This window comes from Flavivirga spongiicola, assembly GCF_030540825.1.
Lineage (GTDB): Bacteria > Bacteroidota > Bacteroidia > Flavobacteriales > Flavobacteriaceae > Flavivirga > Flavivirga spongiicola.
The window spans coordinates 3,290,344-3,348,014 of sequence record NZ_JAUOEO010000001.1 but is presented as its reverse complement, the minus strand read 5'-3'; the positions used below and the strand labels follow the sequence as shown (position 1 = coordinate 3,348,014).

At 31.9% G+C, this 57,671-nt stretch carries 51 protein-coding genes (2 of these 51 only partly in view); 29 read left to right on the top strand and 22 right to left on the bottom strand.

The window, feature by feature from the left end; translation table 11 throughout:
* A protein-coding gene (gene gpmI / locus Q4Q47_RS13430; RefSeq protein ID WP_303307164.1) for a 2,3-bisphosphoglycerate-independent phosphoglycerate mutase crosses the window boundary here: on the top strand, positions 1-295 show its end. Its footprint begins 1,223 nt before the window's first position; the window shows 295 of its 1,518 coding nt (coding positions 1,224-1,518); its start codon lies beyond the left edge, outside the window; its stop codon occupies positions 293-295.
* A 56-nt stretch (positions 296-351) separates the two neighbouring features.
* Positions 352-756, top strand: a complete 405-nt coding sequence (locus Q4Q47_RS13425) for a BT0820 family HAD-type phosphatase (protein ID WP_303307163.1) — start codon at positions 352-354, stop codon at positions 754-756.
* A 7-nt stretch (positions 757-763) separates the two neighbouring features.
* Here Q4Q47_RS13425 and Q4Q47_RS13420 read toward each other — a convergent pair whose 3' ends face one another.
* Complete coding sequence (locus Q4Q47_RS13420; protein ID WP_303307162.1) at positions 764-2,029, bottom strand: acetyl-CoA hydrolase/transferase family protein; 1,266 nt, start codon at positions 2,027-2,029, stop codon at positions 764-766.
* Between the two features lie 302 nt (positions 2,030-2,331).
* Between Q4Q47_RS13420 and map the strand changes: the two genes are divergently transcribed.
* The 3 genes from map (at position 2,332) to Q4Q47_RS13405 (ending at position 4,393) form a co-directional block, all read left to right on the top strand.
* Complete coding sequence (map, locus tag Q4Q47_RS13415; RefSeq protein WP_303307161.1) at positions 2,332-3,150, top strand: type I methionyl aminopeptidase; 819 nt, start codon at positions 2,332-2,334, stop codon at positions 3,148-3,150.
* A gap of 75 nt (positions 3,151-3,225) precedes the next feature.
* A complete protein-coding gene (locus Q4Q47_RS13410) occupies positions 3,226-3,600 on the top strand; it encodes a GxxExxY protein (RefSeq protein ID WP_303307160.1) in 375 nt (124 codons plus the stop codon).
* 25 nt (positions 3,601-3,625) lie between these two features.
* Complete coding sequence (locus Q4Q47_RS13405; RefSeq protein WP_303307159.1) at positions 3,626-4,393, top strand: class I SAM-dependent methyltransferase; 768 nt, start codon at positions 3,626-3,628, stop codon at positions 4,391-4,393.
* 133 nt (positions 4,394-4,526) lie between these two features.
* Here the strand turns inward: Q4Q47_RS13405 and Q4Q47_RS13400 are convergent, their stop codons facing one another.
* From Q4Q47_RS13400 to Q4Q47_RS13385, 4 genes are all read right to left on the bottom strand, one after another.
* On the bottom strand, positions 4,527-8,423 hold the full coding sequence (locus Q4Q47_RS13400) for an InlB B-repeat-containing protein (protein ID WP_303307158.1): 3,897 nt from the start codon (positions 8,421-8,423) through the stop codon (positions 4,527-4,529).
* Positions 8,424-8,494: 71 nt separating this feature from the next.
* On the bottom strand, positions 8,495-9,457 hold the full coding sequence (locus tag Q4Q47_RS13395; protein ID WP_303307157.1) for a hypothetical protein: 963 nt from the start codon (positions 9,455-9,457) through the stop codon (positions 8,495-8,497).
* Between the two features lie 37 nt (positions 9,458-9,494).
* Complete coding sequence (locus Q4Q47_RS13390) at positions 9,495-9,914, bottom strand: hypothetical protein (RefSeq protein WP_303307156.1); 420 nt, start codon at positions 9,912-9,914, stop codon at positions 9,495-9,497.
* A gap of 78 nt (positions 9,915-9,992) precedes the next feature.
* The gene (locus tag Q4Q47_RS13385) at positions 9,993-11,939 is read right to left on the bottom strand and encodes a cadherin domain-containing protein (protein ID WP_303307155.1); all 1,947 of its coding nucleotides are present in this window, start codon (positions 11,937-11,939) and stop codon (positions 9,993-9,995) included.
* Between the two features lie 197 nt (positions 11,940-12,136).
* Here Q4Q47_RS13385 and Q4Q47_RS13380 point away from each other — a divergent pair, with 197 nt between their 5' ends.
* Both Q4Q47_RS13380 and Q4Q47_RS13375 read left to right on the top strand, forming a co-directional pair.
* Positions 12,137-14,311 carry a hybrid sensor histidine kinase/response regulator transcription factor gene (locus Q4Q47_RS13380; RefSeq protein ID WP_303307154.1) on the top strand — a complete coding sequence of 725 codons (2,175 nt, stop codon included), beginning with the start codon at positions 12,137-12,139 and terminating at the stop codon, positions 14,309-14,311.
* A 357-nt stretch (positions 14,312-14,668) separates the two neighbouring features.
* Positions 14,669-16,774 carry a response regulator gene (locus Q4Q47_RS13375; protein ID WP_303307153.1) on the top strand — a complete coding sequence of 702 codons (2,106 nt, stop codon included), beginning with the start codon at positions 14,669-14,671 and terminating at the stop codon, positions 16,772-16,774.
* Position 16,775: 1 nt separating this feature from the next.
* Here Q4Q47_RS13375 and Q4Q47_RS13370 read toward each other — a convergent pair whose 3' ends face one another.
* A complete protein-coding gene (locus tag Q4Q47_RS13370) occupies positions 16,776-17,750 on the bottom strand; it encodes an FAD:protein FMN transferase (RefSeq protein WP_303307152.1) in 975 nt (324 codons plus the stop codon).
* Positions 17,751-18,128, bottom strand: coding sequence for a Na(+)-translocating NADH-quinone reductase subunit F (locus tag Q4Q47_RS13365; protein WP_303307151.1), 378 nt, complete (start codon positions 18,126-18,128; stop codon positions 17,751-17,753).
* 102 nt (positions 18,129-18,230) lie between these two features.
* Between Q4Q47_RS13365 and Q4Q47_RS13360 the strand changes: the two genes are divergently transcribed.
* Positions 18,231-19,670: an SLC13 family permease gene (locus Q4Q47_RS13360; RefSeq protein WP_303307150.1), complete on the top strand. Its 1,440-nt coding sequence runs from the start codon at positions 18,231-18,233 to the stop codon at positions 19,668-19,670.
* 371 nt (positions 19,671-20,041) lie between these two features.
* Positions 20,042-20,791: a hypothetical protein gene (locus Q4Q47_RS13355; RefSeq protein ID WP_303307149.1), complete on the top strand. Its 750-nt coding sequence runs from the start codon at positions 20,042-20,044 to the stop codon at positions 20,789-20,791.
* A 118-nt stretch (positions 20,792-20,909) separates the two neighbouring features.
* Here Q4Q47_RS13355 and Q4Q47_RS13350 read toward each other — a convergent pair whose 3' ends face one another.
* A complete protein-coding gene (locus Q4Q47_RS13350; protein WP_303307148.1) occupies positions 20,910-21,779 on the bottom strand; it encodes a DUF4846 domain-containing protein in 870 nt (289 codons plus the stop codon).
* Positions 21,780-22,069: 290 nt separating this feature from the next.
* On the opposite strand from Q4Q47_RS13350, the gene Q4Q47_RS13345 reads away from it, so the two are divergent.
* The gene (locus Q4Q47_RS13345; RefSeq protein ID WP_303307147.1) at positions 22,070-22,528 is read left to right on the top strand and encodes a Na(+)-translocating NADH-quinone reductase subunit F; all 459 of its coding nucleotides are present in this window, start codon (positions 22,070-22,072) and stop codon (positions 22,526-22,528) included.
* 146 nt (positions 22,529-22,674) lie between these two features.
* On the opposite strand, the gene nqrF is transcribed toward Q4Q47_RS13345, so the two are convergent.
* The 6 genes from nqrF to Q4Q47_RS13315 all read right to left on the bottom strand — a co-directional run bounded on the left by nqrF (position 22,675) and on the right by Q4Q47_RS13315 (position 28,754).
* On the bottom strand, positions 22,675-23,982 hold the full coding sequence (gene nqrF, locus Q4Q47_RS13340) for an NADH:ubiquinone reductase (Na(+)-transporting) subunit F (protein ID WP_303308474.1): 1,308 nt from the start codon (positions 23,980-23,982) through the stop codon (positions 22,675-22,677).
* A gap of 1 nt (position 23,983) precedes the next feature.
* A complete protein-coding gene (nqrE, locus tag Q4Q47_RS13335) occupies positions 23,984-24,703 on the bottom strand; it encodes an NADH:ubiquinone reductase (Na(+)-transporting) subunit E (protein ID WP_303307146.1) in 720 nt (239 codons plus the stop codon).
* 79 nt (positions 24,704-24,782) lie between these two features.
* Positions 24,783-25,427 carry an NADH:ubiquinone reductase (Na(+)-transporting) subunit D gene (locus tag Q4Q47_RS13330; RefSeq protein ID WP_303307145.1) on the bottom strand — a complete coding sequence of 215 codons (645 nt, stop codon included), beginning with the start codon at positions 25,425-25,427 and terminating at the stop codon, positions 24,783-24,785.
* Positions 25,428-25,429: 2 nt separating this feature from the next.
* Positions 25,430-26,170, bottom strand: coding sequence for a Na(+)-translocating NADH-quinone reductase subunit C (locus Q4Q47_RS13325; protein ID WP_303307144.1), 741 nt, complete (start codon positions 26,168-26,170; stop codon positions 25,430-25,432).
* Between the two features lie 2 nt (positions 26,171-26,172).
* Positions 26,173-27,399, bottom strand: coding sequence for an NADH:ubiquinone reductase (Na(+)-transporting) subunit B (locus Q4Q47_RS13320; protein ID WP_303307143.1), 1,227 nt, complete (start codon positions 27,397-27,399; stop codon positions 26,173-26,175).
* Positions 27,399-28,754, bottom strand: coding sequence for a Na(+)-translocating NADH-quinone reductase subunit A (locus Q4Q47_RS13315; protein ID WP_303307142.1), 1,356 nt, complete (start codon positions 28,752-28,754; stop codon positions 27,399-27,401). The genes Q4Q47_RS13320 and Q4Q47_RS13315 overlap by 1 nt, the downstream gene beginning before the upstream one ends.
* Positions 28,755-28,907: 153 nt before the next feature.
* Between Q4Q47_RS13315 and Q4Q47_RS13310 the strand changes: the two genes are divergently transcribed.
* The 3 genes from Q4Q47_RS13310 to Q4Q47_RS13300 all read left to right on the top strand — a co-directional run bounded on the left by Q4Q47_RS13310 (position 28,908) and on the right by Q4Q47_RS13300 (position 33,251).
* The gene (locus Q4Q47_RS13310) at positions 28,908-30,158 is read left to right on the top strand and encodes a type IX secretion system plug protein (protein ID WP_303307141.1); all 1,251 of its coding nucleotides are present in this window, start codon (positions 28,908-28,910) and stop codon (positions 30,156-30,158) included.
* Between the two features lie 111 nt (positions 30,159-30,269).
* The gene (gene apaG / locus Q4Q47_RS13305) at positions 30,270-30,656 is read left to right on the top strand and encodes a Co2+/Mg2+ efflux protein ApaG (protein WP_303307140.1); all 387 of its coding nucleotides are present in this window, start codon (positions 30,270-30,272) and stop codon (positions 30,654-30,656) included.
* A gap of 207 nt (positions 30,657-30,863) precedes the next feature.
* The gene (locus tag Q4Q47_RS13300) at positions 30,864-33,251 is read left to right on the top strand and encodes a glycoside hydrolase family 95 protein (RefSeq protein ID WP_303307139.1); all 2,388 of its coding nucleotides are present in this window, start codon (positions 30,864-30,866) and stop codon (positions 33,249-33,251) included.
* Between the two features lie 80 nt (positions 33,252-33,331).
* Here the strand turns inward: Q4Q47_RS13300 and Q4Q47_RS13295 are convergent, their stop codons facing one another.
* Positions 33,332-34,327, bottom strand: a complete 996-nt coding sequence (locus tag Q4Q47_RS13295; RefSeq protein ID WP_303307138.1) for a DUF6695 family protein — start codon at positions 34,325-34,327, stop codon at positions 33,332-33,334.
* Positions 34,320-35,045, bottom strand: coding sequence for an NRDE family protein (locus tag Q4Q47_RS13290; protein ID WP_303307137.1), 726 nt, complete (start codon positions 35,043-35,045; stop codon positions 34,320-34,322). Before Q4Q47_RS13290 ends, Q4Q47_RS13295 begins: the two co-directional genes overlap by 8 nt.
* Positions 35,046-35,195: 150 nt before the next feature.
* On the opposite strand from Q4Q47_RS13290, the gene pruA reads away from it, so the two are divergent.
* From pruA to Q4Q47_RS13255, 7 genes are all read left to right on the top strand, one after another.
* Positions 35,196-36,824 carry an L-glutamate gamma-semialdehyde dehydrogenase gene (gene pruA, locus Q4Q47_RS13285; RefSeq protein WP_303307136.1) on the top strand — a complete coding sequence of 543 codons (1,629 nt, stop codon included), beginning with the start codon at positions 35,196-35,198 and terminating at the stop codon, positions 36,822-36,824.
* 404 nt (positions 36,825-37,228) lie between these two features.
* Positions 37,229-38,614, top strand: a complete 1,386-nt coding sequence (locus Q4Q47_RS13280; protein WP_303307135.1) for a tetratricopeptide repeat protein — start codon at positions 37,229-37,231, stop codon at positions 38,612-38,614.
* A 244-nt stretch (positions 38,615-38,858) separates the two neighbouring features.
* Positions 38,859-39,677 carry a hypothetical protein gene (locus Q4Q47_RS13275; RefSeq protein WP_303307134.1) on the top strand — a complete coding sequence of 273 codons (819 nt, stop codon included), beginning with the start codon at positions 38,859-38,861 and terminating at the stop codon, positions 39,675-39,677.
* A gap of 48 nt (positions 39,678-39,725) precedes the next feature.
* A complete protein-coding gene (locus tag Q4Q47_RS13270) occupies positions 39,726-40,079 on the top strand; it encodes a hypothetical protein (protein ID WP_303307133.1) in 354 nt (117 codons plus the stop codon).
* Positions 40,080-40,401: 322 nt separating this feature from the next.
* Positions 40,402-40,749, top strand: coding sequence for a YciI family protein (locus Q4Q47_RS13265; RefSeq protein WP_303307132.1), 348 nt, complete (start codon positions 40,402-40,404; stop codon positions 40,747-40,749).
* Positions 40,749-41,999: an RNA polymerase sigma factor gene (locus Q4Q47_RS13260; RefSeq protein ID WP_303307131.1), complete on the top strand. Its 1,251-nt coding sequence runs from the start codon at positions 40,749-40,751 to the stop codon at positions 41,997-41,999. The genes Q4Q47_RS13265 and Q4Q47_RS13260 overlap by 1 nt, the downstream gene beginning before the upstream one ends.
* 134 nt (positions 42,000-42,133) lie before the next feature.
* Positions 42,134-43,090, top strand: coding sequence for a tetratricopeptide repeat protein (locus Q4Q47_RS13255; protein WP_303307130.1), 957 nt, complete (start codon positions 42,134-42,136; stop codon positions 43,088-43,090).
* 10 nt (positions 43,091-43,100) lie between these two features.
* Here Q4Q47_RS13255 and rsmG read toward each other — a convergent pair whose 3' ends face one another.
* Positions 43,101-43,730: a 16S rRNA (guanine(527)-N(7))-methyltransferase RsmG gene (gene rsmG, locus Q4Q47_RS13250; RefSeq protein ID WP_303307129.1), complete on the bottom strand. Its 630-nt coding sequence runs from the start codon at positions 43,728-43,730 to the stop codon at positions 43,101-43,103.
* A gap of 142 nt (positions 43,731-43,872) precedes the next feature.
* Between rsmG and Q4Q47_RS13245 the strand changes: the two genes are divergently transcribed.
* Both Q4Q47_RS13245 and Q4Q47_RS13240 read left to right on the top strand, forming a co-directional pair.
* Positions 43,873-44,967: a fatty acid desaturase family protein gene (locus Q4Q47_RS13245; protein WP_303307128.1), complete on the top strand. Its 1,095-nt coding sequence runs from the start codon at positions 43,873-43,875 to the stop codon at positions 44,965-44,967.
* 34 nt (positions 44,968-45,001) lie between these two features.
* On the top strand, positions 45,002-46,186 hold the full coding sequence (locus tag Q4Q47_RS13240; RefSeq protein ID WP_303307127.1) for a pyridoxal phosphate-dependent aminotransferase: 1,185 nt from the start codon (positions 45,002-45,004) through the stop codon (positions 46,184-46,186).
* 164 nt (positions 46,187-46,350) lie between these two features.
* Here Q4Q47_RS13240 and Q4Q47_RS13235 read toward each other — a convergent pair whose 3' ends face one another.
* Together Q4Q47_RS13235 and Q4Q47_RS13230 are read right to left on the bottom strand one after the other, a co-directional pair.
* The gene (locus tag Q4Q47_RS13235; protein ID WP_303307126.1) at positions 46,351-46,617 is read right to left on the bottom strand and encodes a hypothetical protein; all 267 of its coding nucleotides are present in this window, start codon (positions 46,615-46,617) and stop codon (positions 46,351-46,353) included.
* A 522-nt stretch (positions 46,618-47,139) separates the two neighbouring features.
* Positions 47,140-47,397 carry a hypothetical protein gene (locus tag Q4Q47_RS13230; protein WP_303307125.1) on the bottom strand — a complete coding sequence of 86 codons (258 nt, stop codon included), beginning with the start codon at positions 47,395-47,397 and terminating at the stop codon, positions 47,140-47,142.
* A gap of 406 nt (positions 47,398-47,803) precedes the next feature.
* Here Q4Q47_RS13230 and Q4Q47_RS13225 point away from each other — a divergent pair, with 406 nt between their 5' ends.
* The 3 genes from Q4Q47_RS13225 (at position 47,804) to Q4Q47_RS13215 (ending at position 50,640) form a co-directional block, all read left to right on the top strand.
* Complete coding sequence (locus tag Q4Q47_RS13225; protein ID WP_303307124.1) at positions 47,804-48,460, top strand: response regulator; 657 nt, start codon at positions 47,804-47,806, stop codon at positions 48,458-48,460.
* A gap of 289 nt (positions 48,461-48,749) precedes the next feature.
* Entirely contained in the window at positions 48,750-49,856 is a 1,107-nt protein-coding gene (locus Q4Q47_RS13220) for an AraC family transcriptional regulator (RefSeq protein ID WP_303307123.1), read from the top strand.
* 103 nt (positions 49,857-49,959) lie between these two features.
* Complete coding sequence (locus Q4Q47_RS13215; protein ID WP_303307122.1) at positions 49,960-50,640, top strand: CPBP family intramembrane glutamic endopeptidase; 681 nt, start codon at positions 49,960-49,962, stop codon at positions 50,638-50,640.
* A 93-nt stretch (positions 50,641-50,733) separates the two neighbouring features.
* On the opposite strand, the gene Q4Q47_RS13210 is transcribed toward Q4Q47_RS13215, so the two are convergent.
* Entirely contained in the window at positions 50,734-52,227 is a 1,494-nt protein-coding gene (locus tag Q4Q47_RS13210; RefSeq protein WP_303307121.1) for a TrkH family potassium uptake protein, read from the bottom strand.
* A gap of 14 nt (positions 52,228-52,241) precedes the next feature.
* The gene (gene trkA, locus Q4Q47_RS13205; RefSeq protein WP_303307120.1) at positions 52,242-53,591 is read right to left on the bottom strand and encodes a Trk system potassium transporter TrkA; all 1,350 of its coding nucleotides are present in this window, start codon (positions 53,589-53,591) and stop codon (positions 52,242-52,244) included.
* 237 nt (positions 53,592-53,828) lie between these two features.
* Between trkA and ubiE the strand changes: the two genes are divergently transcribed.
* The 3 genes from ubiE to Q4Q47_RS13190 all read left to right on the top strand — a co-directional run bounded on the left by ubiE (position 53,829) and on the right by Q4Q47_RS13190 (position 56,011).
* The gene (gene ubiE, locus Q4Q47_RS13200) at positions 53,829-54,554 is read left to right on the top strand and encodes a bifunctional demethylmenaquinone methyltransferase/2-methoxy-6-polyprenyl-1,4-benzoquinol methylase UbiE (RefSeq protein WP_303307119.1); all 726 of its coding nucleotides are present in this window, start codon (positions 53,829-53,831) and stop codon (positions 54,552-54,554) included.
* 5 nt (positions 54,555-54,559) lie between these two features.
* A complete protein-coding gene (porT, locus tag Q4Q47_RS13195; RefSeq protein WP_303307118.1) occupies positions 54,560-55,288 on the top strand; it encodes a type IX secretion/gliding motility protein PorT/SprT in 729 nt (242 codons plus the stop codon).
* Between the two features lie 135 nt (positions 55,289-55,423).
* A complete protein-coding gene (locus Q4Q47_RS13190; protein WP_303307117.1) occupies positions 55,424-56,011 on the top strand; it encodes a hypothetical protein in 588 nt (195 codons plus the stop codon).
* A gap of 73 nt (positions 56,012-56,084) precedes the next feature.
* Here Q4Q47_RS13190 and Q4Q47_RS13185 read toward each other — a convergent pair whose 3' ends face one another.
* Complete coding sequence (locus tag Q4Q47_RS13185; protein WP_303307116.1) at positions 56,085-56,804, bottom strand: TrmH family RNA methyltransferase; 720 nt, start codon at positions 56,802-56,804, stop codon at positions 56,085-56,087.
* Between the two features lie 435 nt (positions 56,805-57,239).
* On the opposite strand from Q4Q47_RS13185, the gene tamL reads away from it, so the two are divergent.
* On the top strand, positions 57,240-57,671 hold the start of the coding sequence (tamL, locus tag Q4Q47_RS13180; RefSeq protein WP_303307115.1) for a translocation and assembly module lipoprotein TamL. 2,100 nt of this gene lie beyond the right edge of the window; the window shows 432 of its 2,532 coding nt (coding positions 1-432); the start codon lies at positions 57,240-57,242; the stop codon falls past the right edge of the window.

Sequence of the window (57,671 nt, the reverse complement as noted above, 5' to 3'; positions counted from 1 at the left end):
AGCTGCTATCAAAGCTTGTGAAGCCGTAGATAAATGTGTAGAAGACGTTATCACTTCAGCTTTAGAAAATGGCTATTCTACATTACTTATAGCGGATCATGGAAATTGTGAAACTATGATAAACCCTGACGGTTCACCAAATACAGCTCATACAACAAACCCTGTTCCTGTTATTTTAATCGATAAGGAATTAAAAACTATCAAAGATGGTATTTTAGGTGATATGGCACCCACTATTTTAAAGTTAATGGGGGTTGAACAGCCAGAATCTATGACACAGCACTCCTTAGTTTAAATAAGTAAAAAAATAAATTGTTGTACTTTTGTTATAAACCCAAGTTTATAACTTAAATGAATTTTAACAATCAACTTATTATTGCAATAGATTTTGATGGTACTATTGTTGAGGATGCTTATCCTAAAATAGGAAAACCCATATTGTTTGCTTTTGAAACTTTGAAAAAGCTACAAGATAATGGGCATCGACTTATTTTATGGACTTATAGGAGTGGTAAAAAATTAGATGAAGCCGTTAAGTTCTGTGAGGATAATGGTATCTCTTTTTATGCCGTAAATAATAGTTTTCCTGAAGAGGAATACACCAACGATGTAAGCAGAAAAATTAATGCCGATTTATTTATTGACGATAGAAATATAGGAGGTTTTTTAGGTTGGGGTGAAATATATCAATTACTCACAAACACAAAACCTCCCGAAGTTAAAAAAAAGAAAGGGCTCTTTAGTTTTCTAAAATAGTTCATTTTTAAATTAATTGGTAATAGGTCTTATCTATAGATTCTCTATGGTCTGGGTGTGCAATATTTACTAACGCTTTAACTCTTTCTTTAATGGTTTTACCATATAAGTTAGCTATTCCATATTCAGTAACAACATAATGCACATGTGCTCTTGTAGTAACAACACCAGCTCCTGGTTTTAAAGATGGAACAATCCTACTAACACCTTTTTTTGTGATTGAGGGTAATGCTATAATAGCTTTCCCACCATGACTTAAAGAGGCTCCTCTAATATAATCCATTTGACCACCCACACCTGAATACATTTTAGCTCCAATAGAGTCTGCGCAAACTTGACCTGTTAAATCTACTTCAATAGCAGAATTAATAGCTACCATTCTAGGATTTTGCTTAATAATAGAAACATCGTTTACATAATCTGAAGCACGCATTTCAACAAACGGATTATCATCAACATAATCATACAATTGTTTAGAACCTATTACAAATGTAGCTAATGCACGTCCAGGGTTAACGCCTTTAAAGTTTCCGTTAATCACATCTTTTAAAATTAAATCAATAACACCATCAGAAAACATTTCAGTATGCAAGCCCAAATCTTTATGATTCGTTAAACGTGATAATACGGCATTAGGGATGGTTCCGATTCCCATTTGTAGTGTGCTTTTATCTTCAATTAAGCTAGCTACATAATCACCAATTTTATGTTCAATAGTAGATGGAGTCCCTAAATTATATGCAGGTATAGACTCGTTACACTCAACAAATAAATCTACCTCAGTAATATGAATAATGCCGTCTCCATGTGTTCTTGGCATTTGCTCATTTACCTGTGCAATAACAATTTTTGCATTATCTATAGCAGCCAAGCTAGCTTCAACCGAAACTCCCAACGAGCAATACCCATGTTTGTCTGGAACTGATACATGAATTAATGCGACATCCAATGGTAAGATGTTCCTTTTAAATAGTAATGGTAGCTCGCTTAAAAAAACGGGCGTATACGATCCATTACCAGATGTTAATGTATGACGCACATTATTCCCAATAAAAAATGAATTTACATGAAAACTTTCTCTAAGTTCAGGATTGGCATAACCCGTGTCCCCTTCAACGTGTAAATGACAAACTTCAACATTTCTTAATTCCTCATGACGCTCGGTCATAGCATTCATTAACAGTTGTGGAGCTGCTGCAGCTGCCTGAATATAAACCCTATCATTGTTTTTAATTACTTTAACAGCATCTTCTGCACTAACAATCTTATACATCTTGTTTAATTTAGTTTAGTACAGTAAATTTATTTATTAAAAGGGGCTTAAAAAATGTCAAAAGTCATGTTATCAAAAAAATATTAGTACTTAACCCGCATTATTCACAGTTATTCTATTCCAAAGCCAAACTGCCTACTATCTTTGGCAATGCTCTTAATTTTTATGCCTCAAAAGTGGGGACAATTTATCCTTTAAAAATTATTGTGCTTCCCAAATCTATTGACATTTCATCTTTTCATAACGAAAACCATGAATAATACGGGTTAATTTTAAGTATCTTTGCCATTATTTTTTTAAACATGATTGTAATAAAAACAAAAGAGGAAATTGAGTTGATGCGCGAAAGTGCTTTAATCGTTTCAAAAACACTTGGTATGCTTGCTAAAGAAGTCAAGGAAGGTGTTACCACAATGCAACTTGATAAGCTTGCAGAAGCGTTTATAAGAGATCAAGGTGCTTTACCAGGGTTTTTGGGATTGTATGATTGTCCATCAACTTTGCTTTGTAGTGTAAACGAAGCAGTAGTGCATGGTTTACCAACAAACATACCTTTAAAAAATGGTGATATTGTTTCTATAGATTGTGGTGCATTAATGAACGATTTTTACGGAGATCATGCGTATACTTTTGAAATTGGTGATGTAGATCCTGAAACAAAAAAACTTATACAAGTAACTAAGGAATCTCTTTATGTTGGCATCAGGGAATTTAAAGCGAATAATCGCGTGGGTGATGTTGGCTATGCTATACAAAAGCATTGTGAAAACCATGGTTATGGCGTTGTTCGGGAATTAGTTGGACATGGCTTAGGTAAAAAGATGCATGAAGACCCAGAAATGCCAAATTATGGAAAACGTGGTCGTGGTAAGAAATTTGTTGAAGGTATGGTAGTAGCTATAGAGCCAATGATAAATGGAGGCACCCACAAAGTAAGACAATTAAAAGACGGGTGGACTATTGTTACACAAGATGGAAAACCTAGTGTTCATTTTGAACATGATGTAGCACTTGTAGACGGAAAACCTGAAATACTATCGACTTTTGCATATGTACATGAAGCTTTAGGAATTGAGAGTCATGAAGAAGATGAGTTTCGTCAGAAAGCTTTAGTTCTTTAGTTTTTTTAGACACGAATTTCACTAATTTGCACTAATACTTACTCGATACTATTTTTTCTATTTGTTTAATACTACATGTCTAAATTAATTTACAAAGAAGAAGCTTATAAAATGATTGGCATTTGTATGGAAGTACATAATCAATTAGGCAAAGGGTTTAATGAAGTAGTTTATGCAGATGCATTAGAAATAGAATTAATGGACAATGGAATATCTTATTCTAGAGAGATGAAGTTTGGCATTACTTATAAAGGAAATTTACTACCGCATAAATATAAAGCTGATTTCATTATAGATGATAAGATCGTATTAGAACTAAAAGCAATTGACTGCTTAACTTCTGCTCATATTAAACAAACATTAAACTATCTTGCGGTATCAAAACTTAAGCTTGGTTTATTAATTAACTTTGGAGAAGATAGCTTAAAATATAAAAGAATCGTATTATAGTGATTCGTGAAAATTAGTGAAATTCGTGTCAAAAAAACTCTTTAGATTTATACTAAATTTTATACCAAGACCTCTACTAATTAGGTTAAGTTATATAATTCGCCCTATTCTAGCGTTCCTTTTAAAAGGCAATACATATACCGATCCCATAGACGATAGAAACTTTAGAAGCTTTTTACCTTATGGTTATGGCACACAACGTAACAATGTACTCTCTCCTTCTACTCTTTCTTTAGAACGTCACAGATTGTTATGGTTGTATTTAAAAAACGAAACCGATTTCTTTTCAGCTAAAAAAAAAGTACTGCATTTCGCTCCGGAGCAAGCATTTTACAAACGCTTTAGAAAGATGAAAAATCTCGAGTATATAACAACCGATTTAAATTCTCCTTTAGCCGACGTAAAAGCTGATATTTGTAATCTACCATTTAAAGATGACGAATTTGACATCATTTTTTGCAATCACGTTTTAGAACACATACCTGATGACACGAAAGCGATGCAAGAGCTATATCGAGTTTTAAAAGTTGGTGGCATGGGTGTTTTTCAAATTCCGCAAGACTTAACAAGAGAAGCAACTTTTGAAGATAACACCATAACAGATAAGAAAGAGCGAGCAAAAATATTTGGACAATATGATCATGTACGTGTTTATGGTCGTGATTATTTTGATAAACTTCGCAGCGTTGGTTTTAAAGTTGAAGAAGTTGATTATACTTCAATACTTTCTGAAGCAGATATTACAAAATATTGTTTAGCTAAGGGTGAGATAATTCCTGTGGTTTATAAGTAATCCAAATTAAATTTCGAACAAAAATAAATAGCAGATAATAAAAATTTCTAGCCTGTAGCGCTTTAGGTAATTCATTTAAAAACAAACCCCTAATCGAAATTTTCAAAAGGGGCTTGTTTTACTATTAGTCACTTTACTCTTTAATAAAACGTTTAGTTAAAGTATTGCCTATTTCATCTTCAATTTTTACTAAATACATACCATTAGATAAATCAGAAACATTAATAACTGATGATGGTACCTTTAAAACTTCTGTTCCTAACATAGAATAAACTGAAACTTGTTTTATTGCTAATGTTGTTTTTATATTTAAAATACTTGAAGTCGGATTTGGATAAAGCTTGATGCTTGATTGTTTAACATTAAAATTGTCAACACTTAAAGATAGAGCCCCAAACTCATAAGCTCCCATATCTACATTAGTATTAAAAACACGTTGGTTTCCTAATAGATCAGAAATTATGCCTGTTGGTATTTTAGTATTGTCTCCTGCATTTATAGCTGGGGAACCTAACTGTAAGGTAAAATCGTTAGTAACACTATTGACAAATAATGGATTAACATTACTTGTGTTAAATAGATTTGACGAGTTTATATTACTAAAATCACCAATAGAGTTTGTGATACTAATGCTACTTGGGTAATCTGTATTCGCTCTACCTGTAGAGACATCCCCTACATTGTCATAAAATATAGTATTAGATATGTTTTTAGCCATTACTCCATGGCCGCTTCTTTGACTAATAATTACTGTAGATTTGTCTAGTCCTGCTCGTGTACCAATGTCTTGATTTTTAGCAAAAGTACAGTTGGTAATGTTTGCTACATAGGTAGATCCTGATCCATACCCTCTTAACCACATAGCGCTACCTGCATACGCTTTAACAGCGCTTTTGTCCTTAGAAACGTTATTAGTAAATAAACAATTGGTAATATTGGTTGTTACCGATGCATTATTATAGGTAAAGCTATAAATTCCTGAAGCATAAGTTGCTAAATTATTATCAAAAATAGTATTTTCTATGGTTAAATTTCCTGAACCACTAAAATTAGCCAAAATACACCCTCTAGCATAACTGATATTATCTTTTATTGTACAATTTTTAATAATAAAATTATCAACGGCATCATTTTTTAATATGGCTGCACCGTCGCTATGTATAGCTGGAGAAAGTATAGAAGCATAACCTCCCATAATAGTTATTCCATCTAAAATCATATTATCTGTAGCCACTCTAATTACGTGTAACGAATTATCATTTTTGTCAGTTAAATTAAAATTTACTGCTCCTGTATCATTCCCTTGTAAATCACCAGTTAATATCGTTATATTGGTTCTAAAATCTCTTTGAGATAAGGCTGTTTCTGTACCATTAAAACCACCATAAATACCTATATTATTAGTATTGGTTGTAAAAGAAATATTCCTATCAACAGCATGTGGTGTATATGCTCCTTCTGCTATCCAAATATCACTATTTGCAGTAACCGTATTTAATGCTGTTTGTAAACTGGTGTAAGCATCTACCCAAGAGCTACCATTATTAGCTCCTGTAGCATCTTCATCTACATAAGTTACTGGATTCGCATTAAATGTTGCAGTTACGGTTTTACTTGCATCCATAGTAATAGTTTCGGTATTACTATTTGATACAATATCTCCCATCCAACCATTAAAATGATATCCAGCTGCTGGGGTTGCAGTTAGTGTTACAACGTCACCAAAATTATACCCATTACCATTGGTTGGTGTTGGGTTTTGTACTACCGTACCGCTACCTACCTTATTAATCGTAAGGTTTTGCTGTATAGAACTAAAGGTAGCCGTAATATTTTTATTAACATTCATGGTTATCTGTAATGGATTGGTTGTTCCTGAAGCATCTCCAGACCAGCCTGCAAAATTCCACCCTGTTATAGGTGTTGCTATTAATGTAATCACATCTCCGTTATTATGCATACTAGTTCCATTAGGTACTACAGTACCACTACCCGTTTTACTAACCGTTAAATTGTATCGTGTCGCTAAAGCTGGATCAAACTCATACGCCCCCATATCTACTGTGGTATTGTAAATACGATTGTTCCCAAACAGGTCTGTAGTAATTCCTGAAGGTATTTTAGTATTATCCCCAGCGTCTTTTGCCGGTGAAGTTGTTTGAAGTCTAAAATCGTTTGCAGTAGCATTCACAAATAAAGGATCATTAGTACTTGTATTATTGGTAGAGGATACTTTTGTAAAACCATTTTCTCCAATAGAATTTTCTACATTTATTGTAGTTTGAAAATCATTCGTTATTCTATCAATAGAATTAATCAAGACGCCTCCAGTAGTTGTATTTCCATAAAAAATAGAGTTATATATATTAGCAGTTGATTGTGTACCTATCCTTCTGCTTAAACCAAATGTAGCTTTAAAAGTATTTCCGTCAGGATGTGTGCCCAAATCTTGATTTTTAGAAAATGTACTATTAACTACATTTACCGTATAAGTAGAATTATTTCCATAACCTCTTAACCACATAGCACTTGCGCTAAGCCCTTTACTTGTCGAGCTTAAATCTTTAGAAACATTATTAGTGAATAAGCAGTTTGTTATATTGGCTGTTACTGAAGCATTGTTATTTGAGTAGCTATAAATTCCCGAACCGTAACGTGCTAAATTGTTATCGAAGCTTGTGTTTTCGATATTAAGAGCTGAAGGCGCTGTATTGGCAAACATACAATGAACAGCACCACCTCCGTATGAAATATTGTTTTTTATGTTACAGTTTCTAATTGTTAGGTCTTTTATTTGATATGTTTTAAATATAGCTGCCCCATTAATCCCTGCTGTACCTGTTAAATTTGCATGCCCTCCAGTAATTGTAAATCCATCTATAACAACATTGTTAGCCTCCCAAACTTGCACGACATTGAAGCTATTATCATTCTTTTCTGCTAGATTAAAATCTAAAGCTCCTGTATCATTGTTTAAAAGGTCACCAGACAAAATCGTTTTATAAGTATCAACATCTCTTTGAGACAACACTGTTTCGGTACCATTAAAACCACCATATATCCTAGAGTTATCTTGAGTAATTGAAAAAGAAGTAGCTTTAACTTGAGTAGGGTGTTGAGCTGGCACATATGTTCCTGCCTTTACCCATACATCTTGGGTGGTTACTACAGAAAGTGCTTTATTTAAATCTGTAAAAGCATTAGCCCAAGTCGTGCTACTCCCTGTGCCGTTAGCCGTTAAGTCTACATAAAAACGTGGTACTAAATCATAAAATTCTTTGTACAGGTTTTTACGCTCTGTATTATCTAATGCTTTATTATATATTCTAATATTATCAATAGAACCTGTATATTTATTTATCCCTTGTGCAATTTTAATATCGCTAATACTAGGGTTTACATGTACAAAGTTTAATGACGATGCCCCTCCACTTCTTCCATCTGCATGCAATTCATTATCAATATAAACGTATCTATGTAAACCAAAAGTCCAAGCACCACCAAAGAAAAAAGTAACTCTCTCTAAGGTTATCGTTACATGATGCCATTTATTATCGGCAATCATTCCAGATTCATACGTTCTCTCCGAAGTAATTTGGTTTCCATTTTTTAAAAAATTAGACGTTAATCTTATCTTTCCATCTACCAATTCTACATACCAACCAACATTACCCCCAAAACCAGAAAGTTCATATTGTTGTATAATATTTTGAGGTGTACTATTTACTACCCCTGTTTTTATCCAAAAACTAATAGTGGCATCTTCCCTATTAGTCAATGAGTTTCCTCGTGAGCCAGCATTGAAACTATCTCCGTTTAGTATCATTGCTCCATCAAGACCGTCTAAAAAATCACCCCTAAAGCCTCTTGCTGTTCCTGTTGGAATAAGATCTCCTGTTCCTGGAGTAACTTGATTTACCAAACCTCCACTTGAGTTTAATGTGTAAGATTTTATTAAGCTAGTTGTGGGCACTTGTCCATAAGTATATACACTTAAAAATAGTGCAATTAAAAGTAATTTTGTTTTCATAATAGATTTGTTTTTTATCCCCTTAATTGAAATATCAAAAAAGGGGAGTATTATTGACTTTTAGTACTGTTTTATTTGATGGTAACCATACCTCCGCAATTAGAGTTGGCAGTATAGAAAGAATAAGGCGTTGCAGATCCTGAATTAGAAAGACGATAGTACAGGTTTTCATCGCAAGACATATCTTTTATAACACTACCAGCACTTACCTTATGTAAAATAGAATTGGTACCTGAGCCACCGACCCAAATATCTCTACCCAACATGTTTTTCACCTTTACAAATGCATTTTCTTCTAACAGTCTTCTGGTTTCCCTTGCTTTTCGGTATGCGGGAGAATTATATATAGAATCATTGTACTTTTTTATACGCTCGTTCTCTCCATCCCTAATGCTTTTAATTTCTGCAATTGCGGCTTTGTCTTTAGCGGTTAACGTATAAGCAGATTGCTTTGCTTTCATTGCTGAAATGTAATCACTATAAACTTTGTCTAGATTTAATGCGGTAAGTTTTTTGTGCTCCGGTCCAAAAGAATAAGCTGCTTTTAATTTTGAAAAGAACCCTTTTTTCTTCTTTTTCTTTCCGCCTTGGCTTTCACCATTTGCTTCTTTCACAAAAATGTAATCCAGTTTAAATGACCCGTCATTATATAGTTTTCTAAAGCACAATAAAATGTCATCAATGAGCATAAAACCTTCACTGTTTTGCTTATGCCTAATATAGGTAGCATACGGATAACTATCCAATCGTTCGTAATCACTTAATTCATCCATTGAGAACCGCTCTTCATTAGTTTCGGTATCTATGGCGGTAAATCCTGTTGGTGTACCAGATGCCGTATAGTTTACCGATAGTGTAATAGGGTTTTCCTTTGAAGTCACCTCATACGTACCATCACCTTTAGGAGCAATACCAAAAAAACCGACATACTTGGCGTCTTTACCATTTTTTTCAATGGTTTGGTAAAATCCTTCTTGGGCGGTTAAACCAAATGCTATTAATAAAGCGAATACTGTTATTATTGTTTTTTTCATGATTTTTAATCTTATTGATTTTTAACTGATTATAATTTTAAAGTTTACTAGCATATGCTTCAATTTTTTCTTTTGTCATCATTTTTAAAGTCGTTTTATTTTTACTGTAAAAATTACTGAAGGCAAAAGCCGTATTTTCATCAAGCGAGGGCACCACGGCAATAAAACTTTCTGCGTCATAACTAATAATAAAAATGCCCATGGCGTAAAAAACAGATTGTCCTATACTTTCGCTTTCTTCAGGTCGGTATTGATACATTGCTGGAAAACATTTCTCGCAAGACGCTATAAGTAACATTTTAGCATCATTTTTTTCTACAAACTGAATATGTTTAGTTGTTATACCACGTTCTTCAAAAAGTAAGTGATATGTGCCGTCAAGTGTTTTATCAGATTCTTCCTGAGCTACCATTGTACTAATATTTAATAGCGCTATAAAAAATATAAAGTGTCGCATTTTTTTGAGTTTTAAACGCATTAAAACAGGATGCCGTTAACTTTAGCGGCACCCTGCTTGTTGTTTTTTTGTACTAAATTAAGGTTGGTGTGTTTCTGAAATTTTTCGAATAGCATTATTACCATACTCGCTAACAAAAATTACGCCCTGAGCGTTCAATCCTATACCCCAAGGTTGTCTAAATAGAGCAGAAGATCCTGGGCCATTAACAAACCCTGCCGATGAACCAGCAATAACTGTGGTAGTAAAGTTGCCATTACCATTTTTAATCGATTTATAAACGCTATGATTACCAAAATTTGTGGTATAAAAAGTATCGTTGTTTTGATCGAGCACAATGCCATAGGGCTGTACAAAACCTGTTCCGGCCGATACCAAGGTGGTTATGGTTTGTCCACCATGGGACATTGTTTTAATCTTATTATTTCCAGTATCGGTTATATACAGTAAATTTTGAGTTTTATGAAGTGCTATGTTCGTCGGAGAGTTTAATCTAGAAATACCATGTTGACCATCAACATCTCCTGACGTGCCATTTCCAGCAATGGTAGTTACCGTTATATTGCCATTTCCAGCGATACTTATTCTTCTTATTGCGTGGTTCCCATTATCCGCAACATACACATTAAAGCCATCACTATCCACAGCAATGCCTGAAGGAAACCTAAATCTAGAATTATGCGCAGGACCATCTATCAACCCTGGGTTCATTCCATTTCCTCCAATAGTAGTTACTGCTGTTGCTGTAATTTTACGAATACTATGATTACCATTATCCGCCACATACACAATACCAAAGCGGTCTACGGCTACACTTGACGGGCTTCTAAATTGTGCATTTTGTTTAGTACCATCGTTATAACCTGCCACTCCGGTGCCTGCAAAGATGGTGGCAGCACCTGTGGTAATATCCACATGTCTAATTACATTATTATCAGCATCCGCGATATATAAATTGTTGCCAAGAATGGCCACCCCTTTTGGATGATAAAATCTGGCAGATTGACCAACAGCATTTACAAGGCCAGTATTACCGTTACCCATCCAAGGACTTACCGTATATTCATCTTCATTTACATCCGTTACATAAACGGTAACCTGAGCGGTAGTGGTTATATCTCCATCGGAAACTTTAACATTAAAATTATGAAAGGTTTTTGCTTCATAATCAAGACTACTACCTGTCCTTAAACTTAAAAATCCAGTAGCAGAGTCAATCTCAAACTTACTTGATGCTGAACTATCCTCAAGAGAGAAAGTTAAAGTATCGCCATCTTCATCACTTGTAGAAATACCACCAATTTTAAAAGTATCGTCAATATTTTCTGCAACAGTATATACTGAAGGACCAATATTAGGCGCTTCATTAACATCGGTTACGTTTATAGTAATATTTGCCGTAGCTGTTAAAGTTCCATCACTAACGGTTATTGTTACTGTATGGCTTTTTGTTTCTTCATAATTTAATCTACCTGATTTTAACTTAATCTCATCACCTGTAATTTCAAATCCTGCGGTTGTAATACCTGTACCACCAGTGAGTGTATAAGTTAGATTATCTCCATCTGGGTCTGTAGTCACCACTTTTCCTATTACGACACTTGCTATTGAATTTTCTACTACTGAAAAGCTTTGTGCTGCTATTACAGGAACTTCATTATCATTGACAACATTTATAGTAACAACTGCTGTTGCTTTTTCTTGTCCATCACTAACTTCTATTGTTATGGTATGGGTTGTTGCTGTCTCATAATCTAACATACTATTAGCAATAAGGCTGAGATTTCCTGTGTTTGTAATTTCAAATAGGTTATTACTATTCTTGGTTATTTTATAGCTTAGTTTATCTCCATTTAAATCGGTAGCTTTTACTGTTCCAAAAACATCGGTATCTGTCGCAGCTTCTGATGCATTAAAGGATTGTGCTTCTATGGTTGGTGCCACATTCGCTGGCTCATCGTCTTTTCCGCAAGAAAAGCTCAATATTGCCATTAGTACTATTAGACTTCTTTTAATTGTTTTCATAAATATAGATTTAAGGGTTAAAAAATAAAGCGTAAAACTATATTTAAACCTTAATCTATATGCGTCAAAAAACTACTTATTATTTTCAAAAAATGACTATTTGAGTCAAAAAACAACCTTTTGAATCATGCTGTAATTATTGTTTTGAAAAGTCTGTGATTTTTATTCATCTTTGGGAAAAAAATCCTAAGAAAAGAATGAGTATAAAAGCTTTTTACAATAAGTTAATTAATAGCGGTACTGGTATTAATCTTGACAATGCATTAAACAAAAGGATTAAAATTTTAAATACTTATGCTTTAGTTTGGATTAACCTTATTGTTATACTCACTTTTATAGAAAACCTAATATACTATGCCTTCTTATTATTTTCAGACAACTTTAATGATGGGTTAGATGACTTAGGAGATGATATTGGAAGTTATTCCAGAATTGTTCAATTATCTACAGTTATTTTGCTATCTATCGTAATAATTTTAAATAAAAACAAAAAATTTGCTTTTGCTAAAGCTTTATATTTAATTACCACTTTAGGTAATTTTACTCTTTTCACTTTATTTATAACCCCAGGAATTTATTCTGAATATTTCTTTATTATAGTTCCGCCATTAGCCCTTTCATTATATTCAAAAAACATAATACCCGTTATTGTTTTGGTAATTAGTTTTTTACTATTTGTTACACCTTATAACTTTTATCCTGTATACCCAGACAGTATTGTTAAAAGGTTTTTCCCAATACCTCAAATATATATTTTTATAAGTATTTACTTATTGGTAAATTATTTTAAAAAACTTAATTCAAAAAATGAAAAACTGTTACAAATTGAAAAAGATAAAGTACTAAAAGATAAAGTACTTTTAGAAAATCAACAACGTGAATTAGAAGAACTCAATGAATTTAAATCACACTTTTTTGTGAATTTATCACATGAAATTCGTACACCACTCACACTTATACAAGGACACGCTTCTCAAATCAACTTAAATAAATCTAAAGATAAAAATCAGGAGAAAGTTAATATTATAAAAACACAATCTGAACAAATTCAATTTATTATAAATAACATCATGGATTTAAGTAAAATTGATGCTAAAGAGTTTCAGCTAGATTCTCAATACATAGATGTATCTTCTTTTTTAAATAAGCATTACATTAATTATAAAGATTTATTTGATGCTAAAGGCATTTCTTTTTCACTTAAAAATGATACTAAAGATTTAGCTTTTAAAGTTGATGAATATATATTTTCAAAATCTATTAACAACCTATTAAATAATGCATTAAAATTCACATCAAATGGAGGTTCTGTAAGTTTAAATGCTTGTTTAGAAAAACAAAGTTTAAAAATTGAACTTACTGATAATGGCATTGGAATACACGAAAAAGATCTTGAATATATTTTCAATCGTTTTTTTCAGTCTAAAAATCATATTACTAAAAGCCAAGGCAGCGGTATAGGCTTATCATTTACTAAAAGTATCATAGAGGCGCATAATTTTTCTATTAATGTAAAAAGCACACCAAATATTGCAACTACTTTTAGTATAGAAATTCCGAGTGAAGCATTACAAAAAAGCGAGCTGAATACTATAGAATTATCTAATGAAAAAAGACATATTTCTCCCTCTTTTTCTTTAGCACAAACAAATTCGAAGCGAAAAATTTTAATCGTAGAAGACCATACACAAATGCGTGATTATATAGCAGGCTTACTTAATAAATATAATATTATGAAAGCCAACAATGGTAATGAAGCTTTAGATCTTTTAAAAACTAATACGTTTGATGTTATAATAACTGACTATATGATGCCCATTATGGATGGGGAAGTACTGGTTAGTAATATAAAAAAGCAAGGTATAAAAACCCCTATAATAGTACTTACAGCTCGTACAGATGCTAAGGGTAAACTAAACATGTTACGTTTAGGAATAGATGGCTATTTAAACAAGCCGTTTATAAAAGAGGAATTGTTGATGCATCTAAAACTAGCATTTCAATCTTATGACGTGATTAATCAATTTGATAAACAATTAAAAGAAAAAGAAAAGCAAAACCTAAATAAGTTTGCTCAAAAATTTAATGAAGAATTAAAAGATTTTATATTTTCTAATATGCATGCTTCTAATTTTGGCATTGACGCTATTGCTGAACATTTTAACATATCTAAAAGCACTTTAAACAGAAAGGTAAAGACTCTATTGGGACAAGTCCCGAAAGATATTATTATGGAAGCTCGATTACAAAAAGCAAGAGTTTTATTAGAAGAAAACCCAAAAGAAACTCAAAAGAATGTTGCAAAAGCTGTGGGCATTAGCAATACATCTTATTTTTTTAAAAAAATGGAGGAACGGTTTTATAAAAAATGATATAATCTATACAAAAATTCTTGAAGGCTTCACAAAGTAACTGATGCTCTTATCTAATTCACATATTTACATTCCAGAATATTTTGTCCAGATATAATATCTTAAGTAAATACTTTTTGATAACCTCTACCATAATATTGTTGTGCAAAAATAGCGTGATGATATTATAAAATATTTGTTTCTGTCAATTTACTTAAAGTGAAATAAGTTTTTAATTTAAAAAAACTTCTGTTTGTGGCATAAATCATTTATTTCTGTCAAAAAAAGAAAAGAGATATTTAAAAATTATTCGCTATTAAAACTAACCAATATATTAGCATTCTTTATTTACTTATAAGTAAAACAATGACTCTTAGTATGAACGAGAAATACAATCTGGTACTAACAAAAATCTCAAAACTTCCTGTATTAAGAATTGGTATAAAAAAGGAGACACATTTAACAAAAGAGAAAAAAATTATTTTAGTTAATATTATTTGTGTCCTCCTTCTTATTTCTTTCATTCAAGTTATTATAATAGGCTCATTATTTGACAAAAGATTGGTTTCCTCAAAATCCTTAATAGGGTATTGTATACCAACAGTAGCTATATTTATTATTTTTTATCTTCATCACTTAGGAAAATACAACTCGGCTAAAACAATTCTTATTTTAAGTTCTTTCTTTACTTGTTTTATTTTTGATGTATATATTTTACCAGAAATTCAGATTATTTTTTTCTATATAACACCTCCTTTAATTTCACTAAGTATTTTCAATTCTAAAAAGCCTCCTTTTCTATTCTTAATTTTAGCCATTTGCTTATTTCTTGATGTTTTTTACCTAAAAAACGGAATTGATTATAGTCAAATTCATTATACAAGTCTATTTCTAGTAACCTTCTTTATTCCCTTTTTTCTTATTCAAACAAATAAGAATGCTGAAAAAAAACTCCAAAAGCAGCAAAAGGAACTAGAAAAATTAAACGACTTTAAATCTCACTTTTTTGTTAACCTCTCTCATGAAATAAGAACACCATTAACACTTATTAAAGGTTACACTTCAAGAATAGATTTAAAAGATTCTGAAGCTGAAACTGAAAAAAAAATAGAAACAATTAATAAGCAAGTAAAACAAATACAAGATATTATAGATAACATTTTAGATCTAAGTAAACTAGATGTTGATAAACTAGAATTAAACATAGTTCCTACTCCTATCATTCCTTTTTTAAATAAACATTATGCAGATTTTAAAGAACTATTCAACAAAAAAGAAATTGATTTTAATTTAAAATTAGACATTCCTAACATTATAGTGAATATGGATTTAAGCCTAATTTCTAAATCATTAAATAACTTATTAAACAATGCTTTAAAATTCACTCCCAAAAATGGAGAGGTAATCGTGAATGCCACTTATAATAATAGCTTAAACATTACTATTACAGACAATGGTATTGGTATACCAAAACAAGATATAGATAAGGTATTTAATCGTTTTTATCAATCTAAAAATCACATCACCAAAAGTCAAGGAAGTGGTATTGGTTTATCCTTTAGTAAAAGTATAATTGATGCTCATGGTTTTAATTTAACTCTTAAAAGCATACCCAATACAAGTAGCGTATTTAGCATAATTATTCCAAAAATTGCAACTCATATATCCCAAAATGCACCATTTGATATATCAATGTCTCATCAAGAAAACAATATTGGGAAACAATTGTCAAAAGTTACTAAAGCTAATCTTAAAAGACGTATTTTAATAGTTGAAGACCATGACGAAATGCGTAGTTATTTAAAAACAGTTTTGAACAGGTATAATATAACTGTAGCAAATAATGGAGATGAAGCTATAAAATTACTTAAGAATCAAGCGTTTGATGTTATTGTAACGGACTATATGATGCCTGTTATGGATGGCATCACATTTATTGCAGAAATTAAAAAGAAAAATATAAAAATTCCTGTAATAGTTATTACTGCCAGAAAAGATAATAAAGGCAAGCTAGATATGTTACGCCTTGGCATTGATGCGTATTTAACAAAACCTTTTATTGAAGAAGAATTACTTATTAATGTAGATAGAGCTATTACCTTTTACGATAGTATAAAAGAAATTAAATCTAACTTAAATGATGATGAGAAAATATATTTAAATAACAATTCTGATAAAATTTTCAATACCAAACTAAAGAACTTTATAGAAGAAAATATAAAAAATAAAAACTTTGGTGTAGCGGATTTAGCAAACTTTACAAACCTTTCAAGAAGCTCTTTACATAGAAAAGTAAAACTAGTATTTGGTCAAACACCAAATGAAATAATAACAGAGGTTCGTTTACAAAAGGCAAAACTAATTTTAGAAGAAAACCCTATAATAAAGAAAAAAGATTTGGCTGATAAAGTAGGCGTTTATAATGCTAGCTATTTTTATAAAAAACTGGAAGATCGATTTTGTATCGTTAAACAAATGAACTAAACTACTCCGGAAATCCATTTAAAGCTAAAGTCTCTAATTCTTTTTTATCATTCTCAAAAATCAAAAACACCTTAAGTTCTGGATGCGATTTTAGAAACTGTTTCACTTTTTCAATCCCCATGGTTTTAAACGCTGTAGAATAGGCGTCAGCTATCATACAATCACTTGTTATTACAGAAATACTTAGTAAACTGGTTTTACTTGGATAACCTGTTTTAGTATCAATAATATGAGCATATCGGTTTCCATTTTCATCTATTTTAAACTTTCTGTATGTCCCTGAAGTTGCCATCGCTTCATTAGTTAAAACAAGCGTTCTAGAAAGAGATTGGGTGCCATCAAAATTAGGGTTTTCAACACCAACCGTCCAACTACTGTTTTTCTCAACATTAATTCCTTTGGCATTAAGTTCGCCTCCTATATTGACTATATAATTCTTAACATTTTTAGTCTCTAAGAATTTTGCAATAACATCTACCGCATAACCTTTTGCTATAGCATTAAAATCTAAAAAGGTCTCTTTTGGTTTAATTATATTATTATGAGACTTAAGGACTTTATTAAAACCAACAGTAAGCATCAAGCTATCAATTTTTAAACTATCTAAGTTTACGATTTTACCTTTTGGCCCAAAATCCCAGGCATTTACAACAGCCCCAATGGTAGGGTCGAAAGCACCTTCTGTTTCTTTATAAATTATTTTTGAGGCTTCATATACATTTGTAAAATGTTCATCAACTCTAATAGCTTCGTTTCTGTTCAATTTAGAAATATCCGAATTTGTTTGATACGTAGACATTGATTTATTAATCACATAAAATAAGCTATCAAATTGTTTTTCATAATTTATATCAGAGCTATAAGTTACCTCATAAAATGTTCCAAAAACAGCTCCAGAAAGTTTTGTGTTCTTTTGGTCTGTTTTACAAGATATTAATAATAAAACAACTAATAGGGTTATTGTAATCTGCTTCATTTAGTTAAAATTGGTTTCTAAAACCTGTATGCCATTATACTCTAAAAGGTATTCTTCATCTAAAAAAATAAGACCTTTTTTATCATCAATATTACCTAAACCAACACCAGCATATAAAACTTTTGCATCCTTTTCTCTTGCATGTTTTTTAAACGACTCCATCCAAACAACATCATAATTATTAGGATTGTCTGGTAAAATAACAGCTCTTACAATTACAAAATAGTACTGCTTGTCTTTATCGATACAAACAAATTGTGGATGTTTTTTAAGCTTACTATTTACAGCTATAAATTCAAAACCACGCTCTTCTAGGTCTTTTCCGACATAATTCATAGCTAAGTTATGCAATTCTTGTTCTGTAAGCGGTTTACTCATAAGACAAAATTAATATTTAATATTCATATTCAACTAATACCAGTTTTAAAAAATGTTTAAATTTAGAAATTATAAATTAGTATCTCTTATATAATACTTTAGATGAGTAAACACCCTGTCTCCAAAAAAATTGGATTAATATTAGGCCCTATCTTTTTCATTACTTTACAAGCTTTACCTTTTGAAATTGTTTCTGAAAAGGCAGATACTGTCATTGCTACTGCTTTGTGGATGGTTAGCTGGTGGATAACCGAAGCCGTTTCTATTTCTGTGACTTCGCTTTTACCATTATTGTTATTCCCGCTGTTTAAAGTGATGCCTATGACCGAGGTTGGTTCTAATTACGGAAGTCCTATAGTCTTCTTATTTTTTGGTGGTTTTGTGTTAGCCTTAGCTTTAGAAAAAGTAAATCTGCATAAAAGAATAGCTTTAAATATCATAAAAAAAACAGGGACTACACCTAATAAGGTTATTCTTGGTTTCATGATCGCTACTGCTTTTATGAGTATGTGGATAAGTAATACTGCCAGTACTGTAGTCATGTTGCCAATAGCTATGTCTGTTATAAAACTATTAATTAATGACTCTGATGGTTTTACCAAAAATGATCAGAATTTTGCTTTAAGTATCATGTTGGGAATTGCTTTTTCTGCCAACGCTGGAGGTATCGCAACAGTTATTGGTACGCCTCCTAATTCGATTTTAATTGGCCTATTGGAAAATGAATATCATATCGAAATTTCCTTTTTCAAATGGATGCTTGTTGGTTTACCCTTTTCAATTATTTTGATTACTATTATCTACTTTATATTGGTGAAATGGATGTTCCCAAATACTGGACTTGTATTCAATGCCTCAAAAGAGGTTATAAATGTAGAGCTTCAAAAACTGGGAAAAACATCGCCTAAAGAAAAACATGTGCTTGCCATTTTCGGAACTCTTGTCTTTCTTTGGATATTTAGGAGTCTAATCAATTCATTAATTCCTGGACTTGCCTTATCTGACACCGTCATTAGTGTTTTTGGAGCTGTAGCTCTTTTTACTATTCCTTTTAATTTAAAGAAAGGTGACTTTATTCTAATTTGGAACGATACTCAAAAACTAGCTTGGGGTATTCTAATTTTATTTGGTGGTGGTTTGGCTTTAGCTAAAGGCATGTCATCCAGTGGTATTGTTAATATAGTAGCTACTACCATTTCAAACAGTAATATTAGTATTTTACTCATGGCTTCCTTGCTAATTATATTAATGCTTTTTATGACGGAATTAATGAGCAACGTAGCTCTTGTAGCAGTTTTAGCACCTGTTGTGGCAGGAATAGCTCTTGGTTTGGAAGTTCCATTGCTGTATTTATTAATTCCAGTAACCATAGCCAGTAGTTGTGCTTTTATGCTTCCTATGGCTACCCCACCCAATGCTATTGTTTTTGCTAGTGGTTTTATAAAAGTTAATCAGATGGCTCGCATAGGTATAGTCATTAATATAATTGCTATAGTATTACTTATTTTATTATTCAAGTTCATTTTACCTTTGGTGTTTTAATAAAAAAATATCAAGGTAAAATTGAAACTTTTTACTCCTACAAACTGCAAATAAACCATACTTCTCTCTCAAAAATCTAAAACAATAAGTAATACTAAACATACAAACAAAAACAAAAATAAGATTTTTCAACAAAAAATAAGCATTTCATCGATTATTTATGCTTTTTATCTACTTTATTCAAAAATAAATTTATATTTACCCCGTCATTAAAAAAAATGAATTAGAAGGACAGTTATATTGACTCTAATTTATCAACTTAATAACACCCAAACAAACCAAAAATAGAATAAACATAAGTTTGTTCTTTAATGAATTTAACCATGTAAACTTGAAACAAACTATTTTAAGTTTACAGCAATACTTTAATTATGAATAAAACAATACTTAAAACTCTAGCGCTTTTTTGTTTTATTGTTTCATGTAAAACAGGTGTAAAAGAAAGTGCCATCACTGCAGATGGTTGTGAGTTGTTCAAAATTGGAAATTATAAATTCTATAATCCAAGAATTTATGAACGTCCAGTAATCTTTAAAAAAGGGAGTCATGAATTATTACATGATGAATATACCCCTAAATGGTATCCTGGCTACTGTGCTGAAAATTTACCTGCTTATTTTAAAACAAAAGAAGACTTCTTGAAGCATGTTCATTCTAGCCAAATAAAACGTCTTAGTACGCCTTATTTTGAAGAATTCTATAATAGAAATAAAGATAAAGCAAAAGGAAAACCAGGATTATATAATGATGACTACCACCTTTTATTTAGAGGGACTGTTAGTGTAAAGAATGCAAAATCAGGTAATGAATACCTTTTAGTAGCTGGAAAAAGTTATATTGATAGCGAAGCAGACTACGATAAAAACACAGATTTTTATGAAAGTGACGTGAAAACTATGTTTGCTTTTATGTTGGAAGATGGTGCGTATAAATCTGTTGACCCTAATCTTGTATTTGGAACATTTACAAAAGAACAACATGATAAAGTATATGATATTTTAAGTGTTAAATCATTAGTATATGCTTCTTGTTTTGAAAATGTGAACACTACAAGAAAACCAAATTTTGATAGCTCTGCACTACCTGGTTGGGTTTATAACAAATCTGATTTAGACGATTAATAATTGTACTGAGCTTAACTTGACTTTAATAAAAAAGTCAAAATTCAATAACAAATGCAAAAGCTTTACCTTTTCTGGTAAAGCTTTTGCATTTCTATTCCCTCCTATTAAAAATCATTTATTTAAACTGAACAAATTTAGAAGCCCCAAATGTATAATTTGAAACAGGAATTACAGCATTTTTTTTAAGAGGGTACCAAGGTGAGATATTTGAGTCTTCTAAATTCTTAACTAAATGTATACTTTGAGCTGGAGTATTTCCTTGAAACAATAAATATAATTTTTCGCCTTTACTATTTATAACTTCATCACAGATCATGACAATATGCCCAGGAGTGCCTCCTTTAATTAGCATATCACCAATTTTAAGGTTTTTTGCATTTTCAATTTTAGGTAATTCGTTATACAATGAAAGTGTTCCGGAATACATATAAATCAAATTTAAATACTTATAAAAATTTTCTTTGGAATGATTTATTGGCGTCGATTTTTGAAACGTTACTTGATTACCACTAATTTTAGGGCGATAACCCTCTGCATATTGCTTCCAAGCACAATAATGGCCGCTAGTAAAATTGAAACCAATTTCATCTTTTCTATTATGGTCCCATAGATATTCGCTTCTCACTCTAATTAAAGCGTCTGCACATTGTTGCAAACCATTTTTAGGTACTGGAATATCTAATATCCCTATATGTCCTCGTTGCCAATAATACTCAGAGCCATCATAATTAATAATCTTAGTGCCAAACGCCTTTAATTTATAATTACGTAAATATTCTTGAAAAGATTCTTTAGGATACACAACCCGCTTATAGCCTTTTGGGAAATTAACTCTAGTTTTAATAGTAAGACTATCTTTATTTAATAGGTTTGGTACTTTTAATGAAACCACCAAATTTTTAGCGGTGCTTTTCACAGGCTTTTGTTGGAATATTATAACCCCTATTACTGAAAGAATTAAAATTAAAGCTAAAAGTTTTTTCATGTGCTTATATCTATTATTTTTTATTTGTCATACTTCAACTTTAGTTTATCTTGAGCCTTTCGACTGCACTCAAGACAGGCTGAAGTCGAAAGGCTCAGCACATGCATGTAGCTTCCATTATGATCATTCCCATGGATATCGTATCGACTGTTCGATATGGAAGTTTCATGTTTATTTAACGCTAACCGTTAATACTTCGTATCTATGTCTCATTTCTCATTTGAAATTTAAGACTTTTTTGACAGTTTAAGTTTATATTTTTTAGTAACTTAATCTGAAAATCACGGCTTATGAAAACTTCAAAACGTTTAGAACAAGCTTTAAAGAAATTATATACTGCATTTCATAATAATGAATTAAACCCGGAATGCTGTAAACAATGTGCCGTTGGGAATATTTTAGACAATGCAGATAGCTGGAAACATCTTTCAGATTCTCACGGCGTATTAGAATTGAATTATATTGGCAAAGTACATGAAACGCTAGGTAGAAGGTTTAATGGTTATAGACCATTGGAATTATTAAAAATTGAAAATATTTTTCTGAAAGCCTGTGGTTATACCATACCGCTTCATTATAAAAATGAAAAACCTAAAAACCCTACTGATAAAGATGTTTTGTTTAATGGTTTAAGTGAAGTTGTAACCTTTTTGTGTTATTTAGATAACGTTTCTAACGTCATGGATTACACAAAACTGTTTGAGTTTGAAAATGAAAAACCGAAATATACATTAGATCTTTCTGGCTAAAAAGAATCTCTTTAAAGGTTATAAACAAAAAAACCCAACACTTTCGTATTGGGTTTTTATTTTTTTTATGTGGATTCTGCATGACACTTCGGCCTTGCTTAGTGACAAGTGTAGAATAATCATTCTTGACAAATGGCTATTATGGCCTAACCTCCAAAGTCATCAAATCTAATATGCTCATCTGGGATACCAAAATCTTCTCCCATCTTTTGAACCGCCTTATTCATCAACGGTGGTCCACAGAAATACAATTCGATATCTTCTGGTGCCTCATGTAAGCTTAAATAATTATCGATCACACAGTTGTGAATAAATCCAACAAAACCATCACCTGGCGCATCAATATTTTCTTTTACCTTCCAGTTATCTTCTTCCATTGGCTCAGATAAAGCCAAGAAGAATTTAAAGTTAGGGAAGTCTTTTTCTAACTGATAGAAATGGTCTAAATAGAATAACTCACGCTTAGAACGTCCACCATACCAATATGTCACTTTACGACCAGTTTTTAAAGTTCTAAATAAGTGATATAAGTGCGAACGCATTGGTGCCATACCTGCACCACCACCAACGTAAAGCATTTCACTTTCAGATTCGTTGATAAAGAATTCACCGTAAGGTCCGGAAATAGTTACTTTGTCTCCTGGTTTTTGATTGAATATATACGATGATGCCACACCAGGGTTTACATCCATCCAACCATTTTTAGCACGATCCCATGGTGGCGTAGCAATACGAACATTCAACATAATCTCACGTCCTTCAGCTGGATAAGAAGCCATAGAATACGCTCTTTCAACCGTTTCTTCGTTCTTCATTACTAAAGGCCAAAGATTAAATTTATCCCATTCTGCCTGAAACTTATCTGGCGTTTCATGCTCTTCCGGGTGTGCTGTAATGTCCATATCGGCAAACTTAACTTCACAGTTAGGTATTTCTATTTGAATATATCCACCAGCTTTATACCCCATATCCTCAGGAATCTCTACTACAAATTCCTTAATGAACGATGCCACATTGTAGTTACGTACTACAGTAGCTTCCCATTTTTTAATACCAAAAATTTCTTCAGGAATAGAAATATCCATATCCTGTTTAACTTTTACTTGACATGCCAAACGCACACCATGTTGCAATTCTTTTCTACTAAAATGAGGTGTCTCTGTTGGCAAAGCTTCACCACCACCAGAATTCACATGACATTCACATTGAATACATGTACCGCCACCACCACAAGCAGATGGTAAAAATATTTTTTCACTTCCCAAGGTCGATAATAAGGTTCCTCCTGAAGCTACTTCAATTTCTTTCTCACCATTAATGGTAATCTTAACTGGACCTGATGGTGATAATTTTTGTTTTACAAATAATAACAACGCTACTAACAACAATGTAATGATTAAAAATGCTGTTACGGTTGCAATTATAGTTCCTAATGTACCTGCGGCTAAAATCATATTACTCATTTACTTTTATGTTGTTAGCAATCACTTTTTCGTCTTCTGTATTCAATTTAGAATCAACTTTTACAGTTTTCTCTTCTTTTGGAGCTTCATCATCACCTCCCGTTAACATACCTCCAAAACTCATAAAACCAATCGCCATTAAACCTGTAATGATGAATGTAATTCCTAAACCACGTAAGGCTGGTGGCACGTTAGAATATCTAATTTTTTCACGAATAGCAGCAATAGATAAAATGGCTAAAAACCAACCGATTCCTGAACCTATTCCGTAAGTTGTTGCTAATCCTAAAGTTGGTATTTCTCTAGATTGCATGAATAAAGACCCTCCTAAAATGGCACAGTTTACCGCAATAAGTGGTAAAAATATACCAAGTGAATTATACAATGATGGTGAAAATTTCTCTACAACTATTTCTACCAATTGTACCATGGTTGCAATCGTTGCAATAAACATGATAAATGACAAGAAACTTAAATCGTAAGAGGCATATTCTTCACCTAACCAAGATAAAGCTCCAGGCTGTAAAAGATACTGATCTAACAACCAGTTTAAAGGTACTGTTACTAAAAGTACAAATATTACGGCAGCACCTAGACCAACTGCAGTACTTACTTTTTTAGATACAGCCAAGTAAGAACACATTCCTAAGAATGTAGCAAACACCATGTTGTCTATAAATATTGATTTGAAAAATAATTCTATATGTTCCATATTCTTTTTAGTTGTTTGTTGTTGGTTTTTAGTTATTGGCCAATTACTACCAGCCAAAAACTATCAACTATCAACTATTTTAATCTTCTATTAATGCTTTATTTCTACTACGTTGTACCCAAATAATAATACCAACTACAATTAATGCCATGGGTGCTAATAACATAAATCCGTTATTCTCATAACCAAATGCATACACGCCCGTTTTCTCAATAGGGTCTCCTAAAACTTTAATTCCTAATAAAGTTCCTGCTCCAAGTAATTCTCTAAAAAATGCTACTATAATTAAAATAACACCGTATCCTAAAGAATTTCCTATACCGTCTAAGAATGAACGCCAAGGTCCATTTCCTAAAGCAAACGCTTCAAAACGCCCCATGATGATACAGTTAGTAATAATCAATCCAACGAAAACCGAAAGTGTTTTACTCAACTCGTATGCAAATGCCTTTAATACTTGGTCTACAATGATTACTAAAGCGGCAACCACAATTAGCTGAACAATAATTCTAATTTTTGATGGAATAATATTTCTCATTAAAGAAATAACCACATTTCCTATTCCTAATACAAACAACACTGAAATAGACATGACAATGGCTGCCTCTAATTCGGCTGTAATTGCTAAAGCAGAGCATATTCCTAATACCTGAATAGTAATAGGGTTATTATCTGCTAATGGATCTTTAATTAGTGCTGCGTCTTTTTTCGATAAAAGTCCCATAATTATTTCAATGTTTTAAAATAAGATACATACTGTCTTAATTCAGACTTAAGCATTGCCGAAACGCCGTCACCTGTAATAGTGGCTCCTGCAATAGCATCTACCTCGTTATCATTTTTCTCTAAATTCTTTGGATCGTTATTTCCTTTAGCAACTGTAATGCCTTTAAAACTTCCATTATTCATTAGGCTTTCACCAATGAAATCGTCCATAAAATAACGTTGCTTAATGTTAGCACCTAAACCTGCTGTTTCTCCTTTATGATCAAAATAAGCGCCTTGAACAACCATATTGGCATCCATAGCAACATATGCCCAAATAGCATCCCAAAGTCCTTTTCCTCTAATAGGTGCTATATAAAATGTTTTACCATCTTTACTACCAACAAACAATGGCAATCTTCTTTTATTACCTGCTTTTGCACTAGATTGTTCCTTTTTCACATCAATTAAATAGGCTTCAGAATCTTCAGAGACATCATCACCTTGTATAACCAATTGCTTAGTAATGTATTTCGAAAACAATTCTGGAGCTTCATCTGTAGAAACGAATATGGCACTGCTTTCATCGTTCGCATTAACGCCCATAGCATACAAAATGTTTTGTTGCTTTTCTAATCGTTCGTTATTATCAATTCTAGGTCTTAAGGCAGAAGCAGTAAATGCTAATACCCCTCCTACTACTATTACCATGGCTATGGCAAAAATTATAGTATATATATTTGAATCCGTTTTTTTACTCATGACTAAGCTGTTTTTGCTTTTAAACGTTTCATTCTTTGTTTTACATTACCTTGAACCACATAATGGTCAATGGTAGGTGCAAACACATTCATTAATAGAATAGCTAACATAACACCTTCCGGATATGCTGGATTGAATACACGAATTAAAATAGAAATAAACCCTACTAAGAAACCGTAAATCCATTTTCCTTTATTTGTTTGAGATGCTGTTACAGGGTCTGTAGCCATAAACACCGTACCAAAAGCAAAGCCTCCAATTAGTAAATGATGCCACCAAGTCGTGCTCATTAAACCATAGAATTTACTACTTTCTGTTATCCATCCTGAATCAACAACTTGATTAAAAATTAATCCCATCACTAGGGCTCCCAGAGCAGAAGATAGCATGATTCTCCAGCTTCCTATTTTTGCAAAGATTAAAAATACCCCTCCTAATAATATTAATAAAGTAGATGTTTCACCTATCGAACCTGGAATAAATCCTAAGAACATATCCATGACTTCATATCCAGCTTCTTTTCCTTGGGCCAAACTACCTAATATAGTTTCTCCAGAAATAGCATCCAGATTTGCTCCAGCCAAAATTTCGTTTGTTCTTTCTACAGCACCTTCGACCCAAACTTTATCTCCAGACATCCATGTAGGATATGCGAAGAACAGGAATGCACGAATGGTTAATGCAGGATTAAGAATATTCATTCCCGTACCTCCAAAAACTTCTTTACCTATAACAACACCAAATATTACGGCAACAGCTAGCATCCAAAGTGGAATGTCTACTGGTACAATAAGTGGTACTAACATACCTGTTACTAAGTATCCTTCTTCTACTTCGTGTCCTTTAATAATGGCGAATATGAATTCAATTCCTAAACCAACACCATAAGACACAATAACTAATGGTAATATTTTCCAGAAACCAATCATAAAATTATCCATAGTCCAAAATTCAGAACTAAAGAAACTTCCTGCTGCTGCTTGTATATCTCCAACTTGTAAATTATGTTGGTATCCCGCATTAAACATTCCGAAAATTAAACAAGGTACCATAGCCATAATAACGGTATTCATGGTACGCTTTAAATCATCGGCAACTTTTATATGAGTCCCATTATGTGTGGTCTCGTTTGGCAAGTATAAAAACGTGTGGATTGCAGAAAATGCAGGTAACCACTTCTTGTCTTTGTTCTTTACCTTAAAATTATGTAAACTTTCTTTTAAACCCATTATCCTATTTCTTTAAGCATTAAGTCTAAACCTTCTCTTATTATTTTTTGATGTGGTTGCTTAGACACACATACAAACTCTGTTAATGCAAAATCCTCAGGAGCCACTTCGTACATTCCTAAGGCTTCCATTTCATCTAAGTCCTTATACATACATGCCTTTAAGATTTGCATCGGATAGATATCTAAAGGAAATACTTCCTCATAAGTTCCCGTTGTAACAAAAGCACGATGTTCACCGTTTGTATTGGTATTTAAATCGTATGATTTCTTAGGCATTAGCCATGAAAATGTTAATGCTCTAGATGTAGAAACCTTATTAAAAACAGGTTTATTCCATCCAAATAATTCGTAATCGTCTCCTTCTGGAATAACAGATATAACATTACTATAATAATCTAAGTAACCGTCTGGTCGTATCTGTTTTCCGCTTAAAACATTTCCAGAAATAATACGGTCATTAGTATCTTTAGCAATACCTTTATCATAAACCATAGTAGCTACTTCACTTCCTATTTTAGTAACAAAATACCTTGGTTTTTCAACTGAAGAACCAACTAAAGCCACAATACGTTCAGCATTAAATTTTCCTGTTAATAATAACTCACCAATAATAACCAAATCTTGAGGGTTAACCGTCCAAACGACTTCGCCCTTATTTACTGGGTCTATTTTATTTATTTGTGTTCCTACATTCCCAGATGGATGTGGCCCAGAAACTTTATGTAATGTGACCCCGGTTAAACCAGCTAATGGAGAATGACCATTTTTACCAACAGAAACATGCACTTTACCCTCGGTAAGTTTCCCTAAAGCTGTAACAGCTGCTTGTAATTCGGCTTCTTTACCTTGCAAGGTAAAATCTAAATCGGCTGCTAATGGTGCACTGGCATATCCTGATATAAAAATAGCTTTTGGTGCTTTATCGGGATTAGCAATGACATCATACGGACGTTGTTTCACAAATGGCCAACAACCAGATGCTAATAAATGTGATTTAACAGTTTCAGAATTTGCAGCATCTATATCAAACTTACCATGATCCTGATAGGTTTGTTCTTTATCTGCTTGAATTTTGATTGCTAAAATTTTACGTTTTTCACCACGAGAGATTTCTAAAACTTCACCGGAAACGGGGGAAACAAACTTGATAGCTTCGTTAGATTTATCGAAAAAAACAGGTTCTCCTGCTTTTACTTTAGTTCCAACTTTAGAAATTAATTTAGGTATAACGCTGTGGAAATCTTCAGGTCTTAAAGTATAAAAGTTGCTTACTATTGCCTTTTCGGAGGTTTTTTCAGCTTCACCTTTAAGTTTAATGTCTAGACCTTTTTTAATGCGAATGTCGTTTGACATATTTTTTTTATTGAAATTAGTTGTCTAAAAATCGGTGCAAAAGTACAAATTTAAAATGCAGTTTTCATAATAAATTGAATAGAATTTCATCCCCTTTTAAATAAGTTTATTTTCAGGCATGAAATTTGTTTATATTTACAAAAATGTCCTACAATGCCGTTTAAATTTATCGCTTTTATATCTGTTCTTCTAATTTCTAATTTAGCCTTTAGCCAAGTAGAAGAAGTAAACCCTCCCGATTACATTAAAACAATCAATTTTAAGGGTAATACACCTGAAACACAATTACCAATTTTAAGACTTGGTGAATATGTTATTTTAGAGTTTGATGCTTTAAATGGAGATGAAGAAGATTTTTATTATAAAATTGAGCATTTTAATTTTGACTGGACACCATCAGCATTGGTAAAATCTGAATATATGGATGGTTTTGACAACCAACGCATCAGAAATTACGAAAACTCATTTAACACCTATCAAATTTATTCGCATTATACGCTTACCATTCCTAACGCACAAACCAGACGTTTAAAAGTCTCAGGAAATTATATGCTTTCTATTTTTAATAGTGATGATACCCTCGTTTTTTCAAGAAAATTCATGATTTATGAAAACACCGCTAACGTTGGCGTTCATGTTAAACGTTCTCGCGATGTGCAGTTCATTCAAGAAAAGCAACGCATAGATATTGTTATTGATTCCAATACCATGCAGTTTAATAACCCTACACAAAATGTAAAAGCAGTCATTGTTCAAAATAACAATCTAAAAACTGCTATTTCGAATATAAAACCACAATACACTATTGGTAATCAGTTAATTTATAAATACGATAAAGAAACCAGTTTTTGGGGAGGTAATGAGTATTTGTTTTTTGAAAACAAAGATATTCGAGCTGCAAATACAGGGATACAAAGTATCGATTTACAAGATTTATATCACAATTATCTATTCACAAACTTTGAGAGAGTTACCAGACCATATACCTATAACCCAGATATTAATGGTAATTATGTTATTCTAAATATTGATGCAGAAGACCCAGGCATTGAAGCAGATTATGTTTGGATGCATTTCTCTTTACTACCTGTAGAGTCTTTAAAAAATAAAGACATTCATATCTATGGTAATTTTAACAATTATGTCATTGACGAAAACACAAAAATGATTTTTGACGAATCTCGCAACGTTTATACAAATACCATGTTACTAAAACAAGGCTTTTATAACTACAAGTATATCGTAGCAAACAACAACAAAAATATTGAAGAAGGTGCTATTAGCGGAAACTTCTACCAAACAGAAAACAATTATAAAGTTATTGTGTATTATAGAGATTTAGGTGCTAGATATGATAAAATTATTGGGCTTGGAGAAGGAAGTTCAGTCAACATTTCTAACTAACAATTGTGCTTTTTAACTAGTTTTTTAACCAAAGACGCTAAAAATCACCACTAAACACTTAATATTTACTATTTTAGCACCCAACAAACAATTCGTATATTAGTATTAACGATGGTTCAACAAATTACAAGAGGCATAAAAATATCAGTGGTTACCACTTTTGAAGGCTCGTTTTATAAAAATTATAAAATGCAGTATGCTTTTGGATATACCGTAACTATTGAAAACCAAAGTAAAGATTCTGTACAACTTAATGTCCGTCATTGGGAAATTTTAGACGCTTTAAATAATGTTGAAATAGTTTCTGGAGAAGGTGTTATTGGTAAAAAACCAGTATTAAAACCTGGAGAGTCTCATACTTACACTTCTGGATGCTTGTTAACCTCTCCTTTTGGTGCCATGCAAGGACATTATAGTATGGTAAACTTTACAACGACTAAAAAGTTTAAAGTCACCATACCTACCTTTAAGTTAAGTGCGCCTTTTGCGATAAACTAATCTTGCTTTTCATACAAAATTCATCACTTCGGATGATTTTCTAAACGATAACTACATCTAAAATTCAGATTTAATCATAAGGTTACTGTCTTTGATTTCTAGTTATATAGCTTAAAGCTTTATTTTTGATTTTTTAAATAAAATACTATTTATATCTAAAAAAACAACATTAAATTGCAGGTTAAATCATCTTATTTACAAAAAATAATGAAACAAAAATATTCAACCTACAGACATATTCTTTTACTATTAGTTAGTGTTATTATAGTTCAATCTTGTACTAAAAAAAGTGATGATGATAATGATTTTAGTAAAGAACATATTTTATGGTATAAACAACCTGCTCAAAATTGGGAAGAAGCATTACCTTTAGGAAATGGTCGATTAGGAGTTATGGTCTTTGGAAATACATCAAATGAACACATTCAATTAAATGACGATTCTATGTGGCCATCAGACAATGATGCATGGGTTGAGCCTGAAGGCAATAAAGAAGATCTTAACCATATTAGAGAATTATTATTTAAAGATAAAAACAAAATAGCAGATAGTTTATTTGTAGATAAATTTTCCAGAAAAACGGTAGTAAGATCACATCAAACTATGGGTGATTTACACATTGATTTTGATCATAAAAACATTACCGACTACCGTAGAGAATTAAACATCAATAATGCCACATCGTCCGTTTCTTATAAGTCAGACGGAAACCTCATCACCGAAAAAATATTCGTTTCACATCCACATGACGCTATTATCATTGAATTTGAATCACAATCTGCATCTGGTTTAAACGGAAAGATTCGATTAACAAGACCAGAAGACAATGGCTTCCCTACGGCAAAAACAAAAACTACTAATGACAATCTTTTAGTAATGCAAGGTGAAGTTACGCAGCGTGATGGAAAATTTAATTCTGAGCCATATCCTATTCTTAATGGTGTCAAATTTGAAACATGCTTAAAAATAAATAATGATAGTGGTGAAGTTCTAAAAGGTACAGATTACTTAGAGCTAAAAAACGTAAAAAAGGCAACGTTCTATTTAGTTTCAAATTCATCATATTACCATGAAAATTATGCAAAACAAAACATCATAGACCTGACAAATGTTATTGCTTCTGATGTTGAAACGATAAAAGAAAAGCATATTGAAGATTATCAAAATCTATACTCTAAAATAAGCTTAAACCTTAACAATACGCATTTAGATAGTATTCCTACAGACAAAAGAATTAAACGTATAAAAGAAGGTTCAGTTGACGTTGCTTTGGAAGCTTTATTATTTCAATATGGACGTTACTTATTAATTAGTTCTTCAAGAAAAAACACCAACCCTGCTAACCTTCAAGGGTTATGGAATAAACATATTAAGGCTCCTTGGAATGCTGATTACCATCTAAACATTAACCTCCAAATGAATTATTGGTTAGCAAATTCAACGAATCTGGATGAACTTAACATGCCTTTATTTGATTATATTGATAAATTAATTGAAAATGGCAAGGTAACAGCCAATAAAAATTTTGGTTGCCGTGGATCATTTTTACCTCATGCAACGGATTTATGGGCACCAACATGGTTAAGAGCTCCAACGGCTTATTGGGGGTGTTCTATTGGTGCAGGAGGTTGGATGATGCAGCATTATTGGCAACATTATGAGTTTACCCGAGATATTACTTTTTTAAAAGAACGTGCTTACCCTGCAATAAAAGAAGTTGCTACTTTTTATAGCGATTGGCTGATTGAAGACCCTAGAGACGGCATGCTTATTTCGGCGCCTTCTACCTCTCCCGAAAATCGTTTTTTTAATGACAAGGGAGAAAAAGTAGCTTCATGCTTGGGTAGTGCTATGGATCAGCAAGTTATTGCTGAAGTTTTTCGTAATTATGTTGAAGCTTGTAGGATTCTTGAAATAGAAAACAACCAGTTAACAAAAATTAAAGAGCAGCAAAAACAACTACGCCCTGGTTTTGTTATAAGTGATGAAGGTAGAATTTTAGAATGGGATAGACCTTATACAGAAACCGAACCTGGACACAGACATATGTCTCATTTATACGGATTTCATCCTGGTGTTAGTGTTACCGAAAAAGGTTCTCCAAAAATCTTCGAAGCAGTTAGAAGTACTTTAGATTATAGATTAAAAAACGGTGGCGCAGGTACTGGTTGGAGTCGCGCCTGGTTAATCAATTGCAGTGCCAGACTTTTAGATGGAGATATGGCTCACGAGCACATACAACTATTATTTAAAAAATCAATGCTCAATAATCTTTTTGATGCACATCCTCCTTTTCAAATTGATGGGAATTTTGGATATACTGCGGGTATTGCAGAAATGCTTTTACAATCTCATGAAGACAGTACAATTAGAGTATTACCTGCATTACCTAAGGCTTGGGAAAATGGTTCAATAAAAGGATTAAAAGCTAGAGGAGGCTTAACAGTCAATATATACTGGAAAAACAACAAACTTACTAAGGCAGAATTGTCTTCTAAATTTGATCATGAATTCAATATTAAATATAAAAATAACACCATCCCAGTTAAATTGTCAAAAGGAGAAACTTATACTTATTCGCCTACTAAATCATAATATTATAAGGCTAAAATCCTTACTGAGCTTTCATGGCATGTAGTTTTTAAAAACAGGAAATATATTAACAATCCCTAGTCTCATTCCCTCAACCTATAAAACCTAAAAACTTTGCCATTTTGCTTCACATGAAAGAATTTACAATTTGAATAATGGATAAATTCAAACTCTAAATCATAATCAAAAGTATCATCTTCAACAACAAAAGTATCTTGTACATCAATATTTCCATATGGCGAAATACGTTTAAAATGGTACTCAACATCATGTCCAATTTTATGCAACTCAAACCAAGCACCAGCAGCAATACCAGATAACCATTGTGCACTCTCATGCAAACCATCAACAGGTTTCGATTCTAATGTTCCAATAAAATTGGGCTGATGTTTTTTCAATTTATCTAAAAAACAACGTACATTTTCGCTTTTTTGTGAGCCTTTAAATTCTGAAATAACACCGGTTTCAGAAACTTCAAAAGCATGATTTTCAGTATCTGCTAAAAGCACATTGCCAACAGTACTAGGTGTAAACCACTTAGAATTTTCTAACTTCTTTTTAATATTCAAATCGGTAACCGAAGCTATGAGACTATCTGTTACAAAACGGGCACAATTGCATGCATTTTTTTTAAAAGCGGCATAATAGATAAACTCACGTTTTTGCATTTTGGTAATATGTGATCTCGCTTTTTTATAATCAACAGCATTACAAATAGAGGCTACAAGTTTTCCCTCTCCATGTGTTAATTTAGGATGCGTTCCTAAAAACTCTAAAATGTCATTTAAGTTTTTAATAGTATTGTTTTCAATCTCTGCTTTTATTGGGAAGTCTAATTCATTATCAGTATCTCTTCCCCGCACCCTTCCATTAGGTTCCGGTGTAATATAACGTCCAAAATCATGATACTCTAAAACACCTGTTTTTTTATCAATCAGTACTAAAGCAGCATGTCCTGCTCGCAAATAATTCTTTTTTCCAACACCTAAAAATCTTAAATAAGGAGAAAACCATTCTTCAGAAACCATAACAATAGTATCTGGATACGCCAATGTTATAATAATACCTGTATTATCCATTTACAACTTCCGGAAGACTCCATATTTTAGTTGTAATTGTTTTATTTTGAAGGTTTTCATAGACCATCTTAACCGAATCAACTTCTTTTACTATTTGTGTGATACTAGTCGTTTTAACAACACCTCGATCCATGACGACTCCAAAATCTTTATTATCGCTCCCTGCGGTTTTATGAAATTTTAATATAGAAGTCTCATCTAATGCATGGTTGTTTTTAAAAGACTCAAACCAACCTAGTCTTTCTTGCTTCATATCTTCAGAATACAAGGTTGAAGAAGACCAAATTTTTGGCTCAGGAGGCAATGGTTTAAAATGCTTGTTTTCGCCATCCCATACCAATTCATAAAATTTCAAAGAAACGTTCCAATCTATTATAATAATAGTAAAGGGTTCTATATCTTGAAGGTTATAAGTTTCAATCGTATCTTCAATATCGTCAGCAATCATTAAATCTTTAGCAACCACACCTCTACTCTTCCTGTAACTTAATTTGCGTTCATGCCATTTAAACCCACCGTTTAATACGCAAACGACTCTGTTTTTTTCACTCAAACCAATCCATGTGCCACCAGCCACTTCATCCTTGGGAAATACCATTTTAACACCATTGGTTATATAAAAGTCCGGGGCGATGGATACTCTATTTGGTGCTTCGTCCCTATTGGAAGTTAAAACAAATCCATTATTAGCCTTTGGAATAATTGTTACTGTACACATAAATTTGTAGTCTAAATACGCTCTGGCAACTTACAAAAAATAAATAAAATTTAACTTGTTTTTAAACATTGTTAGCATTTGCAATCATTAAATAATTCGTAAATTTGCACCTCATTTAATGAAAATTCAATAATAAAAAACAAGAAAATCATGGGGAAAGGCTTTTTTAATGTACCTGTAGCTGTTAATGAACCTGTTAAAAGTTATGTTCCTGGTTCTCCAGAGCGAGAAGCAGTATTAAAAGCGTATAAAGAAATGTTCAATAGTAAAATTGACGTTCCATTATATATAAATGGAAAAGACATAGAAACTGGCAATACCAGAACCATGTCTCCTCCGCACGATCACAAACATATTGTTGGTACGTATCATTTAGCTGAAAAATCACATGTTGATGAAGCCATTTCTACAGCATTAGAGGCAAGAAAAAATTGGTCTCAAATGCCATGGGAACAACGTGCTGGTATTTTCTTAAAAGCTGCCGAATTAATTGCTGGCCCTTATAGAGCGAAAATAAATGCCGCAACCATGATTGCACAATCTAAAACGATTCATCAAGCAGAAATTGATGCTGCCTGTGAATTTATAGATTTCTTACGCTTTAATGTGCAGTTTATGACTGATATTTATATGGAGCAACCAGAAAGCACAAGTGATGCCTGGAATAGAATTGAGTACAGACCCCTTGAAGGATTTACTTATGCAGTAACTCCTTTTAACTTTACTGCCATTGCTGGAAACTTACCTGCTTGTATGGCTTTAATGGGTAACGTTGTTGTTTGGAAACCTAGTGATAGCCAAGTATATTCTGCCAAGGTAATTATGGATGTTTTTGAAGAAGCTGGTGTACCTCCAGGGGTTATCAATGTTGTTTTTGGTGATCCAGTAATGATAACCAATACGGTTATGGCTAGTCCAGATTTTTCTGGTCTGCACTTTACAGGTTCTACCTTTATTTTTAAAGAACTTTGGAAACAAATAGGAAATAATATACACAACTATAAAACATACCCAAGAATTGTCGGAGAAACTGGTGGTAAAGATTTTATCGTTGCTCATAAATCTGCAAATGCCAAACAAGTAGCTACTGCTATTGTACGTGGTGCTTTTGAATTTCAAGGACAAAAATGTAGTGCAGCTTCAAGAGCTTATGTTCCAAAAAGTTTATGGAGTGATGTAAAAAGCAAGGTTATAGAAGATGTGAAATCCTTTAAAATGGGCTCTCCTGAAGACATGAGCAACTTTATTACAGCCGTGATTCATGAAGGTTCTTTTGATAAGTTAGCAAAATACATTGATCAGGCTAAAGCTGATAGTGACGCTGAAATTATCGTTGGTGGAAATTATGATAAAAGCAAAGGTTATTTTATAGAGCCTACTGTTATTGTTACCAAAGATCCAAAATACACAACGATGTGTACTGAGTTATTTGGCCCTGTAATTACTATCTATGTGTATGAAGATGACGCTTACGCGGAGACTTTAAAATTAGTAGATGAAACTAGTGAATATGCTTTAACTGGTGCTATATTATCTAAAGACAGATATGCAGTAACTCAAGCAACCGAAGCTTTACAAAATGCTGCCGGAAACTTCTATATTAACGATAAGCCAACAGGTGCTGTTGTTGGACAACAACCTTTTGGTGGTGCCAGAGCTTCCGGAACTAACGATAAAGCAGGAAGTGCACAAAACTTATTACGTTGGGTATCTCCTAGAATGATAAAAGAGACCTTTGTAACGCCTACAGATTATCGTTATCCATTTTTGGGTGAGTAGAAGAATTCCTGTGAAAACAGGAATCTCATAATCGAGAAACTTATATATAGAGGCTGTCTTAATTTTAGACAGCCTCTTTTTGTTTTTCAATGAGCTAAAGGCTCAATTTCATAAAAAACTTCAACTATAATCGTTCAGTTTTAAGTACTAACATTTGGACGATTTCGTATACTCACAAATCACAAGCTATATCTCCCCCCATAATAGCACTAAAATCATTAGCCAACAAATTGCAGATTTGGCATATTTCTTGTGAGTAATTTCCTTTAACGTAAAGCAGGCTCCATTGAAAATTTAGGTTAGAACTTGTTAGTATAAATATTACTAACTCCATTAAAATCCACCTACTAAAATAGTTTTGAAAAAGAAAATACAGCAATAATTAGAAATTAATACTATTACTTATGATAACTAAATTGACTTTATTATTTACTCTATTATTTATTGGTTTTAATTCAACTTTCGCTCAAAATAATGAAGAATGCAAGGACAAACTTTCTTTATTTCATGAATATGCGAAAGTAGAAAATTACGACGCTGCTTACGAACCATGGATGTATGTTCGTAATAATTGTCCAGAGTTAAATATTGCTATTTATAAGTATGGAGAAGATATTTTAGAAGCAAAAATCAAACAAACTCAAGGAATAGATAAAACGGGTTTCATAAACGATCTTTTGAAATTATGGGAACAAAGAGCTAAGTATTTTCCAAGCAAAACCAAAAAAGGAAAATATACCGCAATGGCTTGTCAATTAAAATATGATAATAAAAAAATATTGAGGAATACAGATTCAGAATTATATGATTGTTTTAATGAAACGTTTAAAGCCGACAAAGCTACTTTTACAAACCCAAAAAGTCTATACACGTACTTTTCTTTAATAGTTGATTTATATGATAATGGTGAAAAATCTGCTCAAGATTTGTTTAATAAATATGATGATATCTCTGAAAAAATTGAAGTTGAAATAAAAAACTATTCAGAAAAACTCAATGCACTCATAATAAAAAAAGATGACGGGCTAGTTTTAACAAAAAAGGAGAAGCAATACAAAAAGTATTATGAAAAGTCTTTAAAATCTTATAATCAAATCTCAATTAGTATGGCTGGTAAATCTAATATAAGGTCAAATTGCGAAAACTTAATTCCTTTATATGAAAAAGGTTTTGAATCTCATAAATCTGATGCTGTTTGGTTAAAAAGAGCCGTAAATAAAATGTATCATAAAGGGTGTACAAATGTTCTACTATACGAAAATATGGTTAAAGCTTATGATGATACCGCTCCTTCTGCAGATACAAAATATTTTGTTGCGACGGTTTTACTTAAAAACGGTAAAGAAGCTGAAGCTGAAAGTTATTTAAAACAGGCATTCAATTTAGAATCTGACACCTATAAAAAAGGGAAATTAGCTTACAAAATTGGATTGATTTTAAAAAATAAAGGAAAGTTCAGTCAAGCAAGAATTTACTTTAATCGGGCCTTAAAACTCAATCCATCTAATGGGGCACCACACTTATCTATTGCATCAATGTACAATGCTAGTGCTAAAAACTGCGGAAACTCTAATTTTAACAAAAGAGCTGTTTATTGGTTAGCCGCAAAGGAGGCTCAAAAAGCTTCAAGAGTCGATCCTACTCTAAAAAAAGATGCGGCACAATCTGCGGCAAGTTATAAGGCCAAAGCACCAACAAAACAGGAAATTTTTATAGAAGGAAACTCTGGCGAAACTATTAAAATTGAATGTTGGATTAAATCTTCAATAAAAGTACCTGTCATAAAATAAAAACTATTCGATTTTATTGAATTGCCTCCCTTTTTTTATGTTAAAAGCTTTTGTAATTGACACTCTTGACTTTGTCAGAAAAATTAACGAACTTCGTTTAACATTAGATATAAAACATTAAAACGATTTCATATCATGTCGTTGGCAGTAATTTAGACTGCAATAATATCCATTCAACATCTCTATGACCAAAGTAATTTATAGTATTCCAAAGTTTTATGATACTTATGAAGTTCATAATTCTATGTTAGATTATAAAACTCCTATAGATGAAATTAATAAATGTAGGTACTGCGGAGAAAACTCTGAACAAAAATTCAAAAGTAAAGCTCATTTAGTTCCAGAATTTGCTGGAAAAATTAACCTTTTATGTCTAAATGAATGTGATTCTTGTAATAACTTGTTTAGCGAATATGAGCGAAATTTAAAAAACTTCGGGAGTTTCAAAAATTCATTTCTGCCAATTAAAGGTAAAAATGGATTTCCTAAATATAAAGATTATGAATTTTCATTTAGAAGTGAGTTTAAAGATGAAAAAACATTAATCGCGAGTATTTTTGATAAAAAGGATTTTATAAAAATTGAACCCAATGGATTCAAACAAAAATCTGCTCCTACTCCTTTTATTCCTTTATACGTCTACAAAGCTTTAGCAAAAATGGGAGTTTCAATGTTACATCCAAACGAATTAAGTAAATTCGAAACTTTAATAAATTGGATTCAAAAAAAAGATTTAATTATTGAAACAGATTTACCTTTAACATTAGTCCTCAACAAAAAAGGAAAGCCATTAATCAAACCAATGGCAATTTTATTGAAGAAAAAAGCAAAAGTTAATTCTCCAGAATTTAGTTTTATTTTTGTTTGGGGATTTTATAGGTTTCAAATTTTCTTGCCTTATAATCCTAATGACAAAGATTTAGTGAATAACGATGTTACTTTACCTATTAGTTATGACCTTGTCTTAAAATCAGGAGAAAATGGTATTTCTTTTAATCACTTTGATATGAGTTCAATCATAAAGATAAAAACTCTAGAAGAAATTTCGTTTGGACTAAAATAATGTCAATACAGATTATTAAACTAAAGTCAACAACTTGTATAATTAATAATGGATATAGAAAAAATCGATTACATATTGCAATATTCATCTAATTTGATGTCAAGGGAAGAAAAATTAGCTTGGAGGCATTATTCAACCATAGTCAAACGTGGTAAAAATGACATATCTGAATTTTCAGATTCTCGCAGAGAAATGTTTTTGAGACAAAATTGGTTAACAGATAACCCTAATGCTTTGGAACTTTTGAAAGATGGTGCAGATGCTTTTAGAAAAAACACAGCCGAAAGAATATTAGCTGATAATGGTGAAAATATTGTATTTAATTATTGTCCCAAATGTGATAAACTGACTAGAACTCCAAGAGCGAAACAGTGTAGGTTTTGTAACTATAATTGGCATTAATTAAACTCAATTAGAGGAAACAAAAAACTACAGCCAACAGCGTGTATAGTAAATTGCTAGTTCTGTGTGTACTCGGAAAATCCTACGGATTTTCCTCTGGTTCGTTTTTTTTACTAACTTAGTTCTAGACAAAACAACTAACCATACACGAACACGTTAAACGAACATTTCATTTTCACCACTGCATATAATAATATCACGCCAAGTTTAAAAAAAAGAGATCCCTGTCTTCGCAGGAATTTATTCATTAAATTTGAAAATAATGTCCCCTTTCTTAACATAGCAAACGTCTTAAGTATATAACAATTAAAAATATATAATTATGAAAGAATTTATGATGATTTTCATTGGAGCCGATTACACCGATCTTGGTTTATCTCCGGAAGAACTTCAAAACAGAATGGGTAAATGGTTTGGATGGAATGACAAAATGGAAAAAGCCGGTGTCCTTCGTGGCGGAAATGCTTTAACGCCTACTATTCGTCGTGTTGTTGGTGCAAACAGAACTGTAACAGATCTTACTTCGGCAGAAGTTAAAGAAATTGTTGGTGGTTATTACATTGTTGAAAGCACCGATTTTGATGCGGTTCAAAAAATTGCTGAAGATTATCCTGATTATGACCTTGGAGGTACTGTAGAAATTCGTGAAATCATGGTATTTGATCGTTAATGGAAAAAAAACTTATAGACCATTTATTCCGCTATCATAGCGGAAAAATGGTCTCTGTTTTAACTCGAATCTTTGGACTTTCTCATCTTGAAATTATTGAAGATGCGATTCAGGATACTTTTATAAAAGCAAGTATTTCCTGGCGTACCAAGCAACCTGACATTCCTGAAGCATGGCTAACCCAAGCTGCTAAGAACAGGGTTTTAGATATTTTCAGGAAGCTAAAAACAGAGCAAAAACATCTTCCAAACATCAATCAAGGAACGAACACAATTGCTATAAACGAACTCTTCCTGGACACCGAAATTGAAGATGCACAACTTCGCATGATCTTTACAGCTTGTCATCCAAAATTAGATCCCAGAGATCGCATTTCATTTGCATTGAAAACAGTTTCCGGGTTCAGTATTAAAGAAATCGCTTCTGCCCTGTTAACTAAAGAAGACAGCATAAAGAAAAGGTTAACTCGCGCTCGTAAAGCCATACAACAATCCCAATTAAAATTCCAAATCCCACGAGGAAAACTATTACCTCAACGATTAGAAAGCGTCATGGAAGTGCTATACCTTATTTTTAATGAGGGATTTCATTCCAATAAAGAAGAAACACTTGTACGCAAAGAACTGTGCGGAGAAGCCATGCGTTTATGCAAAATGCTTCTAAAAAACAAACACACACGCACACCTGAAGTTTACGCTTTATTTGCATTAATGTGCTTTCATTCGGCACGTATTGAAACCAAAACCAATGCTAAAAATGAACTTCTAGACCTAAAAAACCAAGATAGAAGTCAATGGCATTTTCCTTTGATAACATTAGGACACACTATGATGAATAAAGCCGTGGACGCTTCATCATTTTCCTGTTATCATTATGAAGCAGCTATAGCTGCTGAGCATTTACGTGCGGCTCGTTTTGAAGACACTAATTGGGATAAGATACTTCATTGGTATGAATGCCTTTACACCATTCAACCCATGCCAACACATTTATTAACGATGGCTGTTGTTTGTTTACAAAATAAAGACAACAAAATGGCTAAAAAGTATCTTAATCAAATTAAACCCGAAGATTTTGTACAAAGAGCATACTTGTATTATGGAACTTTGTCTGATTACTATTATGCCACAAACAATCTCCCTGAAGCTATTAAACATATTGACTATGCTATAAAGGCTGTCAATAACAAGTTTGAAAAAAGCTATTTACAAAAAAAGAAATCGAATTTATTATTGGCTAAAAATCAATAAAAAAGGATTCATTTTTGGTTACTTACCATGATACTTATCAATCATTAATACTTAAAAAATAAAAACTAACGTTATATATAAAATATTACTAACTTTATTGTTTACAATAGCACCCTAAAACACTTGCTCATAGCATGAAAAAAGTCATCCTAATAACATTAGTATTATTGCCTATATTAACTTTTTCACAAGCCAATAAGTTTTTTAGGAAAGCTATAAGAGAAACCGATTTAAATGAAAAGATAAATCTTTTCACTAAAGCTTTAGAATTAGATTCTAAAAATCTTGATGCTTATTTTTATCGAGGTATAGCAAAAAACGATTTAGGAGATTACCATGGCGCCATCGTTGATTATTCTAAGATAATTGTATTGAATCCCGATGCCGACACCTACTATAATAGAGGTAATTCCAGATATAGCTTAAAAGATTTTGTTGGTGCTAAGAGTGATTATGGTAAAGCTTATGAGATAGATTCCACCTTTATTGATGCATTGTATAGTCTTGGCTGTGTAAGATACGATTTAGGAGAGTATAAAGATGCTGTAAAAGATTTTAGTAAGATTATTAAAGCTGTGCCTAGACAATCAAAAACATATATATTAAGAGCTTCCGCATATAAAGCCTTAGAAGAATACAAAAAAGCGTTAAAAGATTATTCTCTGGCCATTTTAGCAGAACCGAGTGCTCATAACTTTTACAATAGAGGCGTGTTTTATATGGATCTTAATTCCTATCAAAAAGCTAGCACCGATTTATCGACCGCATTAAGAATTAATAGAAATAATACTTTTGCATACTTTTATAGAGGTACATCTTATTTGTTATTAGGCAAATATAATAACGCCATTTCTGATTTTTCTACAGCATTGAAGTTCGATGCTACAGATTTTGATGCGCTTCTTGGCCTGGCATTAACCTATTACAAAATGGGTGACATCTCCAATGCCAAATTGAATTTACAAAAAGCAAAGTCGATAGTATCTCCGGAAAAAAATATTGAAACGCTCGATTTATTTACTAACACCTACTGGTTTCAAAATCAGTACTACTATTTTAATAATAACATGAATCTTTTATTAAAATTGTAATACTTTATTGTTACCCTCTAAACTTTAGTGGCAAGTGCACCACTTTCTTAGTTTCAAAAAAATCTTCCGTATAAAAATCGCTTAAGTTATATATCGTTGCTGTTCTATAATCCTGAAGTTCTTCACTCAAATCCCCTCCCTTTAAGTATAAAATACCATTTTTAAGATCATGCTTTTGTTCTTTGGCAATCTTACCTTTTATCCAATGTACAAAAGTTGGCATGGCGGCCACCGCACGACTTACAATAAAATCGTATGTCCCTTTAATTTCTTCAACACGACTATGTGTCGTTTTTATATTAGTTAATCCCAAACCTACAACAACCTCATCTACAACTTTTAATTTTTTGGCAATACTATCGACCAAATGAAAAGAACATTCCGGAAACAGGATAGCCAAAGGAACCCCTGGAAATCCGCCACCAGTTCCAACATCAAGAATTTTACTTCCCGCTTTAAACTTTAAAACCTTTGCTATAGCCAAAGAATGCAATACATGACGCAAATAAAGCTCATCAATATCTTTACGAGACACCACATTTATTTTCAAATTCCAGTCTTGATAAAGCGTTTCCAACTTTTTAAACTGTGAAATCTGGTCTTCAGTTAGCTCTGTGAAATATTTTAAAATAAGCTCCATAAGTGTTAAATTTTCAACAAAAATATACTTTTTCTATGCATATTTTTACAAAAAAACGTTATTACTTAAGTTGGTTTATACTTATCTTTGCTCGGTATATAACAATTGGAATTTATTCCTTCTTATATTTTAAATTAATAGCATGAATAAACAAGCACTAACCTTTTCAAGAACTGATCCGGCTAAGTTTTTCAAAACGCTAAACAAGCGTGTTAATGACTACTTTAAGGACAACAATATAAAACGCACTGGAAACTGGAAATTATACACTAAAGCGATCGTTATGTTTTCGCTACTTATCGTACCTGTTGTATTGATTTTCACAGTTGATCTACCAGCATGGGTACAAGTTATTTTTATGATGATCGTAGGCGTAGGTATGGCAGGTGTCGGTATGAATGTCATGCACGATGCAAATCACGGCTCTTTTTCAAGCAAGAAATGGGTTAATAAATTAATGGGAAGCAGCATTTATATTTTAGCTGGTAATGACTATAACTGGAAAGTGCAGCATAACGTTTTACATCATACTTACACGAACATACAAGGGCATGATGAAGATATTGATGCAGGTAGAATTATACGTTTTTCAAAGCATACTAAATGGCTTAAAATTCATAAATACCAAAAATATTATGCCTTCTTTTTATATGGTTTATTGACCGTAAACTGGGCGATCACAACAGATTTTAAGCAAACATTTGTATACTTAAAAAGGAAACTATCTTATGGTAAATTCCCTAACCCTGCAACGCAATGGACTAAATTGATTATTGGTAAAGTCTTATATTATACTATTTGGGTTGTTTTACCATTAGTTTTAGGCTTTGCCTGGTGGCAAGTTTTAATAGGATTTTTTATCATGCACTATACAGCTGGAATCATTCTAAGTGTTATTTTTCAATTGGCACACGTGATGCCTAATACAGAAATGCCTTTACCTGATGAAAATGGCAATATGAAAAACACCTGGGCTATTCATCAATTATTTACAACGTCAAACTTTTCACCTAAAAGTTGGATAGTAGAATTCTATACCGGTGGATTAAATCGTCAAGTTGAACATCACTTATTTGCACAAATTAGTCATATTCATTACAACAGAATAGCAAAGATCGTTAAAGAAACTGCGAAAGAGTTTAGCTTACCATATAACGAGTATGACACTATTTGGAAAGCTATTTATGAGCATTACAACCAACTAAAAATATTAGGAAAAAAACCTAGTTTAGCCTAAAACTCACATTTTATTACAACACAACATATAACAAATGAATTTATTATCAGATAGAATTTTAAACATGTCTACATCTGCCACTTTAGCTATGGCAGCAAAAGCAAGGGAACTTAGAGGTGAAGGCAAAGATATTATTGGCTTAAGTCTTGGAGAGCCAGACTTTAATACTCCAGATTTTATTAAAGACGCTGCTATCCAAGCTATAAATGATAATTACAATTCGTACTCTCCTGTTGATGGATATGTAGAATTAAAACAAGCTGTTATTACTAAATTTAAACGTGATAACAACTTAACCTATACTTTACCACAAATAGTTGTTTCAACAGGTGCTAAACAATGTTTAGCAAATATCGCTGCTGTAATGCTTAACAAGGGAGATGAAGTCCTTTTACCTTGTCCTTATTGGGTTAGTTATTCTGATATCGTTAAATTGAATGATGGTGTTCCTGTAGAGGTTAAAACATCTATTGATACTGACTTTAAAATGACACCAGAGCAACTTGAAGCGGCTATCACACCGAACACCAAAATGATGTGGTTTAGCTCTCCTTGTAACCCAAGTGGTTCTGTATATAGTAAAGAAGAATTAAGAGCTCTGGCAGATGTATTGGTTAAATACCCTAACATATATGTCGTTTCTGATGAAATATACGAGCATATAAACTATGTTGGCGGACATGCAAGTATGGCTGAGTTTGATGACATGTACGATCGTACTATTACTGTAAATGGTGTTTCTAAAGCCTTTGCTATGACGGGATGGCGTATCGGGTTTATTGGCGCTCCAGAAAAAATAGCACGTGCTTGTAATAAAATGCAAGGCCAAATTACAAGTGGAGCCAACTGTATTGCGCAGCAATCTGTAATTACTGCCCTTAACGCATCTCCTACTGAAGTGCAATATATGATCGATGAATTTAAAGTTCGTCGCGATTTAGTACTTCGTTTATTAGATGATATTGAAGGGTTTAATTCAAACACTCCAGAAGGTGCTTTTTACGTATTTCCAGATGTTTCTTTTTACTTTGGTAAAACATTAAGAGGTAAAACAATAAATAATGCTACAGATTTTTCTTTATACTTATTAGAAGAAGCGCTAGTTGCAACCGTAACAGGTGATGCTTTTGGTAACCCTAATTGTATTCGTATTTCTTATGCGGCGTCTCAAGAACAAATTATTGAAGCGATTAAAAGAATAAAAGAAGTTGTAAGCTAAGATAAAAAGCTAACAAATCTATAAATATTATAAGAACAGTCTAAAAAGTGTCATTCAGAGCGCAGCGAAGAATCTTTTGGAGGCATAATTTTATGGTTTTCAAAAACATTAGGATTCTTCACTGTGTTCAGAATGACAAAATATGTTACTTTTTTAGACCTCTTTTAATCTGTTAAATAAAAAAGCATTAAAAGCAAAATTGAAAATAGTATCACAAATAAAAGCATCTGTTTCAACCTATCCTTTCGGTTTTCTTCGCGAAGTCTTTCTTTAATTTCTTTTAATTGCTCTGGGGTTGCTTTTGGGAAATTGAATTGTTGACTTTTAGACCAGTCAAGTCCACCTAGTGTCTTTCTAAACCTCCTTGATTTATCAAGCATAATACTTTTATTACTCTTAAGTGTACTTATCATTGATTCAGCAAACGGCATAATTTGAAATTTTAATTTATAAAAAACAGAAAAACAGATACTAAAACTGACATAAATAGACTTAGTATAATCATTTGTTTTATTCTAATTTGTTTATGCTCAACTTTAAGTTTTTCACGAATCATTTTTAATTCATGAGGTTTAGCATTGGAAGCTTTTAACTCAAACTTCTTCTGATTACTAGATAAAGTATTTTTTAGCCTCCTTCTTTTAGATAGTAGATTCCTATTACTCTTAATAGATAATATTGCAGATTGCACAGCGCCAAAGCTCATAATTTCTAAGTTTTTAAAGTGGAAAAACATTGAAATAAACACGTTCCTTATTTCAACTTTATATGCATATTGACACTCAAACAAAGACTATTTGTTGAATTCAATTCAAAAAAATAAAAGATTATTTTGAGATTAGCTCAAAAGATCATCAGTTAACAATCGTAAAAAAGCTGCTTTATATATATGTAATATATTTTGCAAAAATGTTACACTTTTTATTTAAAATATTAATTGGTATAACTAATGCTTAAGAAAAGATTGCAATAATAATAGTAGTAAACACAGACACTTTTAAAAGAGTTTCTGCACTAGAAGTGAAACCACATTGGCTGCTTTTTAAACGTTGCTTAATCCCAAAAAGAGATTGTGAAGTTATATTTTTTAAGTTTTTTCTTACTAATTTCTTGTAGTTAGAATTTAATATGCCTTCCGGCTTAACATGTTGAATATACGCATTGGACTCAGGTAACGGTTCTAAATCTTGCTCTGTTGATAATAATTCCATGATACTAATTATTTAATTGGTTTATATAATGATGACGTTTAAACCATTAAATTGTTACATTAGTATTTTACAAACTTTTATATCTAAAAACAATTAAAGATCAGATATAATACCAATAGAATTTCAAAATGGCAGTTATAAGTCTCCATTTTTTGTCAACTATTTTAAGGACAAAACCGTATTACAAAAAAAAGCCACCGATTAATCAGTGGCTTACATAATAACCTTTTGCTTAAATAATGGTAATCAATATAATAGCCCTTATTACCAACTTATAAGCAAAGTACAAATGAATACTTTTTATTTGTCAATTTATTGCGGTTTTACCACAAATTTTTAGTACATTAATAAGACTCCAGAAAACAATCTATATTTTTGAAGGTCGAACTAAAATAAACACCTCAAGATGAACAAAATCGGCATTAATCTACTTATTATTGAAGACTCTGCTATTATAGCAAATGCTTACAAAAATATATTAAGCGAGATAACGAATGTTGTCTTTAACGTAACCTTTGCTAAAAATTGCGATGAAGCTATACACAAAATTCAACGAATTAAAACACAAATAGTCCTTCTGGACCTCCAGCTTCCTATTTCAAAAAACGAACGCTTTATTTGCGGAGAAGACTTAGGCGTTTTAATAAGGAAAGAGTCGCCAGATACTAATATATTAATTTTAACATCTATTACAGATCAATCTAGAATTCAAAATATCATTAATGAAATCCATCCTGAAGGGTTTATGATTAAATCTGATATAGATGGTATTGATTTAAAAAATGCCATCCTTAACACTTTTAAAGGAAAAACATATTACAGTAAAACCATTGAGGGGTATACACGTAAAACATTTGCTAATAAAATAACCATTGATGATTTTGACAGACAAATATTATATCATTTATCAATGGGGGAAAAAACTAAAGATTTATCAAATTATATTCCCTTGTCAACTAGAGCTATTGAAGTAAGAAAAACTAAATTAAAAAACCTATTAGATACTAAAAATAATGAAAACTTCAATTTAGTAAAAGAAGCAAAAAAACTAGGTTTTATTTAGTAAAAATGATCATTATATCCTTAAATGATCTAAACAATATGCCTACATTTAGATAATCAACAAACTACTTCCTCTAGTGGTTTGATATGTGTTTTTCTCCATTAAACTGACTTTCAGAAAACACCAAACACACTCTTTCCTTTTTATATTCGAATTCGTAACTTCAAAAAAGTTAGAATCTTATTTTATTGATCTCCCATACAACAAAATCATATTTGGAGCTAAAAGGGATTTTGTATATTTATCTTATGACGAACAATACTAATCTTTCTTATAAAAAACACCATTGATGGAAGTTCTTTTTTTTATAGGAATTGTCATTTGTTTTTTTTTAGCGTTGCTTATTTTTAGTAAGAAAAAGCAAACTAAAAGTGATAGGATATTTGGGGTTTGGCAAATACTCTTAGTCATTAATTTTTCGTTACTATACATACGGCATTCTGAACTTATTCAAGAATATCCTCATTTTATAGGGTTAGATACAGGTTTTACATTGTTACATATTCCTTTTATTTTCTTCTACACTTGTGCACTTATTAAAAAACCTTTAAAGAAGATTCATTTTTCACTACACTTACTTCCTTTTGTTGTTATGACTATGACATTATTCAGCACTTTTTTTCTTCTTTCTGGAAATGAGAAATTACAATTATATAATCAACAATTGTCAGGTCAAAAACTATTTTCCGTTACAGATATGGCACTGTATCTACAATGTTTAATCTATCTACCGATATCTTATAATCTAGTTAAGAAACACTCAAGAAAAATAAAAGCCAAGTATTCAAATATTGACAAAAGAAACCTTTCTTGGATGGAAACAATTCTTATAAGCGTAAGCATTTATTTTGGTTTAAGTTTTTTATTTCATCTTTATTATATTCTTTCCGACTTTAATGATTTTCAGTTTCTTAGTAAAATTAGCATTTTAAGTTTTTGCTTACTTCAAGTTGCTTTGGCTTTTTTTGGTATTCGGTATTCTCCGGTTTTTATAGAATCTGAAATGTCTAAATTAAATGAACAATCAAAATATAAAAAAACAGGTTTAGGTAGCGATCTTGCAAAAAAACATTTTGAGGCATTATTACATTATATGACAAATGAAAAGCCTTATTTAGATTCTGAATTAACATTGGATAATCTTGCATCTCAAATTAATATTTCATCAAATCACTTATCTCAAATCATTAACCAATTCGCTCATAAAAACTTTTATACATACGTGAATGAATATAGGATTGATGAGATAGCAAGATTATTAAAAGATCCTTCCCAAAATCAATATAGCATTTTAGGGTTAGCATATGATGCTGGCTTTAAATCCAAATCCGTATTCAATGCCATGTTTAAAAAAATAAAAGGCGTCACCCCTTCCGAATTTCGAAAACGAATTTAAATAGTTTAAAATAAAGTTTTTTGACTGTGCGTATCCGCTCGGACGACACCTATAGTATTCTAAATTATGTTTGTTGAAAATTAAATAATTAAAATAAATATTTATGGATACAACAAACATTTCTAATAACAAGAAAATACAGATGCTTTTTAGAAATAATAAGCCTTTAATTATTATGTCACTTTTCCTTTTAGGAGGATTAATTGTTTTTGGGCAAATTGGATTTATTGCTTCTATTGTTTTAATGTTAGTCATACATTGGTTTAGGAAAAGCTCTATGGAAGAACTTGGTTTATCTAACCCTAAATCCTGGTTGAAAGTTATTGGGCTAGGTGTTTTATTAACTATTGTAATAATGACTATTGTATTACTATTGATTAATCCATTAATTTTCGAATTATTTCCTCCTGAAACCAAAGACCTTAGTCGTTTTAATAACATTAAAGGAAATGAAGGGTTACTTATATTAAGCATTATTGGTGCTTGGATTACTGCTGGATTTGCAGAAGAGCTTATATGGAGAGGATATGTAATGAAACAAATAGCTATCCTTTTTGGAAATAAAAGGTCGTCTTGGATTATAAGTTTATTAATAAGCTCTATAACATTTGGTTTCCTTCATTTTTATCAAGGTCCTATTGGTATTATACAAACAGGTATTGTGGGTTTATTCTTTGGAATTATTTTTATTGTTAACGGCAAGAAAAACCTTTGGATAAATATTATTGTACATGGCTTAATTGACACTATTAGTATGATAGCACTTTATATGGGAGCTGTGTAAAGCTATAATCAAAAAAACAAATTGATTTAGGAAATACTATTAATAGGTTGAATTTTTAGCGTTTAATAAATAGCATGGTCTTAAAACATCTTATCATCTATTACGCCAAAAGAAAGGTGTAATCAAAATAAGTACTGTAAAGAGTTCCAAACGACCAATAAGCATTAAAAACGAAGCCCACCATTGCGCTAAAAGAGGTAAAGCCGAATAATTATTTACAGGTCCAAAATCCCCAAGTGCAGGTCCTACGTTTCCTAAAGTGGATGCAGCTAAACCTATTGCCGATTTAAAGTCTATTTCAAACATAGAGAACCCCAAAGCACCTATAATAAAAGATAGCATATAAAGAATAAAAAAACCTAAAATATTAAATACAATATCTCCAGAAATGGCTCTTTTATTATAACGTACCGGTAGAATAGCATTTGGATGCAAAGTACGTTTAAACTCTAAAAAACCATTTTTTATCAATATCAAATGGCGCACTACTTTTACACCTCCCGAGGTACTTCCTGCCGATCCTCCTAAAAACATAAGACCAAAAAATAAAACCATTAGGAGTGGTGTCCACATGGTATAATCTGCAGTAACAAAACCTGTCGTTGTAATAATAGCCAATACTTGAAATAACGAATGTCTAAATGCACTCTCAACTTCTCCCCAAACCATAGGATGTACAATTGAAGATGCCGAGATATCTGCTCTAAAATAAATAATAACCGCTGCTATTATTGTAATAATTCCGATGAATTTGAAGTACAATTTAAACTCTTCATCATTAATTATTTTTTGGATTTTCCCTTTAAAAGCGAAATAACTTAAGACAAAGTTAGTACCCGCTAAAAACATAAATAATATAATAATATATTGGATAATAGGTTGGCCATTCCAATAAGCTATACTAGCATTTTTAGTCGAAAAACCGCCCGTAGACAAGGTACACAATGAATGGTTTATAGCATCAAAAAAAGACATGCCTGCCACACTTAGCAATAAAGTTTCAGCCGCTGTATATCCGAAGTAAATAAGCCATAAACGCTTTGCTGTATCTGTAATTCTAGGATGTAACTTATCGGCACTGGGACCAGGTGCTTCGGCTGCAAAAAGCTGCATACCTCCAATCCCTAATAATGGTAATATGGCAATAGCTAAAACGATAATTCCCATACCGCCTATCCAATGTGTTAAACTGCGCCAAAATAAAACACCTTTAGGCACTGCTTCAATATCATTTAAAATAGAGGCTCCTGTTGTAGTAAAACCAGACATGGTCTCAAAAAAAGCGTTTGTAAAATTTGGAATACTTTCGGTCAATATATATGGTAAAGTACCAGAAAGCGCCATAATTATCCAACCAAAAGAAACTACGATATAGCCTTCCCGTTTATTCATTTCTTTTTTATGATGTCTCGTAAAGATCATCGCTAAAAGACCTGCTATTAATGTAAAAAGACCTGATAAGAATAATTGAAACGTAACACCATCTTTGTAAAGTAGGCTTACAAGAGCAGATAGCAACATAAAACCGCCATTAAATAGCAGCAGCAATCCTAGGAAGTGAAAAATTATTTTATAATTTAATTTCATCTTACAAATTCATCTTAACGAAATAATTTTTCAACACCTTTTATCGATTTAAGTAGACTACAAACCACAACCCGGTCTCCTTCTTGAATTTTAAAATCTCCAAGTGCAATAACTCCTAACCCGTTTCTAATAACACCTCCTATTATAGCTGATCTTGGAAAATCAATATCCTTAATATAGTTATTACAAATAGCCGAAGTGGGTTTTACTTCAAACTCCAGTAACTCAGCATTCATATTGCTAAGTTTCGTCATAGCAACAACTTCTCCTTTTCTTATGTATCTAAAAATATTATTTGCAGCTAGTAACTTTTTATTTATTAATGTTTCAATACCAACAGAATGCGATAATTCGAAATAGTCCATGTTCTCAACCAAAGCCACTGTTTTTTCAACACCCTTTGATTTTGCTACTAAACAAGACATAATATTAGTTTCAGAATTACCTGCCACAGCTATAAAAGCATCCATTTCACTAATATTTTCTTCATCAAGCAAATCAACATTACGTCCATCACTATGAATCACTAAAACATTTGGTAAATCATCGGCAATTTCAAATGCACGTTCTTTATCCTCTTCAAAAAGTTTTACTTTATACCCTTTATCACTTAAATCTCTAGCCGATTTGTAACCAATTTGGCTGCCTCCCAAAATCATCACATTCTTTATCTCTCTGTTTGATTTTCCTGTTAGCTTACAAAGCTCTTCACCACCTCCTTCAGAAGTAACAAATACAACATTATCACCTCTTTTAAACTCCGTATCCCCTCTTGGAATGATTGTATATTGCGTACCAAAACGTTGAATTGCAATAGGAACAAAGTGTATTTCTGGGAATATTTTTGCAGCTTCTTTAACGGTCTTCCCAACAAATGAAGCCGATCTGGACAATGTTAAACCGACCATCGTAAGTGCGCCGCCTTCAAACTCATAAGTATCATTGAAAGACGTTTGCTTTAAAGATAATTTTATCTCTGCCGCAGCTAAAGCTTCTGGAGAAATTAATTCATCAATACCAAACTTAGTAAAGCCTACCTCATCTTTATAATTTATAAATTCAGTATTAGAAATTCTGGCAATAGTTCGTTTAGCCCCTAATTGCTTAGCCAATACACATACCGTAATATTAGTTGTTTCAATGGCCGTTACAGCAATAAACAAATCACAATTATTTACCCGAGCGTCTTTTAAAATAGAGATTGAAGTAGTATCTCCTTTAATAACTTTAATATCTAAATGGGCATCAGCATAAGCTAAACTCTCTTTGTCTATATCTATTAATGTTATTTCTTGAGACTCGTAAGACAATAACTTTGCTAAATGAAATCCAACTTCACCAGCGCCAGCAATGATTATTTTCATTATTCAATTATCATAAAAAGTAGAACAAATATACTATAAAATACATATTGCCACATGAGATATTATAAATATAATATTTGACATCCTATTGGTTAATGTCTATCTAAATGTTTATATTTTCTCGTATAATATTTATTTCAATAATTTTGAATGGGATAACCTACATAATTTATTTTGCCTTAATTTAATATATTAAAGTAAAAATAAATTATGTAGGTTTGCCAAAAAACTACAGCATTGTCAAAAATTAAACCCTACAAAAACAGCGATTTAGGCAAAAAAGAGCAAGTCACTAAAATGTTTGACACTATTTCTGAAGATTACGATGGTTTAAACCGCGTTATTTCTTTTGGGATAGATATTAAATGGCGAAAAAAAGTAGTGAAGATTGTTAAAGAAAATAATCCTGAAACTATTTTAGATATTGCTACAGGAACTGGAGATTTAGCCATTAATCTAGCAGAAACTAATGCCACAAAAATTGTTGGTTTAGATATTAGTAGCGGTATGTTAGAAATTGGCAAAGAAAAAATTAAAAAGAAATCTTTAGAGTCGAAAATAGAAATGGTTTTAGGCGATAGTGAGCATATGCCTTTTGAAGATAATTCTTTTGATGCTATTACTGTAGCCTTTGGTGTCAGGAATTTTGAAACCTTAGAAAATGGCTTAAAGGAAATATTTAGAGTATTAAAACCTAATGGCACTTTCGTTATACTGGAAACATCTATTCCTTCTAAAACACCATATAAGCAAGGCTATAAATTTTACACAAAAAACATTTTACCCCTTATTGGAAAACTATTTTCTAAAGACAGGAGTGCATACAAATATTTATGCGAATCTGCCTCTGTTTTTCCTTATGGAGAAGCTTTGAACAATATTTTACGAAAAATTGGGTTTATTAATGTTGAAGATTTTCCACAAACCTTTGGTGTGGCAACAATTTACAAATCATCTAAGTAATAAATATGAAGCGGTTTTTTGTATTAATATCATTTTTATTTATAATTCAAACATCTAACGCACAACTTTTTAGAAAAGAAAAAGTGACTTACGATGCAAACCAAGGAAGAGGCTCTACAGATAATAGGTTATTACGCTGGGGTTACTTTTTGGGGATAAATAATTATGACTTTAATTTTGATTATAAGGAAGACTTACGCGATATTTATGTAAAAAGGAGCCCAGGTTTTAGTGTTGGTTTAATTGGAAATTTACGTGTCAATAGTTTTATTGATTTACGCTTAGAACCTGGTTTATTAATTACAACGAGAGAGTTATATTATAGTCAAACATATTTTGCTGGTACCACTTTTAAGGATTCTGACTTAAGTAGAGAAGTTAAATCAACCTATGTACATATCCCTTTGCTTGTAAAAATCTCTACCAAACGTATTAACAATTTTAAGCCCTTTATCGTAGGTGGGTTTTCTACAGCTTTAAACCTTTCTAGCAATGAAAATAACCCTGAAGATAATAGTAATGGACAATTTAGAACCAAAAAAAATTCATTGTTTTATGAGCTTGGGTTTGGTGTTGATTTATACCTATACAACTTTAAATTCACGCCTTCTATTCGCGGGCTTTTTGGTATAGGTGACGAACTTGTTAGAGACAAAGATCCTAATAGCCCTTGGACTAGTAATATTGCTAGTATGAAAACCAGAGGCGTATTTGTTAATTTCACGTTTCAGTAGTTAGTATTCTGTTAGCTGTTAGCTGTTAGCAAAGTATATTGATATATTTAGGATAAAAATCAATTTTCTAAAAACACACCGTAACTAAGCTTTTAAATAGGCATAAACTTCAATCATTCATTTATAAATACATTAATGAACATTCCTGAATTTTTGTTCCATTATTACGAAATTGAACAAGGGCCATTTCTAAATATTACTCAAAATAAATTTGAAGAAGCAAAAAAAATTCAAAACAATATATCTGTTGGTTTTAATAGTAAAAGACCTCCTAATTACATCGAATTAAGGTTTGCCTTAGAAAAAAGACTAAGAGAAGGTTTTATAGCTAAAGGAGGTAAACCAAAAAGAAATGACCCTTTTTATTTTACCCTAGGGGCATGTGAATGGATGAGATCTTGTTATAAAAACCCTGGTGTTGTAAAAATCCCTTTGGTAAATATGAAGCCAGAACAAATAAGTTTCACATACCCTGATAGTATGGTATCATTTCAATTTCACGATGAACCTAAACTTGCCAAATATAAAAAGGCATGTAACGGACAAGTATACTTACTAAATGAAATGAAAGAGCTGTTAAAGCAATATGGAATTCCTTCTGAAGAAAAATGGTTGTCTCAAGAAAACCTAAAGTATGATAGATATATTGAAGTACAGGTATGGGATGATTTTATAATCAATAAATATCAAAACAAATCCCATACTCATAGTATTAAAAAGTAGCTATAACTGAACACTGATTACTGATTACTGATTACTGAACACTGCAACTGAACACTGAGACTGAATACTTAAATCACCCCCTCCTAAACTCGCTCAACAAAATAGCCGTTGCCGTAGCTACATTTAAACTTTCGGTAGCTTGTAAATCACCAAATTTAGGAATAGAGATTTTTTTCTTTATCAGAACTTCAATTTCTTTTGAAACGCCATTAGCTTCATTACCCATCACTAAAACACCTTTTTCTGGTAATTGCGTACTATAAACCGTTTCACCTTCCATAAAAGCACCATAAATAGGCAAACTCGTTTTGTTTAAAAATAGTTCTAAATCTACATAACTAATATTTACTCTCGTAATAGACCCCATGGTTGCTTGTATCACTTTAGGATTGAAACAATCTACTGTTTCCTTACTACAAACTAAATCTTTTATACCAAACCAATCGCAAAGCCTGATAATGGTCCCTAAATTTCCAGGGTCTCTAATAGCATCTAATGCTAAAACCAGTCCACCTTGTTCAATTGATTTTACCTCCGGAATTTTAAAAATGGCGAGTGCTTTATTTGGCGTAGTTAAAAAACTTATACGTTTTAATTCTGCCTCAGTAATTAAAATTTCATTTTTGGCATCAATATTGAAAGACTCAGTCGTATATAGTGCATAAAGCGTTAATTCAGATTGTAATAGTTCTTTTATTGTTTTAACACCTTCAACAATAAAAAGGCTATGTTGCAGTCTATATTTTTTCTGCTTTAGACTCGTGATTAATTTTATATGACTTTTGGAGAGCATGTAATCTAAATTAACGTGATATTTTATTTTGAACTCATTTAAAGTTTTTGAATTATAGCGAAAATTAGTCATTTTTCATATAGATAAAGACTATTTTTTAATAGCATAGCATCGCTACGGAATTCAAAAAAGGCGAAATATAGATGAAAAAGGGCAATTTTTTAGCCAATTGAAAAACTTTAAATGAGTTCTTTATAAAGAAATGAAAAATACAGTTGTCTCAGACTAAAATTATTTAAATATTTTCTTAGAAGAAACATCAAAGACTAAAATTTCAATTACTTAAAATTATGTTTAATATTGATGCTACATTTGACCTTTGAAAAAAAATAAAAATAAACACTTGAAAAAATGTACTTTTGGGTCTCTAACAGACAATTTATATTTCGTTAATTAAAGCCAATTCGTAAAAATTATAATTTGAATTAATTTCATTTGAAAAAACAGTTCTCAAAAATATTAACTTTCTTAGTATTAACAGGATACTTTTCGTCCTGTGATAGCGTAAAAAGAGTTACTGACGAAGAACACTTACTTACCAGCACCTCCATATTAGTAAATGACAAAAAAGATAATACCGAGATCATAAACGATTTACTATATCAAAAAGCTAACAGAAAAATTGCAGGCATCCCGTTACGTTTACATATTTACAATTTAGCACGTAATAATAAAGATTCGTTATTTGAAGAATGGTTAGATAAAAAACCTAAACGTAGAGCTCGATTAACCAAAAAATTATCAAAAAAACAATTAGAACGGTTTAAAAACTCTTCTGTCGGGTTTAATAATTGGTTACGTAAAACCGGTGAAGCTCCAATAATTGTAGATGAAGAAAAAACAAAAAAATCTGTAAAACGACTTCAA

What these genes read in the sequence shown, in the direction of transcription:
- map (WP_303307161.1), top strand. Translation starts at nt 2,332, where the DNA reads ATGATTGTAATAAAAACAAAAGAGGAAATTGAGTTGATGCGCGAAAGT.
- Q4Q47_RS13345 (WP_303307147.1), top strand. Translation starts at nt 22,070, where the DNA reads ATGAAAACTTCAAAACGTTTAGAACAAGCTTTAAAGAAATTATATACT.
- rsmG (WP_303307129.1), bottom strand. Translation starts at nt 43,730, where the DNA reads ATGGAGCTTATTTTAAAATATTTCACAGAGCTAACTGAAGACCAGATT.
- Q4Q47_RS13230 (WP_303307125.1), bottom strand. Translation starts at nt 47,397, where the DNA reads ATGGAATTATTATCAACAGAGCAAGATTTAGAACCGTTACCTGAGTCC.
- Q4Q47_RS13215 (WP_303307122.1), top strand. Translation starts at nt 49,960, where the DNA reads ATGGATACAACAAACATTTCTAATAACAAGAAAATACAGATGCTTTTT.
- Q4Q47_RS13265 (WP_303307132.1), top strand. Translation starts at nt 40,402, where the DNA reads ATGAAAGAATTTATGATGATTTTCATTGGAGCCGATTACACCGATCTT.
- Q4Q47_RS13245 (WP_303307128.1), top strand. Translation starts at nt 43,873, where the DNA reads ATGAATAAACAAGCACTAACCTTTTCAAGAACTGATCCGGCTAAGTTT.
- Q4Q47_RS13280 (WP_303307135.1), top strand. Translation starts at nt 37,229, where the DNA reads ATGATAACTAAATTGACTTTATTATTTACTCTATTATTTATTGGTTTT.
- Q4Q47_RS13410 (WP_303307160.1), top strand. Translation starts at nt 3,226, where the DNA reads ATGTCTAAATTAATTTACAAAGAAGAAGCTTATAAAATGATTGGCATT.
- Q4Q47_RS13355 (WP_303307149.1), top strand. Translation starts at nt 20,042, where the DNA reads ATGAATAAAACAATACTTAAAACTCTAGCGCTTTTTTGTTTTATTGTT.
- Q4Q47_RS13425 (WP_303307163.1), top strand. Translation starts at nt 352, where the DNA reads ATGAATTTTAACAATCAACTTATTATTGCAATAGATTTTGATGGTACT.
- Q4Q47_RS13210 (WP_303307121.1), bottom strand. Translation starts at nt 52,227, where the DNA reads ATGAAATTAAATTATAAAATAATTTTTCACTTCCTAGGATTGCTGCTG.
- Q4Q47_RS13395 (WP_303307157.1), bottom strand. Translation starts at nt 9,457, where the DNA reads ATGAAAAAAACAATAATAACAGTATTCGCTTTATTAATAGCATTTGGT.
- Q4Q47_RS13350 (WP_303307148.1), bottom strand. Translation starts at nt 21,779, where the DNA reads ATGAAAAAACTTTTAGCTTTAATTTTAATTCTTTCAGTAATAGGGGTT.
- Q4Q47_RS13325 (WP_303307144.1), bottom strand. Translation starts at nt 26,170, where the DNA reads ATGAGTAAAAAAACGGATTCAAATATATATACTATAATTTTTGCCATA.
- Q4Q47_RS13310 (WP_303307141.1), top strand. Translation starts at nt 28,908, where the DNA reads ATGCCGTTTAAATTTATCGCTTTTATATCTGTTCTTCTAATTTCTAAT.
- Q4Q47_RS13240 (WP_303307127.1), top strand. Translation starts at nt 45,002, where the DNA reads ATGAATTTATTATCAGATAGAATTTTAAACATGTCTACATCTGCCACT.
- Q4Q47_RS13420 (WP_303307162.1), bottom strand. Translation starts at nt 2,029, where the DNA reads ATGTATAAGATTGTTAGTGCAGAAGATGCTGTTAAAGTAATTAAAAAC.
- nqrE (WP_303307146.1), bottom strand. Translation starts at nt 24,703, where the DNA reads ATGGAACATATAGAATTATTTTTCAAATCAATATTTATAGACAACATG.
- Q4Q47_RS13290 (WP_303307137.1), bottom strand. Translation starts at nt 35,045, where the DNA reads ATGTGTACAGTAACAATTATTCCAAAGGCTAATAATGGATTTGTTTTA.
- trkA (WP_303307120.1), bottom strand. Translation starts at nt 53,591, where the DNA reads ATGAAAATAATCATTGCTGGCGCTGGTGAAGTTGGATTTCATTTAGCA.
- Q4Q47_RS13275 (WP_303307134.1), top strand. Translation starts at nt 38,859, where the DNA reads ATGTTAGATTATAAAACTCCTATAGATGAAATTAATAAATGTAGGTAC.
- Q4Q47_RS13190 (WP_303307117.1), top strand. Translation starts at nt 55,424, where the DNA reads ATGAACATTCCTGAATTTTTGTTCCATTATTACGAAATTGAACAAGGG.
- Q4Q47_RS13270 (WP_303307133.1), top strand. Translation starts at nt 39,726, where the DNA reads ATGGATATAGAAAAAATCGATTACATATTGCAATATTCATCTAATTTG.
- Q4Q47_RS13295 (WP_303307138.1), bottom strand. Translation starts at nt 34,327, where the DNA reads ATGGATAATACAGGTATTATTATAACATTGGCGTATCCAGATACTATT.
- Q4Q47_RS13370 (WP_303307152.1), bottom strand. Translation starts at nt 17,750, where the DNA reads ATGAAGCAGATTACAATAACCCTATTAGTTGTTTTATTATTAATATCT.
- Q4Q47_RS13365 (WP_303307151.1), bottom strand. Translation starts at nt 18,128, where the DNA reads ATGAGTAAACCGCTTACAGAACAAGAATTGCATAACTTAGCTATGAAT.
- porT (WP_303307118.1), top strand. Translation starts at nt 54,560, where the DNA reads ATGAAGCGGTTTTTTGTATTAATATCATTTTTATTTATAATTCAAACA.
- Q4Q47_RS13320 (WP_303307143.1), bottom strand. Translation starts at nt 27,399, where the DNA reads ATGGGTTTAAAAGAAAGTTTACATAATTTTAAGGTAAAGAACAAAGAC.
- Q4Q47_RS13385 (WP_303307155.1), bottom strand. Translation starts at nt 11,939, where the DNA reads ATGAAAACAATTAAAAGAAGTCTAATAGTACTAATGGCAATATTGAGC.
- Q4Q47_RS13400 (WP_303307158.1), bottom strand. Translation starts at nt 8,423, where the DNA reads ATGAAAACAAAATTACTTTTAATTGCACTATTTTTAAGTGTATATACT.
- Q4Q47_RS13260 (WP_303307131.1), top strand. Translation starts at nt 40,749, where the DNA reads ATGGAAAAAAAACTTATAGACCATTTATTCCGCTATCATAGCGGAAAA.
- Q4Q47_RS13375 (WP_303307153.1), top strand. Translation starts at nt 14,669, where the DNA reads ATGAACGAGAAATACAATCTGGTACTAACAAAAATCTCAAAACTTCCT.
- Q4Q47_RS13235 (WP_303307126.1), bottom strand. Translation starts at nt 46,617, where the DNA reads ATGCCGTTTGCTGAATCAATGATAAGTACACTTAAGAGTAATAAAAGT.
- Q4Q47_RS13330 (WP_303307145.1), bottom strand. Translation starts at nt 25,427, where the DNA reads ATGGGACTTTTATCGAAAAAAGACGCAGCACTAATTAAAGATCCATTA.
- Q4Q47_RS13360 (WP_303307150.1), top strand. Translation starts at nt 18,231, where the DNA reads ATGAGTAAACACCCTGTCTCCAAAAAAATTGGATTAATATTAGGCCCT.
- Q4Q47_RS13390 (WP_303307156.1), bottom strand. Translation starts at nt 9,914, where the DNA reads ATGCGACACTTTATATTTTTTATAGCGCTATTAAATATTAGTACAATG.
- Q4Q47_RS13185 (WP_303307116.1), bottom strand. Translation starts at nt 56,804, where the DNA reads ATGCTCTCCAAAAGTCATATAAAATTAATCACGAGTCTAAAGCAGAAA.
- Q4Q47_RS13315 (WP_303307142.1), bottom strand. Translation starts at nt 28,754, where the DNA reads ATGTCAAACGACATTCGCATTAAAAAAGGTCTAGACATTAAACTTAAA.
- apaG (WP_303307140.1), top strand. Translation starts at nt 30,270, where the DNA reads ATGGTTCAACAAATTACAAGAGGCATAAAAATATCAGTGGTTACCACT.
- Q4Q47_RS13380 (WP_303307154.1), top strand. Translation starts at nt 12,137, where the DNA reads ATGAGTATAAAAGCTTTTTACAATAAGTTAATTAATAGCGGTACTGGT.
- Q4Q47_RS13225 (WP_303307124.1), top strand. Translation starts at nt 47,804, where the DNA reads ATGAACAAAATCGGCATTAATCTACTTATTATTGAAGACTCTGCTATT.
- Q4Q47_RS13220 (WP_303307123.1), top strand. Translation starts at nt 48,750, where the DNA reads ATGGAAGTTCTTTTTTTTATAGGAATTGTCATTTGTTTTTTTTTAGCG.
- Q4Q47_RS13300 (WP_303307139.1), top strand. Translation starts at nt 30,864, where the DNA reads ATGAAACAAAAATATTCAACCTACAGACATATTCTTTTACTATTAGTT.
- Q4Q47_RS13255 (WP_303307130.1), top strand. Translation starts at nt 42,134, where the DNA reads ATGAAAAAAGTCATCCTAATAACATTAGTATTATTGCCTATATTAACT.
- nqrF (WP_303308474.1), bottom strand. Translation starts at nt 23,982, where the DNA reads ATGATTTTAGCCGCAGGTACATTAGGAACTATAATTGCAACCGTAACA.
- pruA (WP_303307136.1), top strand. Translation starts at nt 35,196, where the DNA reads ATGGGGAAAGGCTTTTTTAATGTACCTGTAGCTGTTAATGAACCTGTT.